Source organism: Herbaspirillum sp. GW821-FHT09A12 (assembly GCF_059418325.1).
The window spans coordinates 57,324-114,994 of record NZ_JBWKPR010000003.1 but is presented as its reverse complement, the minus strand read 5'-3'; the positions used below and the strand labels follow the sequence as shown (position 1 = coordinate 114,994).

At 63.7% G+C, this 57,671-nt stretch carries 49 protein-coding genes (2 of these 49 cut by a window edge); 41 read left to right on the top strand and 8 right to left on the bottom strand.

What is annotated here, in order from left to right:
* From rpsA to AC07N6_RS10665, 8 genes are all read left to right on the top strand, one after another.
* Positions 1-30: the end of a 30S ribosomal protein S1 gene (rpsA, locus tag AC07N6_RS10700; protein WP_494781820.1), read on the top strand. The gene continues 1,686 nt to the left of window position 1, outside the view; only the last 30 of its 1,716 coding nucleotides appear in the window; its start codon lies beyond the left edge, outside the window; its stop codon occupies positions 28-30.
* Positions 31-43: 13 nt separating this feature from the next.
* On the top strand, positions 44-349 hold the full coding sequence (locus AC07N6_RS10695) for an integration host factor subunit beta (protein ID WP_494781819.1): 306 nt from the start codon (positions 44-46) through the stop codon (positions 347-349).
* A 256-nt stretch (positions 350-605) separates the two neighbouring features.
* Positions 606-932, top strand: a complete 327-nt coding sequence (locus AC07N6_RS10690) for a LapA family protein (RefSeq protein WP_050467069.1) — start codon at positions 606-608, stop codon at positions 930-932.
* A 44-nt stretch (positions 933-976) separates the two neighbouring features.
* Entirely contained in the window at positions 977-1,198 is a 222-nt protein-coding gene (locus AC07N6_RS10685) for a hypothetical protein (RefSeq protein ID WP_290976070.1), read from the top strand.
* Positions 1,188-2,363, top strand: a complete 1,176-nt coding sequence (lapB, locus tag AC07N6_RS10680) for a lipopolysaccharide assembly protein LapB (RefSeq protein ID WP_494781818.1) — start codon at positions 1,188-1,190, stop codon at positions 2,361-2,363. The genes AC07N6_RS10685 and lapB overlap by 11 nt, the downstream gene beginning before the upstream one ends.
* Before the next feature lie 37 nt (positions 2,364-2,400).
* Positions 2,401-3,780, top strand: a complete 1,380-nt coding sequence (locus AC07N6_RS10675) for a UDP-glucose dehydrogenase family protein (protein ID WP_494781817.1) — start codon at positions 2,401-2,403, stop codon at positions 3,778-3,780.
* Position 3,781: 1 nt separating this feature from the next.
* On the top strand, positions 3,782-4,717 hold the full coding sequence (gene rfaE1, locus AC07N6_RS10670; RefSeq protein ID WP_494781816.1) for a D-glycero-beta-D-manno-heptose-7-phosphate kinase: 936 nt from the start codon (positions 3,782-3,784) through the stop codon (positions 4,715-4,717).
* Between the two features lie 141 nt (positions 4,718-4,858).
* Complete coding sequence (locus AC07N6_RS10665; protein WP_494781815.1) at positions 4,859-5,206, top strand: ComEA family DNA-binding protein; 348 nt, start codon at positions 4,859-4,861, stop codon at positions 5,204-5,206.
* Here AC07N6_RS10665 and AC07N6_RS10660 read toward each other — a convergent pair.
* On the bottom strand, positions 5,196-5,345 hold the full coding sequence (locus AC07N6_RS10660) for a hypothetical protein (RefSeq protein ID WP_494781814.1): 150 nt from the start codon (positions 5,343-5,345) through the stop codon (positions 5,196-5,198). The genes AC07N6_RS10665 and AC07N6_RS10660 overlap by 11 nt on opposite strands.
* Before the next feature lie 4 nt (positions 5,346-5,349).
* Between AC07N6_RS10660 and AC07N6_RS10655 the strand changes: the two genes are divergently transcribed.
* The 8 genes from AC07N6_RS10655 to AC07N6_RS10620 all read left to right on the top strand — a co-directional run bounded on the left by AC07N6_RS10655 (position 5,350) and on the right by AC07N6_RS10620 (position 13,541).
* Positions 5,350-7,398 (top strand): DNA polymerase III subunit gamma/tau, encoded by a 2,049-nt coding sequence (locus tag AC07N6_RS10655; protein ID WP_494781813.1) that lies wholly within the window; start codon positions 5,350-5,352, stop codon positions 7,396-7,398.
* Between the two features lie 71 nt (positions 7,399-7,469).
* Positions 7,470-7,796 (top strand): YbaB/EbfC family nucleoid-associated protein, encoded by a 327-nt coding sequence (locus tag AC07N6_RS10650; protein ID WP_050467062.1) that lies wholly within the window; start codon positions 7,470-7,472, stop codon positions 7,794-7,796.
* 127 nt (positions 7,797-7,923) lie between these two features.
* Positions 7,924-8,226, top strand: a complete 303-nt coding sequence (locus tag AC07N6_RS10645) for a YciI family protein (protein ID WP_494781812.1) — start codon at positions 7,924-7,926, stop codon at positions 8,224-8,226.
* A gap of 107 nt (positions 8,227-8,333) precedes the next feature.
* The gene (gene recR, locus AC07N6_RS10640) at positions 8,334-8,930 is read left to right on the top strand and encodes a recombination mediator RecR (RefSeq protein ID WP_494781811.1); all 597 of its coding nucleotides are present in this window, start codon (positions 8,334-8,336) and stop codon (positions 8,928-8,930) included.
* Positions 8,931-9,225: 295 nt separating this feature from the next.
* Positions 9,226-10,491, top strand: coding sequence for a CaiB/BaiF CoA transferase family protein (locus tag AC07N6_RS10635; protein WP_494781810.1), 1,266 nt, complete (start codon positions 9,226-9,228; stop codon positions 10,489-10,491).
* 121 nt (positions 10,492-10,612) lie between these two features.
* Complete coding sequence (locus AC07N6_RS10630; protein WP_494781809.1) at positions 10,613-11,656, top strand: ABC transporter substrate-binding protein; 1,044 nt, start codon at positions 10,613-10,615, stop codon at positions 11,654-11,656.
* A 209-nt stretch (positions 11,657-11,865) separates the two neighbouring features.
* The gene (locus AC07N6_RS10625; protein WP_494781808.1) at positions 11,866-12,675 is read left to right on the top strand and encodes an ABC transporter ATP-binding protein; all 810 of its coding nucleotides are present in this window, start codon (positions 11,866-11,868) and stop codon (positions 12,673-12,675) included.
* A gap of 14 nt (positions 12,676-12,689) precedes the next feature.
* Entirely contained in the window at positions 12,690-13,541 is an 852-nt protein-coding gene (locus AC07N6_RS10620; RefSeq protein ID WP_494781807.1) for an ABC transporter permease, read from the top strand.
* A gap of 201 nt (positions 13,542-13,742) precedes the next feature.
* Here AC07N6_RS10620 and AC07N6_RS10615 read toward each other — a convergent pair whose 3' ends face one another.
* Positions 13,743-14,621: a hypothetical protein gene (locus tag AC07N6_RS10615; protein WP_494781806.1), complete on the bottom strand. Its 879-nt coding sequence runs from the start codon at positions 14,619-14,621 to the stop codon at positions 13,743-13,745.
* A gap of 480 nt (positions 14,622-15,101) precedes the next feature.
* Between AC07N6_RS10615 and AC07N6_RS10610 the strand changes: the two genes are divergently transcribed.
* On the top strand, positions 15,102-16,286 hold the full coding sequence (locus AC07N6_RS10610; protein WP_494786253.1) for a lactonase family protein: 1,185 nt from the start codon (positions 15,102-15,104) through the stop codon (positions 16,284-16,286).
* A 3-nt stretch (positions 16,287-16,289) separates the two neighbouring features.
* On the opposite strand, the gene AC07N6_RS10605 is transcribed toward AC07N6_RS10610, so the two are convergent.
* Positions 16,290-17,066, bottom strand: coding sequence for a helix-turn-helix domain-containing protein (locus tag AC07N6_RS10605; protein ID WP_494781804.1), 777 nt, complete (start codon positions 17,064-17,066; stop codon positions 16,290-16,292).
* Positions 17,067-17,184: 118 nt separating this feature from the next.
* Complete coding sequence (locus tag AC07N6_RS10600) at positions 17,185-17,967, bottom strand: 3-hydroxybutyrate dehydrogenase (protein ID WP_494781803.1); 783 nt, start codon at positions 17,965-17,967, stop codon at positions 17,185-17,187.
* 358 nt (positions 17,968-18,325) lie between these two features.
* On the opposite strand from AC07N6_RS10600, the gene AC07N6_RS10595 reads away from it, so the two are divergent.
* The 6 genes from AC07N6_RS10595 to AC07N6_RS10570 all read left to right on the top strand — a co-directional run bounded on the left by AC07N6_RS10595 (position 18,326) and on the right by AC07N6_RS10570 (position 27,931).
* Positions 18,326-19,093: a GNAT family N-acetyltransferase gene (locus AC07N6_RS10595; RefSeq protein ID WP_494781802.1), complete on the top strand. Its 768-nt coding sequence runs from the start codon at positions 18,326-18,328 to the stop codon at positions 19,091-19,093.
* A complete protein-coding gene (locus AC07N6_RS10590; protein WP_494781801.1) occupies positions 19,090-19,959 on the top strand; it encodes a UDP-2,3-diacylglucosamine diphosphatase in 870 nt (289 codons plus the stop codon). The genes AC07N6_RS10595 and AC07N6_RS10590 overlap by 4 nt, the downstream gene beginning before the upstream one ends.
* Before the next feature lie 25 nt (positions 19,960-19,984).
* Positions 19,985-21,046 (top strand): glycosyltransferase family 4 protein, encoded by a 1,062-nt coding sequence (locus AC07N6_RS10585; RefSeq protein WP_494781800.1) that lies wholly within the window; start codon positions 19,985-19,987, stop codon positions 21,044-21,046.
* 351 nt (positions 21,047-21,397) lie between these two features.
* Positions 21,398-23,512 carry a methyl-accepting chemotaxis protein gene (locus AC07N6_RS10580; RefSeq protein WP_494781799.1) on the top strand — a complete coding sequence of 705 codons (2,115 nt, stop codon included), beginning with the start codon at positions 21,398-21,400 and terminating at the stop codon, positions 23,510-23,512.
* A gap of 501 nt (positions 23,513-24,013) precedes the next feature.
* The gene (locus AC07N6_RS10575) at positions 24,014-25,738 is read left to right on the top strand and encodes a methyl-accepting chemotaxis protein (RefSeq protein WP_494781798.1); all 1,725 of its coding nucleotides are present in this window, start codon (positions 24,014-24,016) and stop codon (positions 25,736-25,738) included.
* A 444-nt stretch (positions 25,739-26,182) separates the two neighbouring features.
* The gene (locus AC07N6_RS10570; RefSeq protein WP_494781797.1) at positions 26,183-27,931 is read left to right on the top strand and encodes a methyl-accepting chemotaxis protein; all 1,749 of its coding nucleotides are present in this window, start codon (positions 26,183-26,185) and stop codon (positions 27,929-27,931) included.
* Between the two features lie 73 nt (positions 27,932-28,004).
* On the opposite strand, the gene AC07N6_RS10565 is transcribed toward AC07N6_RS10570, so the two are convergent.
* Both AC07N6_RS10565 and ppk1 read right to left on the bottom strand, forming a co-directional pair.
* Positions 28,005-28,484, bottom strand: coding sequence for a SixA phosphatase family protein (locus AC07N6_RS10565; RefSeq protein ID WP_494781796.1), 480 nt, complete (start codon positions 28,482-28,484; stop codon positions 28,005-28,007).
* Positions 28,485-28,524: 40 nt separating this feature from the next.
* Positions 28,525-30,636 (bottom strand): polyphosphate kinase 1, encoded by a 2,112-nt coding sequence (gene ppk1, locus AC07N6_RS10560; protein WP_494781795.1) that lies wholly within the window; start codon positions 30,634-30,636, stop codon positions 28,525-28,527.
* A 440-nt stretch (positions 30,637-31,076) separates the two neighbouring features.
* Here ppk1 and pstS point away from each other — a divergent pair, with 440 nt between their 5' ends.
* The 12 genes from pstS to bcsZ all read left to right on the top strand — a co-directional run bounded on the left by pstS (position 31,077) and on the right by bcsZ (position 49,255).
* Positions 31,077-32,126, top strand: coding sequence for a phosphate ABC transporter substrate-binding protein PstS (pstS, locus tag AC07N6_RS10555; RefSeq protein WP_494781794.1), 1,050 nt, complete (start codon positions 31,077-31,079; stop codon positions 32,124-32,126).
* Between the two features lie 200 nt (positions 32,127-32,326).
* The gene (gene pstC / locus AC07N6_RS10550; protein ID WP_494781793.1) at positions 32,327-33,337 is read left to right on the top strand and encodes a phosphate ABC transporter permease subunit PstC; all 1,011 of its coding nucleotides are present in this window, start codon (positions 32,327-32,329) and stop codon (positions 33,335-33,337) included.
* A complete protein-coding gene (gene pstA / locus AC07N6_RS10545; protein ID WP_494781792.1) occupies positions 33,334-34,233 on the top strand; it encodes a phosphate ABC transporter permease PstA in 900 nt (299 codons plus the stop codon). Before pstC ends, pstA begins: the two co-directional genes overlap by 4 nt.
* 32 nt (positions 34,234-34,265) lie before the next feature.
* The gene (gene pstB / locus AC07N6_RS10540; protein WP_494781791.1) at positions 34,266-35,066 is read left to right on the top strand and encodes a phosphate ABC transporter ATP-binding protein PstB; all 801 of its coding nucleotides are present in this window, start codon (positions 34,266-34,268) and stop codon (positions 35,064-35,066) included.
* A 171-nt stretch (positions 35,067-35,237) separates the two neighbouring features.
* The gene (gene phoU / locus AC07N6_RS10535; protein ID WP_494781790.1) at positions 35,238-35,948 is read left to right on the top strand and encodes a phosphate signaling complex protein PhoU; all 711 of its coding nucleotides are present in this window, start codon (positions 35,238-35,240) and stop codon (positions 35,946-35,948) included.
* 118 nt (positions 35,949-36,066) lie between these two features.
* Positions 36,067-36,744: a response regulator gene (locus AC07N6_RS10530; RefSeq protein ID WP_494781789.1), complete on the top strand. Its 678-nt coding sequence runs from the start codon at positions 36,067-36,069 to the stop codon at positions 36,742-36,744.
* Between the two features lie 75 nt (positions 36,745-36,819).
* Positions 36,820-38,130, top strand: a complete 1,311-nt coding sequence (phoR, locus tag AC07N6_RS10525) for a phosphate regulon sensor histidine kinase PhoR (protein ID WP_494781788.1) — start codon at positions 36,820-36,822, stop codon at positions 38,128-38,130.
* Positions 38,131-38,444: 314 nt separating this feature from the next.
* Positions 38,445-40,100 carry a methyl-accepting chemotaxis protein gene (locus tag AC07N6_RS10520; RefSeq protein ID WP_494781787.1) on the top strand — a complete coding sequence of 552 codons (1,656 nt, stop codon included), beginning with the start codon at positions 38,445-38,447 and terminating at the stop codon, positions 40,098-40,100.
* Between the two features lie 459 nt (positions 40,101-40,559).
* Positions 40,560-42,935, top strand: coding sequence for a UDP-forming cellulose synthase catalytic subunit (bcsA, locus tag AC07N6_RS10515; protein ID WP_494781786.1), 2,376 nt, complete (start codon positions 40,560-40,562; stop codon positions 42,933-42,935).
* Positions 42,936-42,949: 14 nt separating this feature from the next.
* On the top strand, positions 42,950-45,256 hold the full coding sequence (locus AC07N6_RS10510) for a cellulose biosynthesis cyclic di-GMP-binding regulatory protein BcsB (RefSeq protein WP_494781785.1): 2,307 nt from the start codon (positions 42,950-42,952) through the stop codon (positions 45,254-45,256).
* A complete protein-coding gene (locus tag AC07N6_RS10505; protein ID WP_494781784.1) occupies positions 45,253-48,069 on the top strand; it encodes a cellulose synthase subunit BcsC-related outer membrane protein in 2,817 nt (938 codons plus the stop codon). Before AC07N6_RS10510 ends, AC07N6_RS10505 begins: the two co-directional genes overlap by 4 nt.
* Positions 48,059-49,255, top strand: coding sequence for a cellulose synthase complex periplasmic endoglucanase BcsZ (bcsZ, locus tag AC07N6_RS10500; protein ID WP_494781783.1), 1,197 nt, complete (start codon positions 48,059-48,061; stop codon positions 49,253-49,255). The genes AC07N6_RS10505 and bcsZ overlap by 11 nt, the downstream gene beginning before the upstream one ends.
* A 77-nt stretch (positions 49,256-49,332) precedes the next feature.
* Here the strand turns inward: bcsZ and AC07N6_RS10495 are convergent, their stop codons facing one another.
* Positions 49,333-50,217: a LysR family transcriptional regulator gene (locus AC07N6_RS10495; RefSeq protein WP_494781782.1), complete on the bottom strand. Its 885-nt coding sequence runs from the start codon at positions 50,215-50,217 to the stop codon at positions 49,333-49,335.
* Between the two features lie 274 nt (positions 50,218-50,491).
* Between AC07N6_RS10495 and AC07N6_RS10490 the strand changes: the two genes are divergently transcribed.
* From AC07N6_RS10490 to AC07N6_RS10465, 6 genes are all read left to right on the top strand, one after another.
* Positions 50,492-51,442, top strand: coding sequence for an amidohydrolase family protein (locus AC07N6_RS10490; protein WP_494781781.1), 951 nt, complete (start codon positions 50,492-50,494; stop codon positions 51,440-51,442).
* Positions 51,443-51,455: 13 nt separating this feature from the next.
* Positions 51,456-52,784, top strand: coding sequence for an MFS transporter (locus AC07N6_RS10485; protein ID WP_494781780.1), 1,329 nt, complete (start codon positions 51,456-51,458; stop codon positions 52,782-52,784).
* Positions 52,785-52,802: 18 nt separating this feature from the next.
* Entirely contained in the window at positions 52,803-53,723 is a 921-nt protein-coding gene (locus AC07N6_RS10480; protein ID WP_494781779.1) for an SMP-30/gluconolactonase/LRE family protein, read from the top strand.
* A 66-nt stretch (positions 53,724-53,789) separates the two neighbouring features.
* Positions 53,790-54,482, top strand: a complete 693-nt coding sequence (locus tag AC07N6_RS10475) for an RraA family protein (protein WP_494781778.1) — start codon at positions 53,790-53,792, stop codon at positions 54,480-54,482.
* Positions 54,479-55,423 (top strand): hydroxyacid dehydrogenase, encoded by a 945-nt coding sequence (locus AC07N6_RS10470; protein WP_494781777.1) that lies wholly within the window; start codon positions 54,479-54,481, stop codon positions 55,421-55,423. Before AC07N6_RS10475 ends, AC07N6_RS10470 begins: the two co-directional genes overlap by 4 nt.
* Positions 55,424-55,487: 64 nt before the next feature.
* On the top strand, positions 55,488-56,810 hold the full coding sequence (locus tag AC07N6_RS10465) for an MFS transporter (RefSeq protein ID WP_494781776.1): 1,323 nt from the start codon (positions 55,488-55,490) through the stop codon (positions 56,808-56,810).
* 92 nt (positions 56,811-56,902) lie between these two features.
* Here the strand turns inward: AC07N6_RS10465 and AC07N6_RS10460 are convergent, their stop codons facing one another.
* On the bottom strand, positions 56,903-57,671 hold the 3' portion of the coding sequence (locus tag AC07N6_RS10460; protein WP_494781775.1) for a thymidylate synthase. The gene runs 203 nt beyond the window's last position; the window shows 769 of its 972 coding nt (coding positions 204-972); its start codon lies beyond the right edge, outside the window; the stop codon is at positions 56,903-56,905.

Below are 57,671 nucleotides of genomic sequence, written 5' to 3'. Positions count from 1 at the left end.
CTGAAGGCCAAGCTCGATAACAAGAACTGATTCTTCGGGCCACATGACAAAGTCGGAGCTGATTGCCCGCTTGGCTGAGCGTTATCCGCAACTGGTTGCAAAGGATGCGGATTACGCGGTCAAAACCATACTCGATGCGATGGTCGACGCGCTTGCGACCGGGCAGCGCATTGAGATCCGTGGTTTTGGCAGCTTTGCGCTGAATCGCCGTCCGCCGCGCATCGGCCGCAATCCCAAGTCCGGCGACAAGGTGATGGTCCCTGAAAAACGGGTCCCCCACTTCAAGCCGGGCAAGCAATTGCGCGAGCGCGTGGATGCGATGGTCGGACAGCCTATCCGCGAGGATTGAAGCGGCTGTCATTGTCCCGCAGCAGTACTTGGGCAACATCCGTTGGTCAGCCCGGCCCTGAAACCTCACGGTGGATGGGTGTAAAGGCTTATCAACAAAATGAACGGCATCTTTGGATGCCGTTTTTTTTCACGTACAATTTCGCTACGTCTTTGAACAGGTTCTGACATGCGTGCCGCAGGCCGCCCTGATCCGGCGCAAGATGCATGAACAAGCTTCACCCCATACAATCGACCAGTCAAAAAGGATAAGCGCCATGAAAATAATCTCCCGGTTGATCGCGGCCATCCTGTTCGTCTGTTTCTTCTTCTTCGCGCTGCGCAATACCCAGGAAGTCACGTTGCATTTCTTCCTCGGCTATGAGCGCACCGACCCGCTGGTGCTGGTCCTGCTCGCGTTCTTCGTGGTCGGCGCCATCCTCGGCGTGCTGGCCATGACGCCCATCGTATTCCGCCATCGCCGCGAAGCCGCGCGCTACAAGAAGGCGCTGACGCAGATCCAGAAGCAACAGGAAGAGATCGCCCAGGTGCAGGCGCAACCGCCGCAGCCCGACAGCGTGATCACGGCGCAGCACATCCTTTAACCTAGATTCAGCAGTTGACCGCTTGCTATCCCTTGGAAAGCCGCATGAACACAAGCATTATCTGTATCAATACCGCTCACCTTGCTGGTGAGAGCGCTATGCCTTCGCCGGCACCGCGCTCGCCGCGCCATGCGGCGTTGCTCCTCCTTGCGCACATTAAGTGCGCCGCGTCGTCGCGCCTTGCCTGGCACGCCGATCACGGCACCGGCGAAGGCATTCAACTGCTGAATCTAGGTTTAATTTTCCCCTCTCGTCATGGAATTTGAATTCTGGTGGTTGCTCGGTATTCCTGTCTTCTTCGGATTGGGATGGATTGCCGCGCGGGTTGATATCAACCAACTGTTGTCCGAGTCGCGCACATTGCCGCGCGGCTATTTCAAGGGGTTGAATTTCCTGCTCAACGAACAGCCCGACAAGGCCATCGACGCCTTCATCGAAATCGTCAAGCTCGATCCCGAAACGGTGGACTTGCATTTCGCATTGGGCAACCTGTTCCGCCGCCGCGGCGAGACCGAACGCGCCATCCGCGTCCACCAGAACCTGCTGGCGCGCCCCGACCTGCCGGCCGAGCACCACGGCCATGCGCTGTATGAGCTGGGCCAGGATTACCTCAAGGCCGGCCTGCTGGACCGCGCCGAAGAGAGCTTCAACAAGCTCATCGATACGCAATACAGCGCCCAGGCCGGCCGCGCGCTGCTGGAAATCTACCAGCGCGAAAAGGAATGGACGCGCGCCATTTCCGCCGCCGAGATCCTGCAAGCCACCGGCGCCGGCGGCCGCCAGCGCGAGATCGCCCAGTTCTATTGCGAACTGGCCGCCGATGAGCTGGTGCGCACCAATGTCGACGCCGCCATCGCGCTGCTGGACAAGGCGCTGGCCACCGACCGCAAGAGCGTGCGCGCCACCATGCTGATGGGCGATGCGCTGCGCGCCAAGGGCGACATCGAAGGCGCGCTGGAAATCTGGCGCCGGGTCGAACACCAGAGCGTGCCGCATACGGCGCTGGTGGCGCAGCGCCTGATGGACGGCTACATCGCCATCGGCCGCCCGCAGGAAGGCATCAACCTGCTGCGCGCCTACCTGGCCGAAGCGCCTTCCATCGACCTGCTGGAAGTGGTGTTCAAGGCCGTACTCGATGCCGAGGGCGTCGAAGCGGCCAACAACCTGGTCAGCGAAGAGCTGCGTCGCACCCCCACGCTGCTGGGCCTGGACAAGTTCCTGGAGGCGCGCATGATGACCGCGCCGCTGAATGTGCGGCCGGAGCTGTCGGTGGTCAAGACCCTGGTGCACAGCTATACGCAGAAGCTGGCCCGCTACCAGTGCAGCCACTGCGGTTTCAAGGCGCGCCAGTTCTACTGGCAGTGCCCCGGTTGCAGCCGTTGGGAAACCTACCCGCCGCGCCGCACCGAAGAGCTCAACGTCATGAACTGAGGCGTGAGAGCGCCAACTTTTTGAATCTGGATCCATCATGAAAATCACCATCATCGGCACCGGCTACGTAGGCCTGGTAACCGGCGCCTGCCTGGCGGAATTGGGCAACGACGTGTTTTGCCTGGATGTCGACCAGTCCAAGGTGGATATCCTCAACAGCGGCGGCATCCCGATCCATGAGCCGGGCCTGGAAGACGTGGTGGCGCGCAACCGCGCCGCCGGCCGCCTGCAGTTTTCCACCGACATCGCCGCCAGCGTGGCGCATGGCGAGATCCAGTTCATCGCCGTCGGCACGCCGCCCGATGAAGACGGTTCCGCCGACCTGCAATACGTGCTGGCGGCAGCCCGCAACATCGGCCGCCACATGGACGGCTTCAAGGTGGTGGTCGACAAATCCACCGTGCCGGTCGGCACTGCCGACCGCGTGCAAGCGGCCATTGCGGATGAGCTGACCAAACGCGGCCAGTCCGGCGCCGGTTTCTCGGTGGTCTCCAATCCCGAATTCCTGAAGGAAGGCGCGGCGGTGGAAGACTTCATGCGCCCCGATCGCATTGTCATCGGCCACGACCAGACGCCCGAAGGGCAGCGCGCCTACGCGCTGATGAAGAAGCTGTACGCCCCCTTCAATCGCAACCACGAGCGCACCTTCTGGATGGATGTGCGTTCGGCCGAATTCACCAAGTACGCGGCCAACGCGATGCTGGCCACCCGCATCTCGTTCATGAACGAGTTGGCCAACCTGGCCGACAAGGTCGGCGCCGACATCGAAGCGGTGCGCCACGGCATCGGCTCCGATCCGCGCATCGGCCACAGCTTCCTGTATGCCGGCTGCGGTTACGGCGGCTCCTGCTTCCCGAAGGACGTGCAGGCGCTGGAACGCACCGCGCGCGACTATGACCAGGACTTGCTGATCCTGCGCGCGGTCGAGCAGGTCAACGATTTGCAGAAGCATGTGCTGGGCAAGAAGGTGGTCCAGCGCTTCGGCGAGGATCTGTCGGGCAAGCGCTTCGCGGTCTGGGGGCTGGCCTTCAAGCCCAATACCGACGACATGCGCGAAGCCTCCTCGCGCGTGCTGGTGGAGGAACTGGTGCGCCGCGGCGCGACCGTGTCGGTGTACGACCCGGTGGCGATGAAGGAAGCGCAGCGCGTACTCAAGCTGGACTTCGCCGACGATGCCGCGCTGTTCGAACGCATCAGTTTCGCGGCCGATCCGATGGCGGCACTGGAGGGCGCCGATGCGCTGGCCATCGTGACCGAATGGAAGGCCTTCCGCAGCCCGGATTTCGACCGCGTCAAGGCGGCCTTGAAGAACCCCGTGATTTTCGACGGCCGCAACCTGTTCGAACCGCAAGTGATGGCCGACAGCGGCATCGAGTATTACGGCATCGGCCGTTCCATTCTGACCCGTGGACAATAAGATGAGCATGAATATCGCAGCAGCCTGGAGTTCCGCCCGCATCCTGATCGTGGGCGACGTCATGCTGGACCGTTACTGGTTCGGCGAAGTCAACCGCATCTCGCCGGAAGCGCCGGTGCCGGTAGTGCGCGTGGAGCGCAAGGAAGAGCGCCTGGGCGGCGCCGCCAACGTGGCGCGCAATACCGCCAGCCTGAGCGCGCAGACGGCGCTCCTGGGCGTGACCGGCGATGACGAGCCGGCGCGCGTGGTGGAAGGCATGCTGGGCGAGATGGGCATCAGCAGCCACCTCAACCGCGACGCCACCATTTCCACCATCGTCAAGCTGCGCGTGATCGGCCGCCAGCAACAGCTGGTGCGCATCGATTTCGAGGAAGCGCCGACCGACACCGTGCTGCGCGACAAGTTGACGCAGTTCAATTCGCTGGTCGGCAACTACGACGTCATCGTCTTTTCCGATTACGCCAAGGGCAGCCTGGTCAACGTGGCGGAGATGATCGCCGCCGCGCGCGCGCTGGGCAAGCGCATCCTGGTCGATCCCAAGGGCGATGATTTCAAGCGCTACGCGGGCGCCACCATCCTGACGCCCAACAAGTCCGAACTGGTGCGCATCGTCGGCCAGTGGAAGAACGAAGAAGACCTCACCATGCGGGCCCAGAACCTGCGCGCTTCGCTCAACCTGGAGGCATTGCTGCTGACTCGTTCCGAGGAAGGCATGAGCTTGTACCAGGATGGCGAGGTGCAGCATTTCCCGACCATGGCGCGCGAAGTGTTCGACGTCTCTGGCGCGGGCGATACCGTCATCGCCACGCTGGCGGTCATGCTGGGCGCCGGCGCTTCGCTGGTCGATGCGGTCGCCATGGCCAACCGCGCCGGCGGCATCGTCGTCGGCAAGCTGGGTACCGCGACCGTCACGCGCGATGAATTGCTGGCAGGCTGAAACAGGCGCTGATTTTTCAACGGCCATTTCTCGTTATATTTCTGTCAACGCAGGTGTTGAGGTCTCGTTAGCAAGGGCAGTTGCATCTCCGATGCAGCTGCCTTTTGTTTTTCCGACCTTAAACTCTGAAAGGAACCTGATATGTTGAAGAAATTTCTATTGTTCATCGTCACCTCTTTGATGGCTGCCGGCTTCGCTTTCGCCCAGGTGGATGTCAACAAGGCCGACCAGGCCGCGCTTGACGGCATCCGCGGCATCGGGCCGGCGATGTCCAAGCGCATCCTTGAGGAACGCCAGAAGGGCGGCAGCTTCAAGGATTGGGACGACCTCCAGCATCGCGTCAAGGGCATCAAGGAAAAAAGCGCGACCAAGTTGTCGGCCAATGGCCTGACCGTCAATGGCAAGTCCAGGCCGGAAGCTTCCGGCCAGCCCGCCAAGGGCGGCAAGGCGGCGCCGGCCGGCGACAAGCCGGAAACCGTCAAGAAGTAATCTCGGTCAAGCGGGCAATCCCGTTTTGGCGGGATTGCCGTTTTTGGCGTGCATCCCGGCGGGCGACCACGCCAAAGGCGATGCCGGCGGCGAAATAGAATAAAATGCCCACCTGAGCCAACAAGCCGATCGCGGCCATTGTCATGTCCTATCAAGTTCTCGCCCGCAAATACCGTCCCCGCAGTTTCGACACCCTGGTAGGCCAGGAGCACGTCGTGCGCGCGCTGACGCATGCGCTGGAACAACAGCGGCTGCACCACGCCTACCTGTTCACCGGCACCCGCGGCGTGGGCAAGACCACCCTCTCGCGCATCCTGGCCAAGTCGCTCAACTGCGTCGGCACCGATGGCAACGGCGGCATCACCGCCGCGCCTTGCGGCGTGTGCGAGGCTTGCGTGGCCATCGATGCCGGGCGCTTTGTCGACTACATTGAAATGGACGCGGCCTCCAACCGCGGCGTTGATGAAATGGCGCAGTTGCTGGAGCAGGCGGTCTATGCGCCGTCCAATGCCCGCTTCAAGGTCTACATGATCGACGAAGTGCACATGCTGACCAACCACGCCTTCAACGCCATGCTGAAGACGCTGGAAGAGCCGCCCGAGCACATCAAGTTCATCCTGGCCACCACCGACCCGCAAAAGATCCCGGTCACCGTGCTGTCGCGCTGCCTGCAATTCAACCTGAAGCAGATGCCGCCGGGCCACATCATCGGCCACCTTGACAACATCCTGAACCAGGAAGGCATCGAATTCGACCCGCCGGCCTTGCGCCTGCTCGCGCAAGGCGCATCCGGCTCCATGCGCGACGCGCTGTCGCTGACCGACCAGGCGATCGCCTATGCCGCCGGCAAGGTCACGCTGGAAGCGGTGCAGGGCATGCTGGGCGCGCTCGACCAGTCCTACCTGATCCGTATCCTCGATGCCCTGGCGGCGCAAGATGGCGCAGCCTTGCTCGGCGTGGCCGACGACATGGCCGCGCGCAGCCTGTCCTATAACGCCGCCTTGCAGGATCTGGGCACCTTGTTGCACCAGATTGCGTTGGCGCAGAGCGTGCCGGCGGCATTGGCCGACGATTTGCCCAATCGTGAAGACATCCTGCGCCTGTCATCCCAGTTCAGCCCCGAGCATGTGCAGTTGTTCTACCAGATCGCCGTGCATGGCCGCAATGAGCTGGGCCTGGCGCCCGACGAATATGCCGGCTTTTCCATGACGCTTTTGCGCATGCTGGCCTTCCGGCCGGTCAGCGCGAGCGCCGCGGCGCCGGTGCCGGCGGCCGGTGGCGCACCGGCGCCGCGTCCGGCCGCTGCGCGCCAGGCGGCGCCCCTGGTCGCGCCACAAGCGGCGGTGACCAGTGCGCCTGTCGCCCGCCCGGCTGCGGCGCCCGCACCAGCGACCCCTGCACCAGCGGCGCCGCGGCCTGCGCCCTCCGCCGCGCCGAGTTCGGCCCGTGAAGCTGCATTGATGGCCGCGCGCGCCTCTCTCGGCAAGAATGGCAAGGCGCCCTCCGCGCCGCGTCCGGCAGCACCCGCAGTTGCACCTGCACCTGCCGCGGCGCCTGTGGCATCCGCCGCGCCTGAGATGCCGTCGTCCATGTCGGAACCGCCGCCATTGGACGCCATGCCGCCGTGGGAAGAAGACGCGATGCCGGCCGGCTTCGACGCTCAAAAAAAAACTGAATATTCCAACCCGCCTGAGGTAAGCGAAGAGGCCTTCGCCCCCGCACCGCCTGCGGCGCCAGCCGCGCCGCAGCGCCCCGCGGCGACCCCCGCCCAGAAGCAGGAGACCGTGCGTATCGCCGCCGATCTCGGTTGGGACGGCCACTGGCCCAGCCTGGCCGCCAGCCTGCCGCTGCGCGGCGTGGTGCACCAGATGGCTTTCCAGAGCGAGCTGGTGCGCTGCGAAAGCTTGGCCGGCGGCAATGTCTGCTTTCATCTGCGCATCCCGCTGGAGACGTTGCGTTCCTCCGGCAGCGTGGAAAAGCTGGTGGCGGCGCTGTCGGAGCGCTTCAACCGCGAAGTGCGCGTGGAAACCGAGATCGGCGCCGTGGCCGACACCGCCAACGCGGTGGCCGAAGCCGACCGCGCCGAGCGCCAGCGCAAGGCCGAACAAAAGATGCAGAACGATCCCTTCGTGCTGTCGATGATGCGCGAATTCGGCGCCTCGATTGTGCCGGGATCGATACACCCCTTGTAATCCGGGCGAATTCGCCGGAGCCGCAGGCAAACAAGATAGAATTCCGTGAATTGAAATGAAGGAGCAAGACGATGATGAAAGGTCAACTGGCAGGTCTGATGAAGCAAGCGCAGGCCATGCAGGACAACATGAAGAAAATGCAGGACCAGCTGGCGCAGATCGAAGTCGAAGGCCAGTCCGGCGCCGGCCTGGTCAAGGTCGTCATGTCCTGTAAGAACGACGTCAAGCGCGTTTCCATCGATCCGTCGCTGCTGGCCGATGACAAGGACATGCTGGAAGACCTGGTCGCCGCCGCCTTCAACGACGCAGTGCGCAAGGCCGAAGCCACCAGCCAGGAAAAGATGGCCGGCGTCACCGCCGGCATGCCGATGCCGCCGGGCTTCAAGATGCCGTTCTGATGGCTTGACGGCCGGGCAAGTGCGCGTACGCCGACGCACCTTGCCCGATGATGTGCATGCGCCGGCGCCAGGGATGTTGTCGCAACGATGTTCAGCAGGATGGCAGGAACCGCATTGTGGAGGGAGCATGTTCATTATCTCGATCACGTACACGAAACCGGCGAGCGAAATCGACAGCTTGCTGACCGCGCACAAGAAATTCCTCAACCAGCAATATGCGGACGGCGTGTTCCTGATGTCGGGCCGCAAGGTGCCGCGCACCGGCGGCATCATCCTGGCTGATGCATCGGACCGTGCCGAAATGGAGGCGATCATCGAACTCGATCCCTTCTACATCGCCGGCGTGGCCGAGTATGAAATAACCGAATTTGTCCCCTCGATGACGGCGGAGGCGCTGGAAGCCTTCCGCTATTCGGTTGACCGCAATTGAACCTGGTTGACCGCCTGCTATCATCTGGAGAGTCGTATCAAAACAAGCATTGACAGTATCGATAGCGTTTCCCGTGTGGGCGAACGCATTCAACTGCAGGATCTAGGTTGAAAACTCCATCCAGTCTCACCCTGTTGACCGAATCGCTGCGCAAGCTTCCCGGCATCGGCCCCAAGACCGCGCAGCGCATGGCCTATCATCTCTTGCAGCATGACCGCGACGCCGCGCTCGGGCTGAGCAAGTCGCTGGCCCACGCGCTCGACACCATCCGCCATTGCGCGCTGTGCAATACCTTCACCGAGCAAGTCATCTGCGAAACCTGCCAGGATCCGCAGCGCGACCACACGCTCCTGTGCGTGGTCGAGTCGCCTTCCGATCAACTGATGATCGAGCAGACGCTTACCTACAAGGGACTGTATTTCGTGCTCATGGGGCACCTCTCGCCGCTGGACGGCATCGGCCCGCGCGACATCCATCTTGAAAAGCTGATTACCCGCGCCACTGACGGCGTGGTGGCCGAAGTGGTGCTGGCCACCAATTTCACCAACGAAGGCGAAGCCACCGCCCACTACATCAGCGAGACGCTCAAGGCGCGCGGCCTCAAGGCCAGCCGCCTGGCGCGCGGCGTGCCGGTCGGCGGCGAGCTGGAATACGTGGATGCGGGCACCATCGCGCGCGCCATGCTGGACCGGCGCAGCACCTGATCGCCCAGCAGGGCCCCGGATCTTCTGATCTTCTGATGAAAAATTTGCGCCCGTAAAAGATATTGAAAGGCGCGACAGCGGCTGCCCGCTGCAATAGAATAGGCAGCTTGCCGGCTGGCACGTACGATGTCAGGCAATATGGCGGCGCAACATGCCTGCGCCCGCGCAGACACCGGCGCGCAGGCATGGAACGAACAATGGACGCGGGCCGCAGAGCCCGATCCGGCAATAAGACAAATGAGGAGAACACCGGAACCGCGCCCCGTGCGCGGGCGCAGCATCCGGTGCATGAACAATGACGACAACCGCATCCAACCCGGAAAACGCCGCACGCCCCGGCCCGCTGGCAGGCATCAAGGTGCTCGAACTCGGCACCTTGATTGCCGGCCCTTTCTGCTCGCGCATGCTGGCCGAGTTCGGCGCCGATGTCATCAAGGTCGAGGCGCCCGAGAGCGGCGACCCGCTGCGCCAATGGCGCGTGCTGAAGGACGGCACCTCGCTGTGGTGGTCGGTGCAGGCGCGCAACAAGAAAAGCCTCACCCTCAACATGAAGGATGAACGGGCCCAGGAAATCGCCCGCAAGCTGGCGCTGGAAGCCGATGTCATCATCGAGAACTACCGTCCCGGCGTGCTGGAGAAGTGGAACCTCGGCTATGAGGCGCTGAAAAAACTCAACCCCGCCACCATCATGGTGCGCTTGTCCGGCTACGGCCAGACCGGCCCGCTGCGCGATTTGCCCGGTTTCGGCGCGATCGGCGAATCGATGGGCGGCATCCGCTACGTGTCCGGCCACCCGGATCGTCCGCCGGTGCGCATCGGCATTTCCATCGGCGACTCCATTGCCGCATTGCATGGCGTGATCGGCGCCATGATGGCGCTGCGCCACCGCGACGTCACCGGCGGCCGCTGGAACGGAAAATCCGGCGCCGACTGCGTGGCGGGGCAGGGCCAGATGGTGGATGTGGCGCTGTATGAAGCGGTGTTCAACATGATGGAATCGATGGTGCCCGAGTTCGACCACGCCGGCGTGGTGCGCGAGCGCACCGGCGGCGCATTGCCGGGCATCGTTCCCTCCAATACCTACACTACCGGCGACGGCATGAACGTCGTCATCGCCGGCAACGGCGACGCCATCTTCAAGCGCCTGATGAGCGCCATCGGCCGCGATGACATGGCCAACGATCCAGGCCTGGCGCGCAACGATGGCCGCGTGCCGCGCACCGAGGAAATCGATGCCGCGATCCAGCAATGGTGCGATACGCAAACCATCGAGCAGGCGCTGGCCACGTTGCAGGCGGCCGACGTCCCGGTCGGCAAGATTTATTCGGTCAAGGACATGATGAGCGATGCCCAATTCCTGGCGCGCGGCATGTTCGAACAGCATCATTTCGCCGACGGCACCCCGGTCAAGTTGCCGGCGATCACCCCCAAGCTGTCCGAAACCCCCGGCCAGACCAAATGGCTGGGCCCGGAGCTGGGCGCGCACAGCGATGAAATCCTGCGTTCGCTGGGGTATGATGATGCCCAAATTAAACGATTGCGCGAGGATCGCGTGATCTGATAAATCCAGGCCAGCAATCAGGGAGACGCGACCAGACGCCGCTGACGGCGCGTTGCGTGCCCCTTTCAGGCCTGTACGCCGCAAGAACGAAGACGAAGCACCAATCCACGGAGGAGACATAATGAAATTAAGCTGGAAGCAGTTGGCAATCGCTGCGGGCCTGTTTTTGGCCGGCTATTTTTCTTTCAATGGCGAGGCGTCGGCCCAGGCCCAGGCTCTGGAGAAGCCCAAGGTTTCGATCGCGGTGGGCGGCAAGAACCTGTTCTATTACCTGCCGTTGACCATCGCCGAGCAGCTCGGCTATTTCAAGGATGAAGGCCTGCAAGTCGAGATCTCCGACTTCGCCGGCGGCGCCAAGGCGCTGCAGGCCATGGTGGGCGGCAGCGCCGACGTGGTGTCGGGCGCCTACGAGCACACCATCAACATGCAGGTGAAGAACCAGCCGATCGTGGCCTTCGTGCTGCAAGGCCGCGCGCCGCAGATCGTGCTGGCCGCCAGCAACAAGACCATGCCCAACTACAAGAGCGTGGCCGACCTGAAGGGCAAGAAGATCGGCGTCACCGCGCCGGGTTCCTCGACCAGCATCATGGCCAGCTACGTGCTGGCCAAGGCCGGCCTGAAGCCAACCGATGTGTCCTTCATCGGCGTGGGCGCGGCAGCCGGCGCGATCGCGGCGATCCGCTCCGGCCAGATCGATGCCATCGCCAACCTCGACCCGGTCGTCTCGATGCTGGAACAGCACAACGAGATCAAGATCATCGCCGACACCCGCACCCTGAAAGACACCAACGACGTCTTCGGCGGCCCGATGCCGGCAGCCACCCTGTACGCGCCGGCGGCCTTCATCCAGAAGTACCCGAATACCACCCAGGCGCTGACCAACGCCATGGTGCGCGCGCTGAAGTGGATCCAGAAGGCCGGCCCGTCCGACATCATCAAGGCCGTGCCGGAAAGCTACCTGCTGGGCGACCGTTCGCTGTACATCGATGCCTTCATGAAGGTGCGCCAGGCCATCTCGCCGGACGGCTATTTCCCGCCGGGCGGCCCGGACACCGCGCTGCGCACGCTGAAGGCCTTCGAACCTTCGCTGGCCGACAAGCAGGTCGACCTGTCCAAGACCTTCACCAACGCATTTGTGGAGAAGGCCAACGCCAAGTACAAATGAGGCGCAGGACGGCCTGATTCCCGTACGACGCGAATGAACGACAAATGCCCGGCAACGGGCATTTGTCCATCTGGCGCGGCGCAAAAGGGAAAGCGGTAGCGCAGCCATGCACAGGCAAGCGCAGCACCAAAGAAGCAGGAACAGCAAGCAGCAAAGCCAGGCAACACACGATCCACCAACCCGGGTTTGCCACATAGCCCGTACCAGTCATGACCCCAGTACTCTTTTTCGACGACATCACCTGCACCTTCATCTCGAAGGACGACCGCTCGCAGCGTTACACCGCGGTGGCCAATACCACCCTGGCAATCGCGCCCGGCGAATTCGTCTCCGTAGTCGGCCCGACCGGCTGCGGCAAGTCGACCTTGCTCAACGTCGGCGCCGGGCTGCTGCAGCCGTCCTCGGGCAGCGTCAAGATATTCGGTGAAGAGTTGACCGGCATCAACAAGCGCGCCGGCTACATGTTCCAGAGCGAGGCGTTGATGCCCTGGCGCAGCGCGTTGCAAAACGTCATCGCCGGCCTGCAATACCGCGGCCATGACGAAAGGCAAGCCGAGCAACTGGGCGAGCAATGGCTGGCGCGCGTGGGCCTGCAAGGCTTCGGCGACCGCTATCCGCACCAGCTCTCGGGCGGCATGCGCAAGCGCGTGGCGCTGGCGCAGACGCTGATCCTCGACCCCGACATCATCCTGATGGACGAGCCGTTCTCCGCCCTCGACATCCAGACCCGCCAGCTGATGGAAAACGAAGTGCTGGACCTGTGGAACGCCAAGAAGAAGGCGGTGCTGTTCATCACCCACGACCTGGACGAGGCGATCGCCATGTCCGACCGCGTCATCGTGCTGGCGGCCGGCCCCGGCACCCATCCGATCGGCGAATTCAAGATCGACTTGCCGCGCCCGCGCGATGTGGCGGAAATCCGCACGCATCCGCGTTTCGTGGAACTGCACCAGCAGATCTGGGACGTCCTGCGCGATGAAGTGCTCAAGGGCTATCAACAACAAAAGCGCGCAGCGTAAGAAAGTCGCCGATCATGTGGAAATACCTGAAACCGAATCACAAGAACATCCGCTTCTGGCAACTGCTGGTGCTGCTGGTGGTGCTCATCGTCTGGCACGTCGCCACCCGCAACCCGCAGACCGCCTTCTTTTTCGGCGAACCGATCAAGGTCGCGCAGCGCATCTGGGAGTGGTTCACGGTCGGCAGCGGCTCGCTGGAAGTGGGCTTTGGCGACTACACCTTCTTCACGCTGTCCTTCCCGGCTGAAATCTATTCGCACTTGCTGGTCACCCTGACCGAAACCGTGCTGGCCTTCATCATCGGCACCGTCTCCGGCCTTGGCATCGGCCTGTGGCTGGCGCTGTCGCCGACCGCCTCGGCCATCCTCGACCCCTACGTGAAGGCCGCCAACTCGATGCCGCGCGTGATCCTCGCGCCGATCTTCGCCATGTGGTTCGGCCTGGGCATCTGGTCCAAGGTGGCGCTGGCGGTCACCCTGGTGTTCTTCATCGTCTTCTTCAACGTCTACCAGGGCGTCAAGGAAGTCAGCCCGGTGGTGCTGGCCAATGCCCGCATGCTGGGCGCCAACGCGCGCCAGCTGCTGCGCACGGTGTACCTGCCATCGGCCACCTCGTGGGTGTTCTCCAGCCTGCATACCTCGATCGGCCTGGCCTTCGTCGGCGCCGTGGTAGGCGAGTACCTGGGCTCGGCGCGCGGCGTCGGCTACCTGATCCTGCAAGCCGAGGGCACCTTCGACATCAACACCGTGTTCGCCGGCATCGTCGTACTGACGATTTTCGCGCTGGTGCTTGACCTGGCCGTGGGCGTGATCGAGAAGCGCCTGATGAAATGGCAACCCAAGAGCGGCGAGACCGAGAAGCTTTGATGTCGGCCTGCTTGTTGCGGATAACAGGGAGGTGGAGATATCCGCCTCTTTTTTTGCCGCGAGGTTTGTTGGACTTTGCCATGGCGGCGCCATTGAGCCGGCGCCGGCCGGCAATAAAAAAAACCGCCCGGTGAAAACCGGGCGGCATAAGCGCCGTCAAGCCGGCGCGCTCGTCAAATGTGCTTTTTGCCGGAATCGCCTTCAGAAGTGGATCTCGGCCACCAGCGTCGGCGCCGAGCGATGGGTGCCGGGGGATTCCGTCGCAGGCGTGCCGAACATGTTGTTCCAGTATTCGTAGCCGGGGCCCATGTAGAAGGTCTTGGGGTGGCCGGCCAGGGCGCCGACGTCGAACAGCAAGGCCATGCGCGTCAGCGTCTCGGTCTTGGTTTCGACGTGGAAGCCGTCCTTGCCCTTGGGGCCGGTCATGCTGAGGAAGCCTTTGAAGACGGCAGGCACCGGGCCCATGTTGAATGGAACCATCCAGGCGCTCTCGATGTGCCAGGCATTGTCGTAATGGACGTCGGCGCGGGTGATGCCGTTGTGGTTGGTCTCGGTGCGCATGCCGGCCATCAGGTTCCAGAAGCCGCGCGGGATGGCGAATTCGACGGCCGGGCCCAGCACCAGCATGCGCGCGCGCGAGCCGAAGGCGTCGTTCTTGCTGCTCAGTTCATAGCCGGTGCGCAAGGCCACGTCGCGGATCACGCCGAAGTCCAGCGGCCGGCCGAGGATCTTGCCGGCGCTCCAGTCCACGTGGCCGACGCTGTAGATTTCCTGGGAGCCGCTGGTGCCGTTGGCGACCGGGTTGTTCGAGTCCGACACCAGGTAGTCGACGTTGAACATATAGCTGCCGTACTTGAAGCCGCCGGTGGAGTTGACGAAACCGATCTTTTGCGCGACTTTCTTGTCGCTGCCGGGGAAGTAGAAGTCGGTCGCATAACGGGCGCCGATGTAGGTGTCGTTCCAGTTGGTCGGCGGCGCGTGGTGTTGTTCGGCTTCCTGGGCATGGGCCAGGGAGCCGAAGCAAAGAGCCAGGGAAATGCCGAGCGCGGCGCAGCGCGCCTGATTGCGTAAGTGGTTCATGTCTCCGTCCGAATATATTTATATTGATGGATGCCAGGCGTGGTCGTCATCGACTCTTTGCATGGCTGCACCGTTGGCGCCGCTTGTGCTCTGTGGCGCAAGTCTCAAGGCCTCGGTGGTGAAGGATGGTATGTGATGAGCCCGCGCGTGCCTCTACACAAAAATTAGTTTCGCTGGCATTTTTTTTCAGGTCCTGAAAAAAGTCCCTTCCCGGATGCACTCCCGCTGCCAGCGTGCTTTTGAACGGGCATGAGCCGCCGAGAAAAATGCCAGAGAAGCTGAATTTTGTGCAAAGACGCGTGGGCTTCCATCCAATACGCTCTCTCCCTGAGACAATTGGTTCGCTGTACCGAAGTGAATCGGACGGTGGGCATGAGTCGGGAATGAAATAACAACGAAGGGCCGTTTTTGTTTGCGTGCCGCATGGCGCAGGAACAGCGGCCATCCCCCTCACACATCTGGTATTGGAGTCAGCCGGCTATGATGCAGTCGCTTCGCAAGAACATGTTTGCACGGTATGGATTGACGGCGGCGCGCGTGGCGCTCGCGCTGTCGGCAGTCGCGGCAGGTTTGATCAGCACTTACCTCAGCGCCGCCACCGTCCCCGGCAATGAACAGGAACTGGTCTACGTCGGCATGCATGAGCGCCAGATTCGCGCGCTGCGCTTCGATCCGTCGACGGGCAAGCTGGCCGCGATCGGCACTGTCGCCGAAGGCTTGCGTTCGACCTGGGCCGTGGCCCATCCGCAATTGCCGGTGCTGTATGCGGTCGATGACGACAACACGCGCGAAGGCAGCGTCACCGCCTTCGCCGTCGATCGCGCCACCGGTGCGCTGACCAAGATTAATGAAGCCGCCACCGGCGGCAGCGGCACGACCTACCTGTCGCTGGATGCGCCTTCGATGACGCTGCTGGCGGCCAACTATGGCGGCGGTTCGACAGCGAGTATCGCGATCAATGGCGATGGCAGCCTGGGGCGGGTAACTTCGATCATCAAGGCGGTCGGCTCGGGGCCCAACCGGCGCCAGGCCAGTGCGCATAACCATGGCGCCGTGATCGATCCGAGCGGACGTTTCGCCCTGGTGTCGGACCTGGGCGCAGACCGTATTTTCGTCTACGGCTTTGATCGCGCCACGCATGCGCTGACGCCGGACGATCCTGCCAATCCGCGCGCCTATGTCGCGCCTGCGGGCAGCGGCCCGCGCCACGTCGCATTCGGTGCGGATGGGCGTTTTGTTTATCTGCTTAACGAGTTGACCGCCGAGGTCGCGGTGCTGCGTTGGGACGCACAGCTGGGCCGTTTGACGCCGGTGCAAACCTTGCCGACCAGCAGCGCCGAATTCAAGGGCGCCAAGAGTGGGGCCGAGGTGGCGGTCAGCCGGGATGGCCGCTTTGTCTATGTGGAGGATCGCGGCGAGAACACGATGGTGGTCTATGCGGTGAACGCCACATCGGGCGAGCTCTCGCTGGTGCAGCGCATTTCTTCCGGCGGTGAACGGCCCTGGGGTTTCTCGATCCATTCATCGGGCAAGTGGATGCTGGTGGCCAACCAGCGCAGCGGGAAAGTGAATGTGTTCAGTATCGATCCCGCCAGCGGCATGCTGACCGATACCGGGGAGTCGGCCGATGTGCCGACGCCGGTTAGTACCACTTTCGTGAAATAAGCTTCAGGTTGCCGTTGCGCGCCAGGCGCGCCGATAGGCTGCCGGCGTGGTGTCGCACAGCTTGCGCATGGCATGGGAGAGGGCGCTCTGGTCGGTGTAGCCGCAGCGCAGTGCGATCTCGGACAAGGGCAGGGCGCTGGCGCGCAGCAGTTCACAGGCGCGGCGCACCCGCACTCCGGCCAGCCACGCCCGTGGCGAGGTACCGGTTTCCTGCTGGAACCATTCATGCAGGCGGCTGGGACTGATCGCCGCGGCCGCTGCCATGTCAGCCACCGGCCACGCCAGTCCGGGTTCGGCCTCGATCCTTGCCATCAAGGCATGCAACCGCGACTGCGGGCGCGGCGCCGTCGCCGCCAGCGTATCCAGCAGCAGCGGCACCCAATGCTGCAATTGCGCCAGCGCCATCTGCTGCTGTTCCAGCAGCAATGCCATGAAATCGACCAGCTTGCCGGCCGCCTGCGACAGCGGCATGAAGGGGCGCAGCGCCAGCCGTTCCATCAGTTCGGCGGTGAGCATCGACGGCGCCAGATCCAGGATGATGACGCGATTGAGGCCAGCGGCGCTGGTGGCATGCCGGGCGTGCGGTTCCACAAAGGCGGCGCTGGCGGCGTCGGCCATGCCTTGGCGCCCGGCGATGTCGAGCTCGATCCGTCCCGATACCGGCAGCACCACCTGCGGGAAATCATGGCTGTGCGTGAGCGTCTCGGCGTGGTAGCTGCGCAGGTGCAGTTCGGCCGGCGGCTGGGTGGCGTGGATCGGTTCGGATGAAATTGCGGGCATGGCAATCCGGCAATAGCGGGGGAGGGGGCTGAAGCCGCCATGATAGCCGATAGCGCCTGGCGGGAAAAACGAAGCCGCCCGCATGGGGCGGCTTGCCGATGCCGGTAATGCCGGCGGCTTATTGCATATACCAGCCGTGGCTGACCACGACCGACTGGCCGGTCAGCGCATTGGTCGGGAAGGCGGCCAGGAACACGGCTGTCTGCGCCACATCCTGGGTGGTGGTGAACTCGCCGTCCACGGTGTCCTTGAGCATGATCTTCTTGACCACGTCGTCTTCGCTGATGCCGAATTCCTTGGCCTGTTCAGGGATCTGCTTTTCCACCAGCGGGGTGCGCACGAAGCCGGGACAGATGACGTTGGCGCGGATCTTGTCCTTGGCGCCTTCCTTGGCCACTACCTTGGCCAGGCCCAGCAGGCCGTGCTTGGCGGTGACATACGGCGCCTTCAGCGGCGAGGCTTCGTGCGAGTGCACCGAACCCATATAGATGATCGAGCCGCCGCGGCCTTGCTTGACCATCGCCTTCATCGCCGCGCGGGTGGTCAGGAAAGCGCCGTCCAGGTGGATCGCCAGCATCTTGCGCCAGTTGTCCAGCGAGAGGTCGACCACCGGGCTGATGATCTGGATGCCGGCGTTGCTGATCAATACGTCCAGCCCGCCGAAGGCGGCGACGGCGTCTTCCACGCCTTGGTCGACTTGCGCCTCGTCGGTGACGTTCATGGCCACGGCCATGGCGGTGCCGCCGGCCTTGACGATGTCATCGGCGGCGGCGCGGGCGGCGTCCAGCGCGAGGTCGGCGATCACCACCTTGGCGCCTTGCCGGGCGTATTCCTGGGCGATCTCCTTGCCGATGCCGCTGGCCGAACCGGTGATCAGCGCGACTTTATCCTTGAGTAGCATATGTTTCCTTTTATGGTTCGAGTTGATGGACATGCGAAACGAAACTGACGCCGTACTGACGGTCGTGCCTGCAGCGGCGCCGGACACGATGCCGGTTCGATGAGGCCTGTGCCGCAAAGTTCAGCGGCCGGCATCCGTGTCCCGGCGCTTCTCGGTGTCTCCGAAGCCCGGACGGCACGCGGGTTTCAGGCATCCAAGGCCATTTTCCCCGGGTCTCCCGCGCCGTCTTTGTCATGCAATTGTAACGCCGCGCGCGGCGCTGTTGTTGCGCCGCCAAAGTTGTCGCATACGTCATGTGGCTGAAATAATCAATCGTTAGTCTGTGCAGCGTTATCCCATGACCTATAAAGGACGATGCATGAGACTGCTTACCATTCCTGCCGATGCCAATCCGAGTTTCTCCAAGCTGAGCTTGAGCCTCGCGAGTACCCCGGAAGAAGTGCGTGAAGTGCAGCGCTTGCGTTACAAAGTCTTTATCGAAGCCATGAACCTGTCGGCGCTGGCCAACGCCGAAGGCCTCGACAAGGATGATTTCGACAACTACTGCGACCACCTGATCGTGCGCGACTCCAAGACCCTGAGCGTGGTCGGCACCTACCGCGTGCTCAGCCCGCACGGCGCGCGTCGCATGGGCAAGTTCTACTCGGAGCAGGAGTTCGACCTCTCCCGCCTGGACAACATCCGCGGCGCGATCGCCGAAGCCGGCCGCGCATGCATCCACCCCGACTACCGCAGCGGCAGCGTGATCATGATGCTGTGGGCCGGCCTGGCCGCCTACATGCGCAAGGAGCGCTGCGAATACCTGATGGGCTGCGCCAGCGTGAGCCTGGCCGATGGCGGCCACAACGCCGCCGCGCTGTACCACGCGTTCAGCGAAAAGAACATGGCCCCGCCCGACTACCGCGTGGCGCCGCACCTGCCGTTCCCGATCGAGGAGCGCGAGCCGGGCCACGAGCCGCAAGTGCCGCCGCTGCTCAAGGGTTACCTGCGCAGCGGCGCATGGGTATGCGGCGAACCGGCATGGGATCCCGATTTCCACTCGGCCGACTTCTTCCTTCTGTTGCCGCTGTCCAAGCTGGACAACCGCTACGCCCGCCACTACCTGAAGGAAACGAGGACCGCATGAAGCCACGCGAACAGTTCATGGACGATGCCCACGGCCTGTTCGGCGATGCGGCCGATGGCGACGACAAGCGCGATCCGCTGCGCTTTCGCACTATCTGGATTTCCGACATCCACCTCGGCACCACGGGCTGCCAGGCCGAGCGCCTGCTGGAGTTCCTGCGCGCCACCGAATCCGACACGCTCTACCTGGTCGGCGACATCATCGACGGCTGGCAGTTGAAGCGCCGCTGGTATTGGGAACAGAGCCACAACAACGTGGTGCAGACGGTGCTCAAGAAAGCCAAGAAGGGCACCAACGTCATCTTCGTGCCGGGCAATCATGACGAGGTGATCCGCCAGTTCATCGACCTCGATTTCGGCGGCATCAAGATCCGCGACGAGCTGGTGCACGTCACCGCCGACGGCCGCCGCATGCTGGTGCTGCACGGCGACCGTTTCGACGGCGTCATCGCCTGCGCCAAGTGGCTGGCCTATGTCGGCGATTCGCTCTACACCATGATCCTCAAGTTCAACCAGTGGTTCAACAGCTGGCGCGCGCGCGCCGGCCTGCCTTACTGGTCGCTCTCGCAATACCTCAAGTCCAAGGTCAAGAACGCGGTCAACTACATTTCCTCGTTCGAAGATGCGCTGGCCGACGAGGCCAGGAAGAGGGGCCTGGACGGCGTCATCTGCGGACACATCCACAAGCCGGAAATCCGCGACATCGGCGGCGTCACCTACTGCAACGACGGCGACTGGGTGGAAAGCCTGTCGGCGCTGGTCGAAGACCCCAGCGGCGAGCTGCGCCTGGTGTCGTGGCAGGAAATCATGCAGCTCAAGAAAGCCGGAAAAGCCAAGGCCGCGGCCAGGGACCTGGTTCTTGCCTGAACCGTACACCCAAGATCAACGTTCTATGCGCATTGTCATCATCAGCGACGCGGGCGAACCGCAAGTCAACGGCGTGGTCAACACCCTGCGCTCCACCGTGCGCTGCCTGCGGGCGGCGGGGCACGAAGTGCTGATGCTCACGCCACGCGATTTCCGCACATTCGCCTGCCCCACCTATCCGGAAATCCGCCTGGCCTACCAGCCTTATGCGCGCATCGCCGAGGCGCTCGAACGCTTCCATCCCGATTGCATCCACATCGCCACCGAGGGCCCGATGGGCTTGGCCGCGCGCCGTTATTGCGTGCGTCACAAGCTCAACTTCACCACCGCTTACCACACTCGCTTCCCGGAATACCTGGCGGCCCGCAAGCTGCTGCCCAAGGCCATCACCTATCGCCTGCTGCGCTGGTTCCATGGCCGTTCGCAGGCGGTGATGGTGCCCACGCCGGCGATGAAGCTGGCGCTGGAAGAGCAGGGCTTTCGCAATGTCGTGCTGTGGGGGCGCGGCGTCGATACCGCGCACTTCCGGCCGTCGGTGGAAGACCATGCCTGCATCGAGCGTCCGCTGTTCCTGTATGTCGGCCGCGTGGCGGTGGAAAAGAATATCGAATCCTTCCTCAAGCTGGACTTGCCCGGCACCAAGTGGGTGGTGGGCGACGGCCCGCAGTACGAAGAGCTGTCGCAGCGTTATCCCAAGGTGCGCTTCCTCGGCGCCAAGGGGCATGACGAACTGCCGGCTTACTACAACTGCGCCGATGCCTTCGTGTTTCCCAGCAAGACCGATACCTTCGGCCTGGTGTTGCTGGAAGCGATGGCCTGCGGCATTCCGGTCGCTGCCTATCCGGTGGAGGGGCCGATCGACGTGGTCGACAACGGCGTCTCCGGGGTGCTGAAGAACGACCTGAAGCAGGCCTGCCTGCAGGCGCTTCGGCTGGACAAGGATGTGGTGCGTTCGCACGCCGAACGCCGCTCATGGGAGTCGGCCACGCAGCAGTTCCTGCAACACCTGCACCATGTGCATCGTGTGCACCTTCCCGAGCCGGGCGAGGTAGCCGCCGTCATCGTGCCGGCGCGCGAGTCGCGCTGAGGCTTTTGGTCGGCCAGGCCATCGCTTGGTCCCGGCAGAGGGATTACCTGTTGAGATGGTGCGATACGTATCGTCTTGTTGTGTCGCCCTGAAACATTGCAGCAAGCGCAATGTCGCCTTTGCGTGGCGTCGTCAGCCACGGAGGCGGCTTTCCCCATTCCCCTTCCGGTTTTCCTTCCCCATCGATGTGCCGTCACAGGCAAGGGTTTGCTTTTTCCTGCCTTGCCATTGGAACAAAATTTGCTAAAACTGAAACGGTTGTCTCGTCATCCACAACCTCTCCGGTTAAAGAAGGGGGGATGCAAACCTGCCGCGTAAGCGGTTACTTCAACATGTTGCTGGGGGGATGTGATGAAACGTTTGCTTGCCAACCTGATGCTTTGGCAGAAATTCGCTTTGCTGGGCGGGATCGCGCTGGTTCTGTTCGGCGTGCCTACCGCGTTGTTTGTCAGCAGTACCGAGCGTGTGATCGCCTTCAAGAAGATGGAAATCGAAGGCGTCGAACCGATACGCCGCCTGCTGCGCAGCGTGCAACTGCTACAGCAGCACCGCGGCATGTCGGCAGTGCTGCTCAGCGGCGATGCCGCCATGGCGCCGGCCCGCGAAAGCAAGGCGAAGGAGGTCGACCAGGCATTGCAAACGCTGGCAGACGGTTTGCATCAGGTGATGCGGGATGATGGCCGGGCCGAAAATGCCTTCAAGTCGCAACAGGCGGCCTGGGTCAAGATACGCGATGCCGTGGCGGGGAACGGCATCGCGGCCCCCGACAGTTTCGCCGGCCACAGCGCGATCGTCGCCGGCCTGTTCGAGCTCAACGAGCGGATGCTGGACTATTTCAAATACAGCACCGACCCCGATTTCGACAGCACCCAGCTGATCAACGCAGCCTTCATCGCCATGCCCGGCCTGACGGAGGACCTTGGCCGGGCCCGTGCGCGCGGCGCCGCTTTGCTGATCAGGAAAGAGATCAAGCGTGAAGACCGGCTGGAACTGGTCGCCATGCTGGAGCGCGCGCAGGACCGCCTGAACTCCGCGCAGAAATCCTTCGTCAAGGCGGTGGAGGCCAATCCCGCGTTGCAAGGCAAGCTGGGCACGACCTTCGAGGCCGCCAATCGTGGCGGCAACAGCGTCATCAAGCTGGCCCGCGAGCAGGTGCTGCTGCCGCAGGAAGTGACTTATGCAGCGGATGCCTACTTCAAGGAGTTCACCATCGCGATCGACGACCAGTTCAAGGCGATCGGGCAGGTGACCGAAGTGCTGGCCGCCCAGCTCGATGAGCAGAACCAGGTCTTGCGCGGCCGCCAGATGATGATACTGGGTTCCATTCTGCTGCTGGCGCTGGCGGCGGCCTGGTTCGGCATGCTGATCACGCGTTCGGTCACCGCTCCCATCCAGGAATCGGTGGGCATGGCCAAGCGCGTGGCGGCTTGCGACCTCACCGCGCGCAGCGGGGCGCGCGGGCGCGACGAGTCGGCGCAGTTGCTGGGTTCGCTCAACGAGATGACCGGCAGCCTTGGCGGCATCGTCGGCAATGTGCGCTCCAGCATCGACGTCATCCAGATTGCCTCGCGCGAGATCGCCACCGGCAACGCCGACCTGTCGCGCCGCACCGAATCGCAGGCTTCCAGCCTGGAAGAGACCGCCAGCGCCATGGAGCAGTTGACTTCCACCGTCCAGCAGAATGCCGAGAATGCGCGCGAGGCCAACCAATTGGCCAGCTCCGCCTCGCAGTTGGCGGTGCGCGGCGGCGACGTGGTCGGCAGCGTGGTGCAGACCATGGGCGCCATCAAGGACAGTTCCAGCCGTATCGTCGACATCATCAGCGTGATCGACGGCATCGCCTTCCAGACCAATATCCTGGCCTTGAACGCGGCGGTGGAGGCGGCCCGTGCCGGCGAGCAGGGCCGCGGCTTCGCGGTGGTGGCCTCCGAAGTGCGTTCGCTGGCCCAGCGCAGCGCCACCGCGGCCAAGGAAATCAAGGAACTGATCGGCGATTCGGTGCAAAAGGTGGATACCGGCGGCAAGCTGGTCGATGAGGCCGGCGTCACCATGGGGGAGATCGTGAACTCGGTGCGCCAGGTCGCGGGCATCATGGGCGAAATCACCGTGGCCAGCCAGGAGCAGAGCACCGGCATCGCCCAGGTCAACGATGCGATCTCGCAGATGGAGTCCATCACCCAGCAGAACGCCGCGCTGGTGGAAGAGGCCGCCGCCGCCGCGGAAAGCCTGCAAAAACAGGCCGAGCTGCTATGGGATACGGTCAGTGTGTTCAAGACGGGCGACACCGAAGCGCTCACCATGGCCGCACCGGCAGCGCAGCAGCGCAAGGCATCTGCCCCGGCTGCGGTAGCTGCGCCGCACAAGCCGGCATTGAAAGCCGTCCCCCGGATTACGTCACCGGCCAAACCGGTCGCCCAACCGGTGGCCAAGGCGGGTGGCGGCGCCAACGACTGGGAAGAGTTCTGAAGCAGTGCGCAGGCGCATTGCAGGAATGGCAATGCGCCTGATGGAGGCATGACAAGATGCCGGCATGGGCATGCGTGCGCAGAGGCGGCATGCCCTCATTCGGGGCGCATGCCCCGAATTGAACAAACTATGCAAAAGCCACATAAATGCATGCCGACAAAGCATTTGCTGGCCGTTGGTGCGTCTTCTAAGATGCGGCACGTCGGTTCGTCATAAGAATATGCCGCTTGCCGGTTGCAACGGCGCACATTGCCAGCCTGGGCTGGGTTCCGGCGACATCATTCAGACAAAAACAAGATGCGCACAGTGCGGCCGCCGGTTTTCGGCGCGCCGCCTGTTGTCGTATGCCTTGGTTCGTGTCTTTTGCCGGCTGGGGGGGCGGCAGGCATGAATCATGCTGGTCGGCATGCATGGGGTGGAAGTAAAGAGGGCACGCCGGTGCGCCGCCATCGGATTGGTGCTTGCAATACAGTGGTTGTTCTAACAGGGAAGAACATATTCATGATCCAAAATCTCAAGATCGGCACACGCCTGGCATTCGGCTTTTGCCTCATCCTTCTGTGCGCGACCGCGATCCTGCTGATCGGCTTGTGGCGCATGGCCGAACTGGAAAGCAGCAGCGAATACGTGATTGATAAAAAGGTGGCCGGCATGACCACCGCGATGAATATGCGCGAGTCCGGCAGCCAGCTGGCGCTGGCGTTGCGCAAGGTGGTCACGCCCACCGATGCCGCCGAAGGCACGGCCGAGAATGAACACCTGACCAAGATCCTGCAAGCGTATGCCGGCTTCGAAGGCCAACTGACTGCGCTGTCAAGCAGCGGGCGCGGCAAGGAGTTGCTGGATGCGGCAGTGGTGGAGCGCAAGAAGCTGTTCCCCATCGTTGAAACCATCCGCGGGCAAGTCGGCAGCGGCAATTATTTCGATGCGGCGCAACTGCTCAAGAGCGACTTTTTGCCGGCCTACGAGAAATGGATATCCGGCGTGGCCGCGCTGGCGGTCTATCAGCAAGACGACATGAATGCCGCCCACGCCGACGCCAAGGAAAGCTACCGCAAGGCGCAGATCGGCATGCTGGTGATCGGCGTACTGACGCTGGGCCTGGGATTCTTCTTCACCTTCGTGATTACCCGCTCCATCGTCAATCCGTTGAAGCGCGCCGGCAGCATCGCCGAAACCATTTCCAGCGGCGACCTGACGCAAGATTTCCATGACCGGGGCCGCGATGAGGCGGCGACGCTGGTCAACGCGCTGGGGGCGATGCAGTCCAATCTGGCGGCCACCCTGAACGAAGTGAAGGAAAGCGCGGCCATCATCGCCGTGGCCTCGCATGAGATCGCGCGCGGCAACGTAGACTTGTCCAACCGCACCGAGTCGCAGGCCTCCAGCCTGGAAGAAACCGCAAGTTCGATGGAGCAGCTGACCTCGACCGTGCAGCAGAACGCCGAGAATGCGCGCCAGGCCAACCAGCTGGTGGTATCGGCTTCGGACTTCGCCACCAAGGGCGGGCGGGTGGTCGGCGACGTGGTGCAGACCATGGGCTCGATCAAGGAAAGCTCGCGCAAGATCGTCGATATCATCGGCGTGATCGACAGCATCGCGTTCCAGACCAATATCCTGGCGTTGAACGCCGCGGTGGAAGCCGCGCGCGCCGGCGAGCAGGGGCGCGGTTTCGCGGTGGTGGCCTCGGAAGTGCGCTCGCTGGCCCAGCGTTCGGCGACGGCGGCCAAGGAAATCAAGGGCTTGATCAGCGATTCGGTGAACAAGGTCGACGCCGGCGGCAAGCTGGTCGATGAAGCCGGCGCGACGATGAGCGAGATCGTCAGCTCGGTCAAGCACGTGGCCGACATCATGGGCGAAATCACCGCCGCCAGCCAGGAACAGAGCGCCGGCATCGCCGAGGTCAATCACGCGATCGCGCAGATCGACGAGATCACCCAGCAGAACGCCGCCCTGGTGGAACAGGCCGCGGCGGCTGCCGAGAGCCTGCAGGAGCAGTCCGATGTGCTGGCCCAGGCGGTTGCCATCTTCAAGCTGAAGATGGGGGAGCAAGCAATCTCTGGCGCCAGTGCGCCGTTGGCAGCCATGCCGATGCGTTCGGTGAATCCGCCTGCCGCCATCGATGTGACCGCCAAGCCAGCCAGGCCGGTTGCCAGTTTGCCGCCGGCCGCGCCGGCCCGCAAACCGGGGCAGGCGGTGCGCGACGATGAGTTCGAAGAGTTCTGATCTGTGCCCATGTCAAAAAGCCAAGTCATTGCACGCCATCGTACGGCGGCGGCGATGTAAAAAAAGTTAAATCGAAGTCAATGGATGTTGAAAGCGCTGCAAGCTTCTGGCTGCGGCGCTTTTTTTCTGTCCGGGCCGATTGCTGGCGGCGACGCCGGACACTGAAGATTCCTGAAATGTTGCCGTTAAGATAGAACAGCCAATGGCGCGTTCTTCGCATTGATGCAGCAATGCGAAGAACGCGCTTAGCTAGAGCCAGTTTGCGTCGAATCCGCAAGCAAGCTTCCGGGAGCTGTCAGCAGGCGTGGATTTGATGTGAACAGGCCTGAAGGTCGAGCACCATGTCCTGGGAGAGCAGAGGTTGTCCTTCGTGCGTTATAGGCGCTCTTTGGGCTGTAGCGCGGCTTGCCGTGTTTTTTCTCATCCACCGGAACACTGTCTCCTATGTCCTTTAAAAATATTTCCATAAAAGCACGGCTCGCCATCGCCATCTTTATCCTGTCGCTGCTGCTGGTGGCCATCGGCGCCTCCGGCTTGCTCGGCATGTCGGCCGCTGTCGGCATCAGCCGCGAACTCACCGAAGAACGCATTCCCAAGACCGTCGCCGCCGATAATGTCCTGATCTGGATCGGCCGCCAGCGTACCTCGCTGGACCAGGCCGCGCTGACCGATGACCCGGCCTGGGCCGAGCGCATGTTCGGCATGGATGCCAACAGCCGCAAGGAAGCGCTGAACTGGTGGGCCCAGTACACCGCGCTGCCGCAGACCGAAGAGGGCAAGGTGCTGGTGAAGAAGGTCTCGGAAGGCATCGAGAAGACCGAGGATGCGCTGATCAAGTTCGCCGAAGCCATCAAGACCGGCGACCGCAAGGCGATCGGCGACAATGCGCGCCTGGTCGGCACCATCTACACCGCCATGCAGGGCGATGGCCGGGCCTTGGGCAAGTATGAAAGCGAGCAGGCCGAACATAGCCTGGCCGCCGCCAATCGCCGCTATGAGGCGTCGCGCACCTTCTCCATAGTGGCCATCGGGCTGGGGCTGATCCTGGCGCTGTACAGCTGGCTGTCGCTGCGTCGCGCCATCGCTGAACCGATGCGCCGCGCGCTCCAGCACTTCGACGCCATCGCCGCCGGCGACCTGACCCAGCAAGTGCGGGTGCATTCGAAAGACGAGATGGGCCAGTTGCTGGACGGCCTGTCGCGTATGCAGGAAAACCTGTCGCGCACCGTGCGCGCGGTGCGCAGCGGCAGCGACGCCATTGCGACCGCCACCCGCGAGATCGCCTCGGGCAACCTCGACCTGTCTTCCCGTACCGAGCAGCAGGCGGCTTCGCTGGAAGAGACCGCTTCCAGCATGGAAGAGCTGACCAGCACCGTCAAGCACAATGCCGACAATGCCCGCCAGGCCTCGACGCTGGCGGTCAACGCCTCGACCATTGCGTCCGACGGCAACGCCGTGGTCGGCCGCGTGGTGCAGACCATGGAAGAGATCCGCGAGAGCTCCACCAAGATCACCGACATCGTCAGCATCATCGACGGCATCGCCTTCCAGACCAACATCCTGGCGCTGAACGCCGCGGTGGAAGCGGCGCGCGCCGGCGAGCAGGGGCGCGGCTTCGCGGTGGTGGCCACCGAAGTGCGCGCGCTGGCGCAACGTTCTTCCAGCGCCGCCAAGGAGATCAAGGAACTGATCATGCTGTCGGTGGACCGGGTGCAGGCCGGTTCGGAACTGGCCGGCCAGGCCGGCACCACCATGAGCGACGTGATCAATGCGGTGCAGCGCGTGACCGACATCATGGGCGAGATTTCGGCCGCCTCCAGCGAACAGAGCGCCGGCATCGGCCAGGTGTCGCGCGCGGTATCGCAGATGGATGAAGCCACCCAGCAGAATGCCGCATTGGTGGAACAGGCCAGCGCCGCCGCCAAGGCGCTGGAACATCAGGCGCAGGGCCTGATGCAGGAAGTGTCGATCTTCCGCATCGACGGCGCCGACACTTCCAGTGCCTACGCGCCGCAGCCGATGGCGGCCGCGCCGGCGGTTGCCAAGCCACAACCTGCGCAAGCTGTGCGTCATGCCGCCAAGCCGCAGGCCAAGCCCGCCTCCAGGCCGGCGCCGAAGGTGGCGGCGCCGGCCGCCAAGCCGGCACGCAACGCGCCGGCGTCGGACAACGGCGACGAATGGGAGACCTTTTAAGCGCCGACGGCATGATGCGTCTGCATGCGAAACGGCCCGGTTGGATGACCGGGCCGTTTTTTTATTTGCCAGTTCAGCGCGGGTGGTGCTTGCCCGAGCTGGCGATCAGTTCCGGCGCGATGACCGCCTTGAGGTAGTTGGTGGTGATGTCGCCGCGTTCGCGCTGGGCGATCCACCAGACGTTGGCCTTGCGCAGCGACCATTCCTGTGGCTGGCCGCAGATCAACTGCGAAGCCACCAGGCCCAGGGTCGGCTGGTGACCGATGATGAGCACCGGTTCGCGGCTGTCGGGCCAGTTGGCCGCGCGCAGCAGGTCCTCGGCCGACTTGTCGGGCGCAAGTTCCGGGTGCACCCGGTACTTGCGCCCCAGCGCTTCGACCGTCTGCAGCGTGCGGGTGGCCGGGCTGACCAGGACGCGGCAGCTTTCCGGCAGGTTGCGGTCCAGCCAGTCGGCGATCTTGCCGGCCTGCTTGTGCCCTTTGGGCGTCAGGGCGCGGCCTTCGTCGGGCTCGCCCAGTTCCGCTTCTGCATGCCGCCACAAAATCAAATCCATTTCAGGCTCCTGTCTGTTTAGCGTATGGCCTGTGAGGCCTTCATTCTTCCGGCAACGTGGCCGGAATGCCTAACGTATTCATCAGGTGCTGCTGGGCGCTGAAAGTATGCTGCTTGTTGCGTGCCTTCTTCAAGGTATAGGCGCCATTGGCATCGAGATGCCAGGAATTGGCGTTGTCTTTCAGGTACGGATTCAGGCCCTCGGTGATCACGCGTTTCTTGAGCGCCTTGTCCAGCACCGGGAAGGCGACTTCGATGCGGCGGAACAGGTTGCGGTTCATCCAGTCGGCGCTGGCCAGGTAGACATCGTGCGCCAGGTCGTTGCGGAAGTAATAGATGCGCGAGTGTTCCAGGTAGCGGCCGATGATGGAGCGTACCTTGATGTGTTCCGACAGGCCCGGCACGCCCGGACGCAGCGCGCAGGCGCCGCGCACGATCAGGTCGATCTTCACGCCGTCGCTTGACGCCGCATACAGCGCGCGGATCACCGACTCGTCCAGCAGAGCATTCATCTTGGCGATGATGCGCGCCGGACGGCCTTCGCGCGCGATCTGCGCCTCGTTGCGGATGGCGCGGATGATTTCCTTTTGCAGCGAGAACGGCGCCAGCCACAGGCGCGCGAGGTGGCGCGGCTTGGTCAGGCTGGTCAGGTGGATGAACACTTCGTTGACCTCGGCGGTGAGCTCCTGGTTGGAGGTCAGCAGGCCGAAGTCGGTATAGAACTTGGTGGTGGTGGGGTGGTAGTTGCCGGTGCCCAGGTGGGCATAGAAGCGCAGCGCCTGCTCTTCGCGGCGGATCACCAGCGCCAGCTTGGCGTGCGTCTTCAGGCCGACCACCCCGTACACCACCTGGGCGCCGGCCTGTTCCAGCTTGACCGCCCAGTTGATGTTGGCCTCTTCGTCGAAGCGCGCCATCAGTTCCACGATCACCGTCACTTCCTTGCCGTGCTGGGCGGCGTAGATCAGGGCCTCCATCAGGTCCGAGTTCATGCCGGTGCGGTAGATGGTCTGCTTGATCGCCACCACGTTGGGGTCGTGCGCGGCGGTGCGGATGAAGTCGACCACCGGCTGGAAGGACTGGAAGGGGTGGTGCAGCAGCACGTCCTTTTTGTCGAGCGCCCGGAAGATGTTTTCGCCGATCAGCTGGTGCGGCAGGGTAGGCGAGAAGGGCGGGAAGCGCAGCTCTTGCTGGTTGACCAGATTGGCGATCTCGCCCAGGCGCACCATGTTCACCGGCCCCTCGACCGCGTACAGGCGGTTGCGCTCGATGTTGAACTGGTTCAGCAGGAACTGGGCCAGGTGCTCGGGGCAGTTGCTGGCCACTTCCAGCCGCACGGCCACGCCGAATTGCCGGCTTTGCAGTTCGGTCTCCAGCGCCTGGCGCAGGTTCTTCACTTCTTCTTCATCCACCCACAGGTCGCTGTTGCGGGTGACGCGGAATTGCGAATACGCGGTGATTTCGCGCCCCGGGAACAGTTCGGCGATATGCGCGTGGATGACCGAAGAGAGCAGGCAGAACGAGGCCGCGCCCTTGGCCGACAGATGGTCGGGCAAGCGGATCACGCGCGGCAGCACGCGCGGCGCCTTGACGATGACGACCCCGGTGCCGCGCCCGAAGGCGTCCTTGCCGGACAGTTCGATGATGAAGTTCAGGCTTTTGTTGACCACCTGCGGGAACGGGTGGGCCGGATCCAGCCCGATGGGCGTGAGCAGCGGCCGCACGTTCTGCTCGAAGTAGCCCTTGACCCAGGCGCGCTGGGCTTCGTTGCGGTCTTCGTGGCGCAGCAGGTGGATGCCGTTGGCGGCCAGCTGCGGCAGGATCTCGTCGTTGAGCAACTGGTACTGGCGCGCCACGATGCGGTGGCATTCGACGCTGGTATGTTCCAGCGCGGCGCGCAGTTCGGGCGGATCGATGTTTTCGCCCTCGATGCGGTTGGCCAGCAGGCTGGCGATGCGCACCTCGAAGAATTCGTCGAGGTTGCTGCTGCAGATGCACAGGTAGCGCAGCCGTTCCAGCAGCGGCACGGAGGGGTCTTCGGCCTGGGCCAGCACGCGGCGGTTGAATGCCAACTGCGACAGTTCGCGATTGAGGTAAATCGTATTGGGGGGAAGTTCAGGTAGGTCTCTGGTTTCCGGTTTTGCTTTTCTGGTCATTCAATGTTCCCTGTCCATCCTTGTTTGCCGGGCAGTGTATTTAGGATGTGTGACGAGTTTATGACAACTCTCCCGGACCTTTGTCACAGAATTTATAGGGACGCGGCCACGGGTTTTGTTGCCTTGCGGCTATTTTTTGGAAAGATGTCTTTCCGTCATCGTTTTCCGTGGTTTCTTCCGCAAGCCTCCACCCCACGCCGGCGCAGCGTTTTCCATGCCGGCTGGGCGATTGCGGGGTCTTTTGCGCACCGGTTTCCGGTGCCCGGGACGGCTGTCGAATTTCGAGATTTTTACAAATTTCCGCCCTGGGCTGCATGACAAGACTCCGTCATAAACTCGTCACATTTGCTGGTTAAAGTTCGCCCTGTCCCAGAAGTGCATCCTTCCAATCGCGATGTCTCAGTGACACTCAATCTCTCAAAAACATAGGAGTATCAGAAATGGGGTTTAACCAACTGATTAAGTCTGTTGCAGTCGCCGTCGCCGGCACCTTCGTATTCAGCGGCGCAGTGCATGCAGCAGAAATCACCGGCGCTGGCGCCTCCTTCCCGTATCCGATCTACGCCAAGTGGGCCGAACTGTACAAGGCGGCCACCGGCAACAGCCTGAACTACCAGTCGATCGGCTCGGGCGGCGGCATCAAGCAAATCAAGGCCAAGACCGTCGACTTCGGCGCATCGGACGCTCCCCTGAAGCAGGAAGAACTGGCTGAAGCCGGCCTGGTTCAATTCCCGGCCGTCGTCGGCGGCGTGGTTCCGGTCATCAACCTGGATAGCATCACCCCGGGCCAGATGAAGCTGTCGGGCCATGTGCTGGGCGATATCTACGCCGGCAAGATCACCAAGTGGAACGCCCCTGAAATCGTCGCCCTGAACCCGGGCCTGAAGCTGCCGGCCGATGACATCACCGTGGTCTACCGCTCGGACGCTTCGGGCACTTCGTACGTGTTCACCAGCTACCTGTCGAAGGCCAACGAGGACTTCAAGGGCAAGATCGGCGCCGGCACGGCCGTGAAGTGGCCGACCGGCGTGGGCGGCAAGGGTAACGAAGGCGTCGCCGCCAACGTGCAGAAGGTCAAGGGCGCAATCGGCTACGTCGAATACGCCTACGTCAAGAAGAACAAGCTGAACTTCACCCAACTGAAGAACAAGGACGGCGTGTTCGTGTCGCCTGACGACGAATCCTTCAAGGCCGCTACCGCCGCCGGCGACTGGGCCAAGACCCCGGGCTTCGCTGTCGACTTCACCGATGCCGCCGGCAAGGCTTCGTGGCCGATCTCCAGCGCTACCTTCATCCTGCTGCACAAGGATCAGGCTGGCGATGGCGCCAAGGGCAAGGAAGTCCTGAAGTTCTTCGACTGGGCCTACAAGAACGGCGCCAAGTCGGCATCCGAGCTGGACTACGTCCCGCTGCCGACTTCGGTCACCAAGCTGGTGGAAGACTCCTGGAAGGCCAACCTCAAGGACAGCAGCGGCAAGGCGATCTGGTAATCGCCTTATTGCTGGAGCCTTGACGGGATGCCGCAAGGCATCCCTGCCAGGATAACTGGCAAGCTGAAAAGAAAGCTTCCTCCAACGAAGCATATGGGCCATCGCGGCGAGAACGAGCAACTCTGGGCAGCAGAGCATTCGCGGCGATGGCCTGTTTTAATGGTGAATTCAAAATGAGCGCAAATTACCCCGCTACGGCTATGTCGAATTCCGAAGTGAAAAAATCCGCGGCAGATACTGAAAGCGCGCAAGCCGCGCACGAACGGCTGTTGGCCGTCATGCGCAGGCAACGGCTGCAAGATTTCCTGTTCCACAAGATGACGCTCATCTTCGCACTGACCGTGCTGCTGATGCTGGGCGGCATCATCGTTTCCCTCTTCATCGGCGCCTGGCCGGCCTTCCATGCGTTCGGCCCGGGTTTCATCACGCGCGTCGAATGGGATCCGACCAATGACGAATACGGCGCCATGATCGCCATCGTCGGCACCTTGTCGACGTCGATCATCGCCTTGCTGATCGCTTTTCCGGTGAGCTTCGGCATCGCCCTGTTCCTGACCGAGATCTGTCCCGCCAAGCTGCGCCGCCCGCTGGGCACCGCGGTGGAACTGCTGGCCGGCGTGCCCAGCATCATCTACGGCATGTGGGGGCTGTTTGTCTTCGCACCGCTGTTCTCGGAATACGGCCAGCCTTTCCTGAAGGCGACGCTGGGCCAGATCCCCGGCCTGGGCGTGCTGTTTTCCGGCCCGACCATGGGCATCGGCATCCTGACCGCCGGCCTGATCCTGTCGGTGATGATCATCCCGTTCATCTCTTCGGTCATGCGCGACGTGTTCGAAGTGGTGCCCGCGGTGCTCAAGGAATCGGCCTATGGCCTGGGATGCACCCGCTGGGAAGTGGTGCGCAAAGTGGTGCTGCCGTACACCAAGACCGGTGTGGTCGGCGGCGTCATGCTGGGCCTGGGCCGCGCGCTGGGCGAGACCATGGCCGTCACCTTCGTGATCGGCAACTCGCACCGCCTGTCGTGGTCGCTGTTTTCCGCCGGCAACAGTATCGCCTCCACCCTGGCCAATGAAATCGCCGAAGCGTCGAGCAAGCTGCACGTCTCCTCGTTGTTCGCGCTGGGGCTGATCCTGTTCGTCATCACATTCATCGTTCTGTCCGCCGCCAAGGTCATGCTGATGGGCATGGCCCGCAAGGAAGGTGCCAAATGAGCCAGACCAATCAAATTTCCGCCACCGGCGGCATGGAAAACCCGGAGGCGCTGAATCCGGTGTACCGCCGCCGCCTGTTCCAGCACCGCATCGGCATGCTGTTCTCTTTCCTGGCGATGGGCCTGGGCCTGGTCGTGCTGGCCTGGATCCTGATGACGCTGGTGGTCAAGGGCGTGGCCGCGCTCAATTTCGGCCTGCTGACCGAAAATACCCCGGGCCCCGGCGGCGAGGGCGGCGGTTTGCTCAACCCCATCGTCGGCAGCCTGTTGATGGTCGGCCTCAGCACCCTGATCAGCACCCCGATCGGCATCCTGGCCGGCGTCTACCTGGCCGAATATGGCGAAGAGAGCAAGCTGGCCCAGGTGACCCGCTTCGTGACCGACATCATGCTGTCGGCGCCGTCCATCGTCATCGGCCTGTTCATCTACGCGATCTACGTCGCCAATGTCGGCCACTTCTCGGGCTGGGCCGGCACCTTCGCCATTTCGCTGATCGCCATCCCGGTGATCGTGCGCACCACCGACAACATGCTCAAGCTGGTTCCCAGCGGCCTGCGCGAGGCAGCCTTCGCGCTCGGCGCCCCGCGCTGGAAGGTGGCCGTGATCGTGCGCCTGCGCGCCGTCAAGGCCGGTGTGGTGACCGGTGTGCTGCTGGCGGTGGCCCGCATTTCGGGCGAGACCGCGCCGCTCCTGTTCACCGCGCTCAACAACCAGTTCTTCAGCACCAACATGAACCGTCCGATCGCCAACTTGCCGGTGGTGATCAACCAGTTCGCAATGAGCCCGTATGACAACTGGGTCTCGCTGGCCTGGGGCGGGGCGCTGCTGATTACCTTCAGCGTGCTGCTGCTCAACGTGCTGTCCCGTACCCTGTTCAAGCAACAAATCCCCGGCTAATTTTTCAAGTGACCGACATGACTACTGCTCAAATGGCAAACTCTGCTCCGACCGCATCCGCCAACGCCGCTGCGGCCAAGAAGTCCACGATCGAGATCTCGCAGCTGAATTTTTACTACGGCGGATTCCAGGGCCTGAAGAACATCAACCTCGACATCTATGAAGGCAAGGTCACCGCCTTCATCGGCCCATCGGGCTGCGGCAAGTCGACCCTGCTGCGCACCTTCAACCGCATGTACGACCTGTACCCAGGCCAGCGCGCCGAGGGCAAGATCGTGTACGCCGGCCGCAACATCCTCGAAGCCGGGCAAGACCTGAACATGCTGCGCGCCAAGGTCGGCATGGTGTTCCAGAAGCCGACCCCGTTCCCGATGTCGGTCTACGACAATATCGCCTTCGGCATCCGCCTGTACGAGAACCTGCCCAAGGGCGAGATGGATGAGCGCGTCGAATGGGCGCTGAACAAGGCCGCGCTGTGGGGCGAAGTGAAAGACAAGCTGCACAAGAGCGGCCTGTCGCTCTCCGGCGGCCAGCAACAGCGCCTGTGCATCGCGCGCGGCGTGGCGGTCAAGCCCGAAGTGCTGCTGCTGGACGAGCCGACCTCGGCGCTGGACCCGATCTCCACGGCCAAGGTCGAGGAACTGATCGGCGAGCTGAAGAACGACTACACCATCGCCATCGTCACCCACAACATGCAGCAGGCCGCGCGTTGCTCGGACTACACCGCCTACATGTACCTGGGCGAGCTGGTGGAGTTTGGCGAGACGGACCAGATCTTCATGAATCCGGCGCGCAAGGAAACCCAAGACTACATCACCGGTCGTTTTGGCTAAGTTGAAATCATCGTCTCGGCTACTGCGCGCTCCGACTTCGCGCCTGTGATGCTCACCGTACATCCGTACGGCTGCGCTTCTCGACGCGAATTCGAAGCGCTCGCTACGCCGATCCGACGATTCAACAGCGCAGTAAGAACATCATATTTTTATATTAATTAGGAACGTCACATGACAGGCGATCACTCCTCCAAGCAATACGACAGCGATCTGGAAGCCATCCGTTCGAAGGTGCTCGCCATGGGCGGGCTGGTCGAGCATCAGTTCCAGGATGCGATCTCGGCTTTCCGCACCGGCAACCTTGAAGTGGCCAAGCGCGTGATGAAGGACGACGAGGCGGTGAATCGCCTGGAAGTCGAACTCGACGACGCCTGCAGCCACCTGATCGTGCGCCGCCAGCCGACCGCCAACGACTTGCGTACCGTGATGGCGACCATCAAGATCATCACCGACCTTGAACGCGTCGGCGACGAGGCGACCAAGATCGCGCGTACCGCGATCCATCTGCATCAGCGCAGCATCGGCCTGATCAACCACTACGAGACGGTCAGCCTGATCGCCGAACAGGCCGGCGACATCTTGCGCAGCGCGCTGGACGCCTTCGCCCGCCTGGACGACCAGCAGGCGCTGGAGCTGATCAAGCAGGACGCCAGCATCGACCATGGCTTCCGCTCGATCACCCGCAGCCTGATCACCTTCATGATGGAAGACCCGCGCACCATCTCCGGTTCCATCGACACCTTGTGGGTGGCCAAGGCCATCGAGCGCATCGGCGACCACGCCAAGAACATCGCCGAGTATGTGGTGTACGTGGTGGGCGGCGTCGATATCCGCCATACCGACGTCGGTTCGGCCAAGGTGGTTGGCGAAGCGACTGACTGAAAAGGCGGTACCCGGATCCGCGCGGAGAAAAACGGCAGCCAGTACCGATGAACTGCCGGCCCGCGCGGAGATCCGCAGTGCGGTGGGAGACCCGCAAACTTGATAAGAAGCTGACCCAATGACCACTATCCTGATCGTCGAAGACGAACCGTCGATTGCCGAGCTGATTGCCTTCACGCTCAAGGAAGCCGGCTGGTCCAGTTTTGTCGTTACGAATGCCGCCGCGGCCTGGGACTTCGTCCAGCACCGCGCGCCGCAACTGGTGTTGCTGGACTGGATGCTGCCCGACCGCAGCGGCTTGCACCTGCTCTCGCGCATCCGCGCCGACCGCCAGTTGCAGCAATTGTCGGTCATCATGCTCACCGCCAAGAGCATGGAAGAAGACAAGATCGCCGGCCTCGACAATGGCGCCGACGACTACATCACCAAGCCGTTTTCCCCGCGCGAGCTGACCGCACGCATCAAGGCGCTGCTGCGCCGCAAGAGCCCCGAACATGCGCAGGAAATCATGTCGGCCGGCCCGATCACGCTCGATCCTGCCAGTTGCTCGGTGACCTTGTCGGGCGGCAAGATCGATATCGGCCATGCCGAGTACAAGCTGCTGAAGTTCTTCCTGGCCCATCCGGACCGGGTATTCTCGCGCAGCCAGTTATTGGATAGAGTGTGGGGCGACCACGTGGTGATTGAAGAGCGCACGGTGGATGTGCATGTGCTGCGCCTGCGCAAGGCGTTGCGCGATGCCGAATTCCTGATCAAGACCGTGCGCAGCGTCGGTTACATGCTGTCGACAAAATAGAGCGAGAATAGGGCTCCGTTACAATAATCAGGCCCATATAAGCGCGCAGCGCTCCACGTCTTCTTTTCGATTTCAATGAGTCCACAACTGCTGTTCTGGATTCCCGCCATTTTGCGCCTGGTGCTGTGCCTGGCCGGAGCGGGAGTCGTCGGTTTCTTCTTCGGCCCTATCGCCGGCCTGGTCGTCGCCGTGCTGGGGGTGGGGGCGATGATGGTGACCCACCTGCATTACCTGTTTCGTCTCTCCAGCTGGCTGGACGACTCCGGCCAGTCCCGCCTGCCGGACGGCTGGGGGGCGTGGACCGACGTTTATGCCCGCCTGTACCGCATGCGCCGGGACGACGAAAAGAACCAGGCCGAACTGGCCGAGTGGCTGGCGCGCTTTCGCCAGGCCATGAGCCTGTTGCCCGATGGCGTGGTGATCATGGACGATGTGCTGTTCCTCGAATGGTGCAACCCGGCCGCGCAGCAGCACCTGGGCCTGAAGCTGGAGCGCGACAAGGGCATGCGCGTCACCAACCTGATCCGCAATCCGGCCTTCATCGACTACATCATCCTGGGCCGCTACGAGCAGCCGCTGACGCTGGCGCTGCACGAGCGCAAGCTGATCGTGCAGATCATCCCCTTCGAGAACCGCCGCCAGATCCTGGTCACCCATGACGCCACCGAGTCCGAGCGCATCGACATGATGCGGCGCGACTTCGTGGCCAATGCCTCGCATGAACTGCGCACCCCGCTGACGGTGATCAACGGCTTCCTGGAAATCGCCCTGGCCCAGCCCAAGCTCGATCCCGAGACCCGCGCCGGGCACCTGACGCTCATGACCGAACAGGGCCAGCGCATGCAAAACCTGATCGACGACATGCTGACCCTGACCCGGCTGGAGTCGATCGACTATCCGCTGCGTTCGGAAGTGGTGCGGGTGCAGCCGCTGCTCGAAGGCATCGCCGAAGAAGCGCGCGCGCTGTCGGCCGGCAAGCATGACATCACGCTGACGGTGAGCGGCCCGGACCTGAAGGGCAACATCGATGAACTGCGCAGCGCCTTTACCAACCTGGTGACCAACGCCGTGCGTTACACGCCGCCGTCGGGGCGCATCATGTTGCGCTGGGAAAGCGATGAAAAGGGCGCGCATTTCTCGGTGCAGGACACCGGCATCGGCATCAGCCCCGAGCATATTTCGCGCTTGACCGAGCGTTTCTACCGCGTCGACAAGAGCCGCTCGCGCGAAACCCAGGGCACCGGCCTGGGCCTGGCGATCGTGCGTCACGTATTGCTGCGCCACCGCGCCGTGCTGGACATCCAGTCCGTGCCCGACCGGGGCAGCACCTTCACCGTGCATTTTCCGGCCAGCCAGACGATTGAGGATTTTGCGCCGGTCAAATGACGCGGATGCGAAAAAGGATGCCAAGGCATCCTTTTTTCATGGCCGGGCGCCGACCGGCCTCGGCAAACGCCGGCGTGTTGGATGCCTGGAAAAGAGTTCTAGGTAGAAATACGGATATCTGCCGGTAGTCGTTAATGGACACAATACCGGCGCGCCGGTGGCAGTTTCGCAAGAGGGGAGACGAGAGCGAGAGCCGACGGCGCGGCTATCCGAACCATGCTGCCGGTCCACAACGGCGGTGCGACAACACGATCCGGTGGCCGGCAAGCTTCCTCCCCCGACATGAAAAATCAACAACTCCGGAAGGAGAAAAAATGAGCTACTTCGCCAACATGAAGATAGGCCGGCGCCTGACCCTGGGCTTCGCTTTCATCCTGGTTGCCGCCTGCGTGGTGGTCGCCTTTTCCATCTGGCGCCTGCATGGCATCGCCGCGGCCACCGCCGCCATGATGCAGCAGCCGCTGACCAAGGAGCGTCTGGTGTCGGACTGGTACCGCACCATCCATACCAGCGTGCGCCGCACCACGGCGATCGCCAAGAGTTCCGACGCCAGCCTGGCTGCCTTTTTCGCCGAGGATGCCGCTGCGGCAACCAAGTTGTCGAGCGGGCAGCAGAAGGCGATCGAGGCGCTGTTGAGTTCGGATGCCGAGAAGGCCGTTTTCGACAAACTCTCGGCGGTCCGCAAGGACTACATCAAATACCGCGACGCCATCTCCAAGGCCAAGGCCGACAGCCAGACCGATGAGGTCGAGAAGATCCTGGCCGGCCCTTACGATGCGGCGGCCAAGGGCTACCTCGACCTGCTGCAGCAATTGCTCAATGTACAGCGGGCGGGCATCGACCGGATCGCCCAGGACATCCAGGCGATCTATGAACAGAGCCGCAACCTGATGCTGGCCTTGGGCGCGTTGCTGTTCGTGCTGGGTTGGCTGTTCGCCTGGCGCCTGGCGCTGGGCATCACCCGTCCGCTGGAACGGGCGGTCGACGTGGCCGAGACCGTGGCGGCCGGCGACCTGAGCATGCAAGTGGATGCGCGTATGGCATCGCGCCGCGACGAGACCGGCAAGCTGCTGCATGCCTTGCAGGCCATGACCGGCAACCTGGCGCGCATTGTCGGCCAGGTGCGCAGCGGCACCGACGCCATTTCCACCGCGTCGCGCGAGATCGCCAGCGGGAACCTGGACCTGTCGGCGCGCACCGAGCGCCAGGCAGGTTCGCTGGAAGAAACCGCTTCAGCCATGGAGCAACTGACCTCCACCGTGCACCAGAACGCCGACAACGCGCGTCAGGCCAACCAGTTGGCGGCCTCGGCTTCGGCGGTGGCGCAGCAGGGCGGCGAGGTGGTGGCGCAGGTGGTCTCGACCATGGGGTCGATCAATGAATCCTCGCGCAAGATCGTCGACATCATCGGCGTGATCGACGGCATCGCCTTCCAGACCAACATCCTGGCGCTGAACGCCGCGGTGGAAGCGGCGCGCGCCGGCGAGCAGGGGCGCGGCTTCGCGGTGGTGGCGTCGGAAGTGCGTTCGCTGGCCCAGCGTTCGGCGGCGGCGGCCAAGGAAATCAAGGGCCTGATCGACGACTCCGTGGCCAAGGTCGGCACCGGCAGCCAACTGGTGGGCCAGGCCGGCAGCACGATGGAGCAGGTGGTCGCCAGCGTGCGCCACGTGGCCGATATCGTCGGCGAGATCACCGCCGCCAGCAGCGAGCAAAGCGATGGCATCGGCCAGGTCAACCTGGCCATCACCGACATGGATCAGACCACGCAGCAGAACGCCGCCCTGGTGGAGCAGGCTGCGGCCGCAGCCGAGGCGATGCAGGAGCAGGCCGCCCGCTTGTCCGAAGTCGTCAGCCAATTCAAGCTGGCTGGCGCACCTGAGCAGCAAGTTGCCAATGCCTCAGCGCCGGCATTGGCGGCATCTCGCCCGTCGCGCGACATTAGCCCGGAGCGTGCGGTCCTGCGGCCCTAGGATGATGAAACGCCGTCCAGGGACGCGCAAGTGACAATGCCGGGCCGCGCAGCGCTCCGGCATTTTTCTTGGCGGCGTCGCATGGAACGGCCGGGCGGCCGTCTCCCGTCCGGAGCGGGGCAAGGCGCGGCGGAGATACGGGAAACATGATTTCTCGCATCCAAATTTTCATTATTTTTCACGATATGTAGGCAATTCGCATCATTTCAGGGATTTCCCGATAGGAAGTGAAAGCCCTCGCTCGGACAATTGTACAATTGAAACTTTTGTGCTTTTGATAATAAATTTTGTGGCTATTTGTTCATATTTTGATGGGTTTGTTGGGAGTAAGCTTGGTCGAGAGCAACAAAACGACCGGGCGCCTTGCGCCAACGGCAAAACGCATCGCCCAGGATCTGGCTTTCCAGCCTCTGGAAATCGGGCCAGGCTGAATCACCCGCATCAAAGAAAACACACATCATGGACCAGCAGCGAAGCAGTGACTTGTTGATGGCGCGCAATGGCGGCAAGCGCTTGCTGGCGCGGGCCGGGATCGTGGCGCTTTGGCTGGCGGTCGCGCTGGTGCTGCTGGCGGCGGTGTCGGCGCGGGTCGAGCTGCAGGCGCAGTATGTGATGGGCGGCGCCGCCGTGGGCCTGATGCTGCTCTTGCGCAGCCTGGGGTATGTGCGGCGCTTTCGCGTGTTCTTCCTGCTGCTGTCGAGTTTCCTGCTGCTGCGCTACCTGTGGTGGCGCACCTTCCATACGCTGGGCTATGAAGGTTTCTTCGATTTCATCTTCATGCTCATGCTGTACCTCGCCGAGGTGTACGGCATCGCCATTGCGCTGCTGAGTTTCTTCGTCAACATCCACCCGCTCAAGCGCGACCCGCCGCCGCTGGACACCACGTCCGGCAAGCTGCCCACGGTGGACGTGCTGATCCCGACCTATAACGAACCGGTGGAGCTGCTGGAGATCACCTTGCGCGCCGCGCTCGACATGCGCTACCCGGCCGGCTGCCTGAACGTCTACCTGCTCGACGACGGCGGCACGCTGCAAAAGCGTACCCAGACTTCGCCGGCCAAGGCGGCCGAGGCGCAGCAACGGCACATCGCGCTGCAGGCGCTGGCGGCGCGCCATGCCGGCCATTACCTGACCCGTGAGAAAAATCGCCATGCCAAGGCCGGCAACGTCAACGAGGCGCTGGCGCATTGCAAGGGCGACCTGGTGCTGATCCTCGATGCCGACCACGTGCCCACGGTGGACTTCCTGGAAAAGACGGTCGGCTTCTTCCAGCGGGATGAGAAGCTGTGCCTGGTGCAGACGCCGCACTTTTTCATCAATCCCGACCCGGTCGAGAAGAACCTCGACATGTTCGGCCGCATGCCGCCCGAAAACGAGATGTTCTACGCGGTGATCCAGCGTGGGCTGGACTTCTGGGACGGCGCCTACTTCTGCGGTTCGGCCGCGCTGATGCGGCGCGCGCACCTGGACGAAGTGGGCGGCATCGGCGGCGTCTCCATCACCGAGGACGCCGAGACCGCCATGAAGCTGCACGCCAGGGGCTACCGCAGCGCCTATCTCAACGAGCCGCTGATTTCCGGCCTGCAGCCCGAGACCTTCGCCAGCTTCATCGTGCAACGCCTGCGCTGGGCGCAGGGGATGGTGCAGCTGTTCTTGTTGCGCAACCCGCTGACGATGAAGGGCCTGTCGATCCCGCAGAAGCTGTGCTACTTCTCCAACACCTTCTACTGGTTCTTCAGCTACGCGCGCGTGATGCTGCTGCTGGCGCCGATGGCCTACCTGGTGCTGGGGCTGCGCTTCTACAACGCCAGCATTCCCGAGTTCTTCGGTTATGGCCTGCCGGCGATGGCAGGCGCCGTGCTCACTTCCGACTACCTGTTCGGCCGCTATCGCTGGACCCTGGTTTCGGAACTCTATGAAATGCTGCAGTCGCTGTTCTCGCTGCAGGCCATCCTGATGGTCATCAAGAACCCGCGCGCGCCCAGCTTCAACGTCACGCCCAAGGGCGAGCAACTGGAGCGGGACGCCATGTCGCAACTGGCCGGCCCGTTCTATTTCGTCTATGCGATGGTGATGCTGACCATGGCGGTGGGGCTGTGGAAGCTGTGGCACGCCAGCGAGCATCAGGACGTCATCATCTCCGCCCTGTGCTGGGACCTGCTCAACCTGATTATCCTCAGCGCCTGTATCGGCGTGCTGTACGAGCGCAAGCAGCGACGCGCTTCGCCGCGCGTGCCGGCCAGCCTCAATGCCGAAGTGGCGCTGCAGGACCGGCCGGACGACGCCGGCACCCAATGCCTGGGCCCGCAGCAGGTCGCCGCCGCCGAGCGCACGCTGGACGACCCGCTGCCATGCCGCGTGGTCGATATCTCTTCCGGCGGCGCCCAACTGCAGTTCGACATCGCGCTGGCAGGCCAGGTCGACCTGAAGATGAACCGCCTGCGCGTCTACAACCAGGCGCTGGGCCATGACAGCCTGATTCCGATCGAAGTGCGCAGCAGCTTCACTTCCCGGGACAAGCGCAAATTCCTGGTCGGCGTACGCTTCACCGACCGCAGCGTGGCCGGCCTGTCGGAGACCGTGTCGCTGTCGTCGGGCGACAGCGCCCGCTGGCGCCAATACCGCGCGCACCGCAACCGGCGCCTGGGCATCCTGGCCAGCGTCATGCTGCTGGTGCGGCTGGGCACGGTGCATGTCAGCGCCCAGTACTACATGTTCTTCAGGGAACTGGCGGCCTACCTGTACCGCCGTCTGGTCGCGCCCGTGCTGGCCACGCATGTGGTGGCGTCGTTGCCATACCGTCTCAAGCGCTTTTACCGTTATCTCATCCAATGAATCCGGATCCATCCATGACTTCGTCCAAGCCCATCGTCCGGCGCTTTTCTTCCTTTACCTTCCAGGGTGCGATGCTGGCGGCATTGCTGCTCGCCAGCTTGCAGGCGCCGGCCCGCGGCCAAGAGACGGCGCCTGCCGCGCCCAAGCCTGTCGCCGCCAAGGAGGCGCAGTCGCGCGAAGTCCGCCTGGCCGATCTGGGCGGCAAGCCGGGGCCGCTGCGGCTTACCCGCCTGGATGGCGCGGCCATGCTGAGCATCCCGTTGTCGCGCCGGGAAAACATCCAGTCCGCGGTGCTGCACCTGGTCTCGACCAATTCCATCGCCCTCGACAGCCGTTCGCAACTGGTGGTGCGCCTGAACGGCCAGAGCATTGCGCAGTTGCAGTTGTCCTCGCGCCAGCCGGAAATCACCGCCGACATCCGCCTGCCGGTGGAGCTGCTCAAGCCCGGTTATAACCAACTGATTTTCCGCGTGGCCCAGCACAGCCAGGATACCCAGTGCGAAGACCCCAACGCGGCCGAGTTGTGGACCGAGATCGACACCGTGCAGTCGACGCTGCGCCTGCAGTCCGAGCTCAAGCCGGTGGCGCCGCTGCTGTCCGACCTGAACGACCTGTTCGATCCCAAGCAGCATGTGCCGCAGAAGTTCAACATCATCACCGCCGGGCATCCGGATGCGGACGGCGCGCTGGCCGCCGGCGGCATGGTGGCCCAGGGCATCGGCCTGAAGCTGCGCTACGTGCTGCCGGCCATCAGCCAGGTCGACGCCCAGGCCGGCAACGGCGCCGGCGTGGTGCCGGGCCTGCAGCTGGCGCCGCTGGCCGGCGCCGACAACGTGCTGGTGGGTACGCTCGAGCAGCTCAAGCCGTATATCGACCCCAAGGTCGCCGCCCAGATCAAGGGCAGCTTCCTGGGCGTCTACCCGATGGCCGACGGCCGGCATTTCCTGCTGATCGTGTCCGGCAACGATGAGGGCCAGGTCAGCCGCGCGGCGCAAGTGTTCGCCTGGCAGCGCCTCGAATTCCCGCAGCAGGCGCAGTGGAACATCGCCGGCTTCACGCCGCCCGGATTGCCCGACTACCAGCCGCAGGCCAATATCGCCACCCAGGGCATCTACAGCTTCAAGCAACTGGGCTTCACCACCGCGCCGATCACCGCGGTGTCGCCGGCCGAACTCAACGTGAACCTGCCGCCCGACGTGTATGCCCAGGAAGATGCGCAGATGGAGTTCCACATCAATTTCTCGCAAGGGGCGATGATCAATTCCAACATGGTCATCAACCTTTACCTCAACGACGTGTTCCAGCGCGCGATCTCGGTGGAAGACCGCCAGGGCGGCTTCTACAGCAACTATCGCCTGACGCTGCCGCTGCGCCATTTCAGGCCGGGCAACAACGTGCTGTCGTTCCGCCCCAGCATCATGCCCAACCGCCAGTGCGAGCAGACCGGCCCGCTGAACATGAGCCTGTTCGACGACTCCTCGGTGAAGGTGCCTTACATCTACCGCTTCGCGCAATTGCCCGACCTCTCGCGTTTCGCCAGCAATGCCTTCCCCTATGTCACGCAGAGCGACGGCAGCCAACTGAGCCTGGTGGTGGCCGGCCGCGACAGCGCCACCATCGGCGCCGCATGGACGCTGCTGGCCAAGGTGGCGCAGAAGCAGACCGTGCCGCTGGGCGCGGCCCAGATCACCTTCGGCAAGCCGGACGCGAAGCGCCACGCGCTGGTGGTCGGCGCGGTCGACGCCTTGCCGCGCGAGCTGCTCAAGGGCGCGCCGTGGATGCTCGACCAGAACCTGGGCTTCGCCGGGGCCTCGATCCCGCTGGCCATGCCGACGGCCGAGTCCAACTGGTTCCGCCAGCAGTTCCAGACCATCGCGGGCACCAACCGCAGCAATACCGATTCCAGCTACCTGAACACCGCCATCTCCGGCGACGCCAGGCTGAACCGGCAACTGCTGGTGATGCAGTTCCGCGCGTCCGCGCTGGGCGGCCATACGGCGACCGTGTTCGCCGCGGCCACGCCCGAGCAGTTGCAGCAGGGCATGGGGCAATTGGTGAGCCCGGCGTATTGGAACAATATCGCCGGCGATGTCTCGCTGCTGTCTTTCGGCAAGGCCGAGGTGGCCACGCAGCGCATCGGCCCTACTTATGACGAGGGCAGCATAGGCAAGACCGAATACCTGGGCTATATCGCCTCCAAGTACCCGTGGATCTGGTATGGCGTGGCGATGATCGCGCTGGTGGTGCTGGCATGGCTGTGCTGGCGCCTGCTGCGCGCCCACCTGCGCCGCCGCCAGGATCAACGCAACCTGGACGTATGAGCAAGCGTTGCGCAATGCGATGGCGGCGTTGCCCGGCCTGGTTGCAAGGCATGGGCCTGGCCGCGCTGGCCGGCCTGCCGTTGCCGCAAGCCGCGGCGCAGCAGCAAGGCAATGTCGCCAACCTGCAGCGCCAGGCGCAGCAGGCGGAGATCCGGCGAGGGGCGACTGACACGCGCATCATCCAGGGCGACGGCACGCGCGCTGACCGCAGCGTGCAGCAAGACCTGAAGCAGCGCGCCGAGCAGGTGCGGCGCGAGACTGTGGAAGCGCGTCGCCGCGCGCAGCAGGCATTCGCATTGCCGCCGTCCGGACCGGAGCAGCAGCAAGAGGCAAGCGTGGATACGCCGACAGGCGTCGATGAGCGGCCGCTGTGGCATCTCTTGCGCCGCAAGGAGTTGCGCGGCTTCGACCAACTGGCGGCGCGCATGCATGCGCAAAATGCCGAATGGTCGCCCTCGGCGCAATTGCTGGTCGAGCGCGCCCGCCTGCAAAAGGAGGGCGAGATCGAACGCCTGTTCGCGTATGCCAGGAGCGGCCCGGTCGGACCGCTTTCCGTGGCGCAGTTGCAGGCGCTGGTGGCGCAATATCCGGCAGACTTTTCCTGCGCGCGCATCGACCGCCTGTGGAGCGCGGCCGAGCTGTTCGCCCGCGCCGGCCGCAAGGACGCCGCCTTGGCGCTTTACCGTTCCGTGTTCCCCGCTTGCCAGCCGGCCGCCAACCGCATTGCCACGCTCTACATGGCGCAACAGGTGTTGGGGGCGGAGAGCGATGCGGTGGCGCAGTTGATTGCAGCCGAAGAAGGCGCCGCGCGCGATGCCGACAGCGATGCGAAATTCCAGCGCCTGGTTTATGACCGGGAGCTGACCCGCCTGGCCGCGACCGATCCGGCCGCGCCCGAGGCCTTGCCGTTGTTGGGGACGCTGGCCGCAGGCATCGGGCAATACCGCGATGGCCCGGCTGCCACGCTGGCCGGCTGGATCATGCTGGCGCAGCGGCAGAGCGATGCGGCGCAGCAATGGTTCAGGCGCGCCCTTGAGTGGGCGCCGTCCAATATCGATGCGCAGTTGGGTTTGCTGCAGATCCGCCTGGAGGCCGGCGATCTGGCCGGCGCCGAGAGCCTGCTCGCGCAACCCGGCCTGGCGGCCGACCCGCGCGCCAAGGCACAGCGGGCGCGCCTGCAATTGCTGCGCGCCGACCGCCTCAACCGCGACAAGGACTACGCCGCCAGCCTGGCCGCGCTGGATGAGGCCGAGCGCCTGGGCGCGGACAAACGGCAGACGGTGCAGCTGCGCGGCTGGAACTTGTATGGCAGCGGCCGTTACGCGCAGGCGGCGCAGGTCTTCTTCGCCCAATACCGTGCAACCCATGACATGCGCATGGCCGAAGGCTGGGCGCTGGCCGAGAACGCCCGCGGCCGCCTGCAACAATTGGCCGCCATGCCGGAAGCCGCGCAGGCGCCGCTGGCCGACTATGTGATGGCGCTGCAAAGCCAGCAACTCTATTACCGCAAGCAGTTCGTCGAAGCGCAAAGCCTGCGGCAGCGCACCGAAGACGACATCGCCGCGCAGGCCACGGCCGATGCCGCGGGCGCTGCGCAATTGCGCGACAGCGTCAAGACTTACCTGCCGCAGAACCTGCAGGGCGTGAACGCGGCGTCGGTGACGGCCGGCTTCACCTATTCCAACCATGCCGGCGCCGCCGGCCAGGGGTATCTGGAAACCCTGGCGCCGGCGCTGCGCGCCGAGTGGTTCGGCGGGGTCAACGGCACGCGCCAGTACAACCTGCGCGTGCGCGGCTTGCGGCTTGACGCTGGCGCGATCACGCCTGATGGCGTGGCGCAGGCGTTGGGCGTGCCGGCATCGGCCACGCAGTCCGGCCAGCAGAATGTGCAGGAGGTGTGGTTCAGCGTGGAAGACAGCGTATGGCTGACCAGCCTTGGGCGCCTGGCTTGGCAGGCGGCGCTCGGCGCCACCCACGGCGGCGCCGGCGGCAGCGATGTGCATGGCCAGGCGGGCGTGGAGCAGCAGACCGCGTGGGGCAGCTGGTCGGTCTACGCCGGCAGCAATCCGGTGCGCGATTCACTGTTGTCCTGGCGCGGGGTGGCCTTGCCCGGCAGCGGCGATTACTGGGGCGACGTGCGGCGCAACGCGGCCGGCGCGAAGGTGCTGGCGCAGGTCGGCGCCGACTGGAGCGTGTCGGCCAATGCCGAGCTGGCCGGTTTCAACGGCCATCAGATACAGGGCAACCGCGCCGTGGCGCTGGACCTGGGGGCCGGCTATCGCCTGAAACTGGCCGGCTTCGATTACTTCAACGTCGGCCCGGCGCTGCATTACCTGCATTACGACAACAACCAGAACCAGTATGGCTGGGGCCTGGGCGGTTATTACAGTCCGCAGCGTTCGCTCAGCGCCGGCATCGCCTCGCAGTTCCTGACGCTGGAAGGGCGCCAGGGCCAGTTGTCGGGCAACCTGGAACTGGGCTGGAACAGCGCCCGCGAATCGGCCTCGGCCTGCCTGCCCGGCGGCGTGCCGGCGGCTTACCTCCCGGTCGCCGCGTCGTCGGTCAATTGCGGTTATGCTGGCAGCAGCAACAGCGGCATGTATGCACACGTACAGTTGGCGGCGGTCAAGCGCTTGACGCCGCGCTGGCAACTGGGTGTGCTGGGCGACCTCAACGTCACGCCCGGACGCGACCGGCAATATGCGGCCATGCTGTTCGTCCGTTATTTCTTCGAGGACCGCGCCGCCGTCTTCAGCCGCGACTTGCCCAAGAACACGCGTGATTTTTCCGGACAGTTGGACGATGGACGATGACACCTATTCCCCCCGGCGGCGACGCCTGATCGTGGCGGCCGCCATGCCCCTGATGGGGCTGTTGCCCGGCATCGCCGCCGCGGCCGCCGCGCCAACCTGCGCGACCGCCTGGCCGCAATGGGACGCCTTTGTGCGGCGCCACCTGCAGGCCGATGGCCGCATCATCGATTTTTCCGTACCCGAGCAGCAGAGCACGTCGGAGAGCCAGTCCTACGGCATGTTCTTCGCGCTGCTCGCCAATGACCGTGCGCGCTTCGCCGCCATCTGGCGCTGGAGCCGCGACAACCTCGGCGCCGGCTCCGACAAGCTGCCGGCCTGGCGCTGGGGCAAGCGGGAGGATGGCAGCTTCGGCGTGATCGATCCCAATGCGGCATCGGACGCCGACCTGTGGTTCGCCTATGCCTTGCTGGAGGCCGGGCGCTTGTGGCAGATGCCGCAGTACCGGCAAGCCGGGATGGCCTTGCTGGCGCAGGTCAAGGCGCAGGAGATACGCCTCATGGGTGAGCTGGGGCCGATGCTGTTGCCTGGCCCCCATGGCTTCGAGGCCGGCAAGGAGCGCTGGCGCCTCAACCCCAGTTACCTGCCGTTGCCGCTGCTGCGCCGCTTCGCCGCCGCCGACCCCGACGGGCCGTGGAATGCGATGGCGCAAGGCGCGGCCAGGCTGGTGGCGCAGTCATCGCCGCAGGGCTTCGTGCCGGACTGGGTGATCTATGATGCCGCCAAGGGTTTCGTGCCCGACAGCGAACGCTCGGTGCTGGGCGGCTATGACGCCATCCGCGTCTACCTGTGGGCCGGCGCCACCAACGATGGCGATCCGCTGGTGGCGGGCTTGCGCAACGCGCTGGCGCCGATGACGCGCGCCATCGTCAGCCGTGCCGCTCCGCCCGAGACGGTCGATACGCTGACCGGCGCGCCGCAAGGGCGCGGGCCGGTCGGTTTTTGCGCCGCCGTACTGCCCTGGCTCAAGGCCACCGGCGCCAGCGAAGCGCTGGCGGCCCAGGAGCAGTTGGTGCGGGACAAATGGAATGCCTGGGCGCGTGCCGCGCCGCTGGCCGGCGCCGCAGGGGATGGCGAATTCAATTACTACAACAGCGTGCTGACCCTGTTCGGCTGGGGCTGGCTGCAGGGGCAATACAAGTTCGATGCGGCGGGGCAGGTCATGCCCGCATGGGCGTGCCAGGGGTAGTTGTCGGTCGATGCCGCCGGCGATGGCGTGGCGGCGGCTCTTAAATATCGCAAACAGGCCCTGGAGAAACCCGCTGCTCACTCGGCGTCGTAGCGACGCTTGATGATGGCAATAAGGCGCTGGGCCGCCGGAGACAGGTACATGTCGCGGCGATAGGTCACCCCCATGCGCCTGAGCATCGTGGTTTCTTTCAACACGACTTCCCTCAGGTTCCCGCGGCCGGCATCCAGGTTCAACTTCGATGCGAAGCCCAGCATATTGGTGCGCTCGATGAGCGGCATGATCATGTTGAGCACGGTGGGCGTGATTTGCACGGTCGGCCGCGCCAGGTGATGGCGGTCGAAGACGTTGTCCAGCCATTGCCGGCTAAGCACCGATTGCGCCGGCAGCACCCAGTGATAGTCGAGCAGCGCGCGCAGCGTGCGCTTGCGCTTGAAGACGGGATGGTGCGCGCTGGCCATCACGACCATCTGGTCATGCATGATCTCTTCAGTCTGGAACACATCGTCGCTCTGGATCACCGGCCCCAGCACGATATCCAGTTCACCGGCCTTGAGGCCCTCCAATAAGGCATCGTTCATCGAGACCTTGAGGTCGATGGTGACTTTGTTCGCCTCCAGCAGCAGCTCTTCGCAGACCGACGGGAGGATGTGCTCGGCAAGGGTGGGGATGCATCCCAGCCGGATGTTGCCCGCGCGTCCATTGGCATGGTCGCCGATCTCGCGGGCGGTGTCGTCCATCATCAGCGTGATCTGGCGCGAGCGTGCCAGCAGCGTCGCCCCCACCGCCGTCAGGCGGATGCCGCGCCCGGCGCGTTCAAACAGCGGCGCTCCCAGTTGCCCCTCCAGGCGGTCGATACATTTGGTCAAGGCCGGCTGCGTCTTGTAGAGCCGCTCCGCCGCACGCCCGACATGCCCTTCCTCGGCAATCACCTCGAAATACTTGAGATCGCGATAGTCCATGATCCTAGATCCGGTAGTTGAATGCGTTCGTCGGTGCCGGCGAATGCATAGCGCTTTCTCCGGCAAGGAGAACGGTATTGATACGGACAATGCTTGTGCTCATGCGGCTCTCCAGGAATAGCAAACGGTCAACTGTCGGATCCAGGATCATTCATTCCTGAAAGTTATGGAATGCAAAATAAAAGCAAATATACATTAAAAAAACCGGCGCGTAGACTGCCCTCCAAACGATGCAGCCGACCATTGCCGGCGCGGAAAAAACATGGAGACAAAGATGTTGGAGACAGTACAGACACGTCGTGCATTCCTGCGCCGGGCAACGGCGCTGGCGGCAGGGTTGGGCACAGCCGCATACGGCGCATCCGCAATGGCAGCCGATGAGGCGTTTCCCCATTCTTCCGGCAGTGAGCGCATCTCCGCCAGGTTGCCGGCCGATGCATGCGATTGCCACATGCATATCTATGACGACCGCTTCCCCTGGGCGCCCGGCGCCAAGCTGTTGCATCCGCCGGCCACTGTGGCGATGTACCGTCGGCTGCAGCAGCGGCTGGGAACCTCGCGCAATGTCGTGGTGACGCCTTCGGCTTACGGCACCGACAACCGCTGCACCCTGGACGCGCTGGAACAGCTGGGGCCGTCGGCACGCGGTGTCGCCGTGCTGGATACCGGTGTGAGCGATGCGGAGCTGGCGCGGCTCGACAAGGCCGGCATCAGGGGCTTGCGCTTCAACCTGGCGATCGGTTCCGTGACCAGCGCGGCCATGATCGAACCGCTGGCGCGCCGCGTGGCGCACCTGGGCTGGCACATGCAGGTCAACATGTCCAACGACGAGCTGCTCGCCAACCGCGACATGCTGTCGCGCCTGCCGGTTCCCGTGGTGTTCGACCACTTCGCCCGCATTCCATTGCAGGACAGCGCTTCCCATCCTGTCTATGCGTTCGTCGTCGGCCTGATGCAGGACCAGCGCGCCTATATCAAGCTGTCCGGCGCCTACCTGGCAAGCAAGGCCGGCGCCCCCGCATATGGCGACGTCGCGCCGCTGGCCCGCGCGCTGATGAGCGCGGCCCCGACCCAGGTGCTGTGGGGCAGCGACTGGCCGCACCCGACCGAGAAGCATAAGCCGGACGATGCACTCCTGTTGAATCTGATGGCCGAATGGGCCGGTTCCGACGAACAACTGAAGGCGTTGCTGGCGGATAACCCTGCGCGTCTTTATCGCTTCTGAGGAAAAAAACACAATGAGCCAAGCCCAGGAAGTCCGGATGACGCACGGCGCATCGACGGCGGAAACACAATTCGTCAACGAACAGTCCACGATGAAAAAGGTGATGCGTCGCCTGATTCCCTTCATCCTGCTGTGCTATGTGGTCAGCTATCTGGATCGCATCAATGTCGGCTTTGCCGCGCTGACCATGAACCAGGATCTGGGCCTGACGCCGTCGCAGTTCGGCCTGGGCGCCGGCTTGTTCTTCATCGGCTATTTCTTCTTCGAGATTCCCAGCAACCTGGCGCTGCATCGCTTCGGCGCACGCATGTGGATCTCGCGCATCATGATTTCCTGGGGCCTGATCTCCATGGCGACGGCCTTCGTGGTCGGCCCCAAGAGTTTCGCGCTGGCGCGCTTTTGCCTGGGCATGGCCGAAGCCGGTTTCACGCCCGGCATCTACCTCTATTTCACCAAGTGGTTCCCCGGCCAGTGGCGCGGCAAGGCCACGGCTTTCTTCCTGATCGGCATTCCGGTGGCCAACATCATCGGCTCGCCGCTCTCCGGTGCGTTGATGGAGCTGCACGGCCTGTGGGGTTACAAGGGCTGGCAGGTCTTGTTGCTGCTGGAGGCACTGCCGGCGGTCTTGCTGGGCGTGGCGTGCCTGTTCTTGCTGCCGGATCGTCCGTCCAAGGCGCGTTGGCTCACCCCGCGCGAACAGCAGTGGCTGGAAGCCGAACTGGCGACCGAGCAAAACATCCTGGCTGCGCGCCACGGCAACAAGCTGCGCGATGCTTTCGTCAACTGGCGCGTATTCGCGCTGGCCGGCGCCAACTTCTGCGGCATCATCGGTTCGCTCAGCATCGGCTTGTGGCTGCCGCAGATCATCAAGGAGTTCGGCTTGCCGTCGCACCAGGTCGGTCTGGTCGCCGCCATTCCTTACATCGTCGGCGCCATCGCCATGACCCTGTGGGCCAGGCTGGCCAACAACAGCGACAAGCGCCTGTTCTTCGTGGCCGGTGCGATCGCCGTCGCGGCAGCGTCGATCGCGATCTCGGCCTTCATGCATTCACCGTTGCCGAAGATGCTCGCCATCACCGTGGCGGTGGCTTCCATCCTCTCGTTCCAGGCCACCTTCTGGGCCATTCCCTCCGGCTTTCTCACCGGCCGCGCGGCGGCAGGCGGGCTGGCGCTGATCGTTTCCATCGGCAACCTGGGCGGTTTCGTCGGCCCGTCGATGATCGGTTTCATCCGGGAAGCGACCCGGGGTTTTACCTATCCGTTGATCTTCGTGGCCGGGGCGCTGCTGCTGGGGGCGGTGATCACCCTCGCGCTGGGCGACCCCGCCAAGGCCGAGAAATAAATGTCAGGACAACCCATCATGAGCTTCTTCGCACCACCTCCCACTGTTGAAACGACGATCTTCACGCGGCTGCCGGACAGTTTCCGCAAGCCGAGGAAGAATTCCTGGGGCGATGCCAATCGCGGCGGCCTGCCGATCGACTCTTTCCTGGAAGGGCCGTCGTTCGATCGCCAGGGGCGCCTGTATGTCACCGACATTCCGTACGGCCGCATCTTTCGCATTTCGCAAGAAGGGGCGTGGGAGCTGGTCACCGAGTACGACGGCTGGCCCAATGGCCTGAAGATCGACAAGAACGGCCGCATCGTCATCACCGACTACAAGCGCGGGCTGGTGCAGTTGAACCCGGACACCGGCGCAGTCTCGCCGCTGCTGGAAACGGTAGGCTCGGAAGGTTTCAAGGGCGTCAACGACCTGGTGTTCGGGCCGTCCGGCGAAATTTACTTCACCGACCAGGGGCAAACCGGCCTGCAGGATCCGAGCGGGCGCGTCTACCGACTGTCTCCCGATGGCCAGTTGACCTGCCTGATCAACACCATCCCCAGCCCGAACGGCATCGTCTACGACCCCGCGCTGAACCACCTGTTGGTGGCGGTGACCCGCGCGCAGCAGATCTGGCGCATCCCGCTGCACAACAGCGGCGTGGTGGGCAAGGTCGGCGTGTTCGCCAACCTGCATGGCGGCATGGCCGGCCCGGACGGCCTGGCGCTGGATTCCGAGAGCTGCCTGTATATCGCCCACACCGGTTTCGGCTCCATCTGGCGGCTATCCAGGTTTGCCGAGCCGTTGCTGCGGATCCGCTCCAATGCCGGTATCTCGACCACCAACCTGGCCTTCGGCGGCCCGGACGGCAAGCGCCTGTTCATTACCGAATCCCAGACCGGTTCCATCTTGCGCGCCGATGTGCCGGTAGCCGGCCTGCCGATGTATTCGCACGCCTGACGCCAACCATCAATCATCAATCATCAATCATCAACCTATCCTGCAACTGCCTAGCAAAGGATCATCATGAGCACCACCCAACCAGACCTTATCCGTGACATCGAACGGGTTGACGCCGCCATCGTCGCCCAGGCGGCCGAGTTCGCGGCTTCCATCCTGGCCGACGTCGCCGGCCGTCGCGGCACGCTGTGCAGCCGCATCAGCCCGCTGTCGCCGAGCATGCGAGTGGCCGGCCCGGCGCTGACCGTCGAAGTGCGCCCCGGCGACAACCTGATGATCCACGCCGCCATGGCCATCGCCAAACCGGGCGACGTGCTGGTGATCGACGGCAAGGGCGATGAAACCTGTGCATTGATGGGCGAGATCATGGTGTCGCAATGCAAGGCCATGGGCCTGGCCGGCATCGTCATCTTTGGTTCCGTGCGCGATACCGAAGCCCTCCGCGACATCGGTTTCCCGGTCTATGCCGTGGGCGCCAATCCCAACGGCCCGACCAAGAACATCCCCGGCCGCGTCAACTGGCCGGTCTCGGTGGGCGGCGCCAGTGTGCAGCCGGGCGACCTGATCGTCGGCGATGCCGACGGCGTGGTCGTGGTCGAGCGCGAGAAGGCGCCGACCCTGCTGGCGGCGGCGGCCAAGAAGGTGCAGGACGAGACCAGACGCCTGACCGAAATCCGCACCGGCGGCCCGTTGCGGCCCGGCTGGCTGGACAGCGCGCTGCGCAAGGCCGGCGCGCTGCAGGAAGGGGAAACCCTGTGAGTGCGGCCGGCAAGAAAGGCGTGGTGCTGGTGACCGGCACCGACCTGGCACCGCAAGCCGTCGACATCCTGCGCGACTATGAACTGGTCTTCGCCGGCGCCAAGCCGACCGAGGAAGACTTGCTGAAGCTGTCGGCGCAACACCAGCCGGTGGCCATCATCGTGCGTTACGGCGGCGTTACCGGCCGCATCATGGACGCCAGCAAGGCGCTGCGTGTGATTTCCAAGCACGGCACCGGCATCGACACCATCGACAGCAAGGCGGCGCAGGAGCGCGGCATTGCCGTGAAGGCGGCGGTGGGCGCCAACGCGCCGGCGGTGGCGGAGCATACCTGGGCGCTGATTTTCGCCTGCGCCAAGAACGTGGCGGGCCTGGATCGCCGCATGCGCCAGGGGCATTGGGACAAGTCGACCCACAAGAGCGTCGAGCTCCAGGGCCGCACCCTCGGCCTGGTGGGCCTTGGCGCCATCGGCCGTCGGGTGGCGCTGACGGCCTTGTCGCTGGGCATGCAGGTCATCGCCCATGACCCGTTCGCCAGCCAAGCGCCGGCCGGCGTCGAGCTGGCCGATCTGGAAACGGTTTTCGCCCAATCCGATGTACTGTCCCTGCATTGCCCGCTGACCGATGAGAACCAGCGCATGGTCAATGCGCAATCCCTGGCGCGCATGAAGGACGGCGCCATCCTGGTCAATACCGCGCGCGGCGGCCTCATCGACGAAGCGGCGCTGGTGGAGGCATTGAACAGCGGCAAGCTGCGCGCCGCCGGACTGGACAGTTTCGCGCAGGAGCCGTTCACCGTGCCGCATCCGCTGCAAGACATCGGCAACGCGGTTCTCAGCCCCCACATCGGCGGCGTATCCGACCGCGCCTACGTCGCCATGGGAACCGGAGCGGCCAATAACGTGCTGGCGGTGGTGGAGACGGAGCAGGCGCTCGCCTGATTCATAATGATCAAAGGCCAGCCATCATGAAAAGACGGCGGCCATTTTCCTGAAGAGAAAACACATGGAGACAACAGTGATGGATGAAAAGCAGCTGGAACGGGCGACGGTGAAAAAAGTCACCTGGCGCTTGCTGCCTTTCCTGATGCTCTGCTATTTGTTCGCGTTCATCGACCGCGGCAACATCGGTATGGCGGCGCTGCAGATGAACCAGGACATCGGCCTTTCATCCAGGATGTTCGGGTTTGCGAGCAGCCTGTTCTTTATCTCGTACTTCATCTTCGAAGTCCCCAGCAACCTGGCGCTGCAGCGCTTTGGCGCCAGGAAATGGCTGGCGCGCATCATGATTACCTGGGGCCTGATTTCAGCCTGTACCGCGCTGGTGCAGGGGCCGCATTCCCTGTATTTCGTCCGCTTCATCCTGGGGGCCGCGGAAGCCGGCTTCTTTCCGGGCGTCGTGCTGTATCTGACCTACTGGATCCCGTCGGCCTACCGCGCCCGTATCGTGGCGCTGTTCATGGTGGCGATTCCTGCCGCCAGCTTCATCGCTTCGCCGCTCTCGGCGCTGTTGCTGCAGATGGATGGTATCGGCGGAATGCGCGGCTGGCACTGGCTGTTCATCATCGAAGGTTTGCCGACCGTACTGCTGGGCATCGTCTGCCTGTTCTTCCTGACCGACCGGCCGGAACAGGCGGCCTGGCTCACTGCCCGGCAGCGCGAATGGCTGGCCCGGACGATGGCGGCAGAGACCGCGGCGCGTACCGCCAAGGCGCATGTGCCGCTCTGGAAGCTGTTCAGCAATCCCCACGTCTGGGGCATGGCCTTGGTGTGTTCCTGCGCGTCGGCGGCCGGCTCGGTGCTCAACGTGTGGCAACCGCAACTGCTCAAGTCCTTCGGGCTGAACGTGATGCAGATCGGTCTCATCAATTCCATTCCGTATGCCGTCGCGTGCGTGCTGATGGTCTGGTGGGGACGTCATTCCGACCGTACCCGCGAGCGCCGCTGGCATACCGCCATTCCGCTGCTGCTCATCGGCGCGGGGATGGGGCTGGCCTCGGTAGTGAATTCGCTGGCGCCGGTGGTGGTATTGCTGTCGCTGGTGCTGATCGGCGCTTATTCCTTCAAGGGGCCGTTCTGGGCAATGGCGACCGGCTGGCTGGCCACCGGTTCGGCGGCCGCCGGCCTGGCGGGTATCAATGCGGTGTCCAACCTGATCGGCGGCGGGCTGATGGTCAACGTCTACGGCTGGGTCAAGGATGCTACCGGGAGTTATTCGCTCGCGCTTTTGCCGCTGGTGCTGATGTCGCTGGTCAGCGTCACCATCTTGCTGGTGTTGAGCCGCAAGCCGCGCGCGCCGGTGGCCGCATTGAAGGAAGCGGCCCGATGATGTAGTGCCGCGCAGTGCGGTGCTGCAGGTGAAGGAAAAACGCCTGGCGTTTCCTCGGGAACGCCAGGCGTTTTGCCGTGCAGGTATGGTTTTCAGACCGCCATCGGCGCGGTCAATGGCGCATGGTGCTGGTAGTTTTCCAGGCTGAAGTCGCTTGGCTCTATTTTTTCCAGCCATTCGGGCTGGTACTGGCCGGTGACGGCAAAGTCGGGGACGCGGTCGGAAATCACCAGCCTGGGAGCGGGGAAGGGATCGCGCTTCAACTGCTCGGTGACCATGTCGATGTGGTTCTCGTAGATATGGGCATCGCCGACGAAATAGGTGAACCAGCGCGGCTTGTAGCCGGTGAGGCGGCCGACCAGGTGCAGCAGGGCGGCGCCTTCGGCCAGGTTGAACGGTGTGCCCAATCCAATATCGTTGCTACGCACGTAGAGGCAAAGTGAAATCTCTTTCGTGGCTTGGTTCGGCAAGAATTGGTAAAGCAGGTGGCATGCCGGCAGGGCGACTTCGTCCAGCACCGCGCAATTCCAGCCGTGGAACAGGATGCGGCGGCTGGCCGGGTTGTTGACGATGGTGTCGAGGCATTCGCGCAACTGGTCGACGGCCTTGTATAGCAGGACCTTGTCCTGGCCATTGTCGGTGAGCCTGGAGACGATGCCGAAACCCTTGCGTTGCGCCGCTTCGATCCGGTCGTTCCTGGCGGCGTCGATCACCTTGTAGGCCGGCCATTGGCGCCATTGCACGCCATACACGGGGCCGAGGTCATCGGTGCCTGCGCGGAAAGGATTGGCCAGCCATTCGGCGTTTTCGTTGGCATTTTGATCCCACACCTTGCAGCCCAGTTCGCGGAAGGTGGCGGCG

Excerpts from the sequence above, each read along its gene's own strand:
- AC07N6_RS10635 (WP_494781810.1), top strand. The coding sequence starts at position 9,226 with ATGACGACAACCGCATCCAACCCGGAAAACGCCGCACGCCCCGGCCCG.
- AC07N6_RS10675 (WP_494781817.1), top strand. The coding sequence starts at position 2,401 with ATGAAAATCACCATCATCGGCACCGGCTACGTAGGCCTGGTAACCGGC.
- AC07N6_RS10465 (WP_494781776.1), top strand. The coding sequence starts at position 55,488 with ATGGAGACAACAGTGATGGATGAAAAGCAGCTGGAACGGGCGACGGTG.
- AC07N6_RS10520 (WP_494781787.1), top strand. The coding sequence starts at position 38,445 with ATGAGCTACTTCGCCAACATGAAGATAGGCCGGCGCCTGACCCTGGGC.
- AC07N6_RS10480 (WP_494781779.1), top strand. The coding sequence starts at position 52,803 with ATGAGCTTCTTCGCACCACCTCCCACTGTTGAAACGACGATCTTCACG.
- pstS (WP_494781794.1), top strand. The coding sequence starts at position 31,077 with ATGGGGTTTAACCAACTGATTAAGTCTGTTGCAGTCGCCGTCGCCGGC.
- AC07N6_RS10645 (WP_494781812.1), top strand. The coding sequence starts at position 7,924 with ATGTTCATTATCTCGATCACGTACACGAAACCGGCGAGCGAAATCGAC.
- AC07N6_RS10490 (WP_494781781.1), top strand. The coding sequence starts at position 50,492 with ATGTTGGAGACAGTACAGACACGTCGTGCATTCCTGCGCCGGGCAACG.
- AC07N6_RS10570 (WP_494781797.1), top strand. The coding sequence starts at position 26,183 with ATGTCCTTTAAAAATATTTCCATAAAAGCACGGCTCGCCATCGCCATC.
- phoR (WP_494781788.1), top strand. The coding sequence starts at position 36,820 with ATGAGTCCACAACTGCTGTTCTGGATTCCCGCCATTTTGCGCCTGGTG.
- pstC (WP_494781793.1), top strand. The coding sequence starts at position 32,327 with ATGTCGAATTCCGAAGTGAAAAAATCCGCGGCAGATACTGAAAGCGCG.
- AC07N6_RS10615 (WP_494781806.1), bottom strand. The coding sequence starts at position 14,621 with ATGAACCACTTACGCAATCAGGCGCGCTGCGCCGCGCTCGGCATTTCC.
- AC07N6_RS10650 (WP_050467062.1), top strand. The coding sequence starts at position 7,470 with ATGATGAAAGGTCAACTGGCAGGTCTGATGAAGCAAGCGCAGGCCATG.
- lapB (WP_494781818.1), top strand. The coding sequence starts at position 1,188 with ATGGAATTTGAATTCTGGTGGTTGCTCGGTATTCCTGTCTTCTTCGGA.
- AC07N6_RS10600 (WP_494781803.1), bottom strand. The coding sequence starts at position 17,967 with ATGCTACTCAAGGATAAAGTCGCGCTGATCACCGGTTCGGCCAGCGGC.
- AC07N6_RS10630 (WP_494781809.1), top strand. The coding sequence starts at position 10,613 with ATGAAATTAAGCTGGAAGCAGTTGGCAATCGCTGCGGGCCTGTTTTTG.
- AC07N6_RS10620 (WP_494781807.1), top strand. The coding sequence starts at position 12,690 with ATGTGGAAATACCTGAAACCGAATCACAAGAACATCCGCTTCTGGCAA.
- bcsZ (WP_494781783.1), top strand. The coding sequence starts at position 48,059 with ATGGACGATGACACCTATTCCCCCCGGCGGCGACGCCTGATCGTGGCG.
- AC07N6_RS10575 (WP_494781798.1), top strand. The coding sequence starts at position 24,014 with ATGATCCAAAATCTCAAGATCGGCACACGCCTGGCATTCGGCTTTTGC.
- rfaE1 (WP_494781816.1), top strand. The coding sequence starts at position 3,782 with ATGAGCATGAATATCGCAGCAGCCTGGAGTTCCGCCCGCATCCTGATC.
- AC07N6_RS10585 (WP_494781800.1), top strand. The coding sequence starts at position 19,985 with ATGCGCATTGTCATCATCAGCGACGCGGGCGAACCGCAAGTCAACGGC.
- AC07N6_RS10695 (WP_494781819.1), top strand. The coding sequence starts at position 44 with ATGACAAAGTCGGAGCTGATTGCCCGCTTGGCTGAGCGTTATCCGCAA.
- AC07N6_RS10590 (WP_494781801.1), top strand. The coding sequence starts at position 19,090 with ATGAAGCCACGCGAACAGTTCATGGACGATGCCCACGGCCTGTTCGGC.
- AC07N6_RS10690 (WP_050467069.1), top strand. The coding sequence starts at position 606 with ATGAAAATAATCTCCCGGTTGATCGCGGCCATCCTGTTCGTCTGTTTC.
- AC07N6_RS10665 (WP_494781815.1), top strand. The coding sequence starts at position 4,859 with ATGTTGAAGAAATTTCTATTGTTCATCGTCACCTCTTTGATGGCTGCC.
- AC07N6_RS10685 (WP_290976070.1), top strand. The coding sequence starts at position 977 with ATGAACACAAGCATTATCTGTATCAATACCGCTCACCTTGCTGGTGAG.
- AC07N6_RS10505 (WP_494781784.1), top strand. The coding sequence starts at position 45,253 with ATGAGCAAGCGTTGCGCAATGCGATGGCGGCGTTGCCCGGCCTGGTTG.
- AC07N6_RS10655 (WP_494781813.1), top strand. The coding sequence starts at position 5,350 with ATGTCCTATCAAGTTCTCGCCCGCAAATACCGTCCCCGCAGTTTCGAC.
- bcsA (WP_494781786.1), top strand. The coding sequence starts at position 40,560 with ATGGACCAGCAGCGAAGCAGTGACTTGTTGATGGCGCGCAATGGCGGC.
- ppk1 (WP_494781795.1), bottom strand. The coding sequence starts at position 30,636 with ATGACCAGAAAAGCAAAACCGGAAACCAGAGACCTACCTGAACTTCCC.
- AC07N6_RS10625 (WP_494781808.1), top strand. The coding sequence starts at position 11,866 with ATGACCCCAGTACTCTTTTTCGACGACATCACCTGCACCTTCATCTCG.
- AC07N6_RS10610 (WP_494786253.1), top strand. The coding sequence starts at position 15,102 with ATGATGCAGTCGCTTCGCAAGAACATGTTTGCACGGTATGGATTGACG.
- pstA (WP_494781792.1), top strand. The coding sequence starts at position 33,334 with ATGAGCCAGACCAATCAAATTTCCGCCACCGGCGGCATGGAAAACCCG.
- AC07N6_RS10530 (WP_494781789.1), top strand. The coding sequence starts at position 36,067 with ATGACCACTATCCTGATCGTCGAAGACGAACCGTCGATTGCCGAGCTG.
- phoU (WP_494781790.1), top strand. The coding sequence starts at position 35,238 with ATGACAGGCGATCACTCCTCCAAGCAATACGACAGCGATCTGGAAGCC.
- AC07N6_RS10475 (WP_494781778.1), top strand. The coding sequence starts at position 53,790 with ATGAGCACCACCCAACCAGACCTTATCCGTGACATCGAACGGGTTGAC.
- AC07N6_RS10660 (WP_494781814.1), bottom strand. The coding sequence starts at position 5,345 with ATGGCCGCGATCGGCTTGTTGGCTCAGGTGGGCATTTTATTCTATTTC.
- AC07N6_RS10605 (WP_494781804.1), bottom strand. The coding sequence starts at position 17,066 with ATGCCCGCAATTTCATCCGAACCGATCCACGCCACCCAGCCGCCGGCC.
- AC07N6_RS10510 (WP_494781785.1), top strand. The coding sequence starts at position 42,950 with ATGACTTCGTCCAAGCCCATCGTCCGGCGCTTTTCTTCCTTTACCTTC.
- AC07N6_RS10595 (WP_494781802.1), top strand. The coding sequence starts at position 18,326 with ATGAGACTGCTTACCATTCCTGCCGATGCCAATCCGAGTTTCTCCAAG.
- pstB (WP_494781791.1), top strand. The coding sequence starts at position 34,266 with ATGGCAAACTCTGCTCCGACCGCATCCGCCAACGCCGCTGCGGCCAAG.
- AC07N6_RS10485 (WP_494781780.1), top strand. The coding sequence starts at position 51,456 with ATGAGCCAAGCCCAGGAAGTCCGGATGACGCACGGCGCATCGACGGCG.
- AC07N6_RS10580 (WP_494781799.1), top strand. The coding sequence starts at position 21,398 with ATGAAACGTTTGCTTGCCAACCTGATGCTTTGGCAGAAATTCGCTTTG.
- AC07N6_RS10495 (WP_494781782.1), bottom strand. The coding sequence starts at position 50,217 with ATGGACTATCGCGATCTCAAGTATTTCGAGGTGATTGCCGAGGAAGGG.
- AC07N6_RS10565 (WP_494781796.1), bottom strand. The coding sequence starts at position 28,484 with ATGGATTTGATTTTGTGGCGGCATGCAGAAGCGGAACTGGGCGAGCCC.